The sequence below is a fragment of the Streptomyces sp. NPDC029956 genome (assembly GCF_055574655.1).
Map to the genome: position 1 here is coordinate 1 of NZ_JBVHZJ010000012.1, position 57,671 is coordinate 57,671.

Genomic DNA, 57,671 nt, shown 5'->3' on the forward strand with positions numbered 1-57,671 from the left:
GGTGCGGGTGTGGTGTGGGAGATCGGTGCGCAGCCGCAGTTGACGTCGTTGGCGCGTGCGTCGTGGCAGGGGGTCGAGCCGTTGTGGTTGTCGACTTTGCGGCGTGATCGTGTCGATCAGGCGGAGGTGTATGCGGCTGTGGCGGCTTATGCCGGTGGTGCGTCGGGGGCGGTGGACTGGGCGGGTGTGCATGCCGGCAAGGGCCACCGCACGATGACCCTCCCCACCTACCCCTTCCACCGACAGCGGTACTGGATCTCCCCGACCGCGGACACGACCCAGAACGCGATACCGACCCCGCCCCCGCCTTCGGCCCCGGCCCGACCCCCGACCCCGACCCCGCCCACCCCCGACCCCACCCTTCCGAACAACGTGCAACACCCGCACCACACGAACGAGAGGTACCCAGCGTCATGGCTAGCGAGTACGGACTGAAGCGTCACTTCAACGGTGAAGCGGCGCGCCTCATCGGCGGCAGGATCCGAGCCGTCCACCCCGATTTCGCAGTGGAGGACTACGCGGCCGAGGTCGAGAGGCGCATCCCCGGACTGGAGCTGAAGGACCGGGTCCTGGTCCTCGCGGAAGGGCTGCGGACGCGGCTCCCCGAGGACTACGCGAAGGCCGTGCCGATCCTCCTCGCCATCCTCGAGGACGAACTCGCCGAGGGCGAAGGCATGTTCAACAGCAGCTGGTTCCTCATGCCGGTGGCCCGCTTCGTCGAGGAGTACGGGCTCGACCACCCCGCGCTGTCCCTCGACGCCATCGAGGAGATCACCAAGCGGCACACCGGCGAGTACGCCATCCGCCCCTACCTCGAACAGCACTACGAGCTGACGATGGAGAAGGTCGCCGGATGGGCGGTCAGCCCCAGTCACAACGTGCGCCGGCTGGCCACCGAGGGCGTCCGCCCCCGGCTTCCCTGGCATCGCACGCTGGCCTTCTTCGTCAAGGACCCGCAGCCGGTCCTGGAGATCCTCGAACCGCTGCGCAGCGACCCGTCCGAGTACGTACGGAAGTCCGTCGCCAACAACCTCAACGACATCTCCAAGGACCACCCCGAGGTCGCGCTCGCCACGGCGCTGCGCTGGCTGGAGGAGAGCCCCACTCCCGAGACCCGGTGGATCGTCAGGCACGGTCTGCGCACCCTCGTGAAGAAGGGCGACCAGCAGGCCCTGGGCCTGCTCGGGGCCACCGGCGGCGAGCACGTGCTCGTACCCCGGCTGCGCATCACCCCGGACGCGGTGACCGTCGGCGACACCCTCGTCATCGACTTCGACATCGAGAACACCGACGACCGACGGCACAGCATCGCCGTCGACTACGTGGTGCACCACGTCCGCAAGAACGGGCGCACCATCCCCAAGGTCTTCAAGCTGACCACGCTCGAACTCGGCCCCGGCGAGAAGCGGACGCTGGAGAAGTCCCACCCCATCAGGGAGGTCCAGACGCGCACGTACTACTCCGGCGAGCATGCCGTCGACATCCAGGTGAACGGCCTCGTGCGGGCCACCGGCCGCTTCGGGTTGCGTACGTGAGCGCCCGTCGGATCACCCTCAGGGCCGCCGATCCGCTGGTCGCCGACCACCGGATCGGCGGTGTCCCGGTCGTCCCCGCCGCCGCCCAGATCGACGCACTGCTCTCCGCCTGCGCCGCCGACCTGCCCGACCGGGTGTGGCAGCTGGAGCAGCTCGCGTTCAAGACGCCGCTGACCGTCTCCGGCCCCGAGGCCGGTATCGAGGTGGCGCCGGCCGGGGAGAGCCGGTACGCGGTCCGTTCCCTGCCGTCCGCGCCCGGTGCGGAGCCGGTCGAGCACAGCGTCGCCCGGGTGTCGAGCACGCCCTTACCGCCGCCTCGATACGTCGACGTGGCAGCGCTCAGGGCGGGCTGCACACAGCGTGTTCCGCTGACGGACATGGCCGCGTGGCGGGACGCGAGCGGCATCTCGTACGGGCCCGCCTACCGGGTCGTCCGGTCGGCGGACCGGGGGCCCGGACGCATGCTGCTGATGCTCCGGGTCGAGGACGAGGCGGACGGCGGCGCGGTGCCCCCGTTCGTACCGCCGCCGCTGCTCGACAGCGTCTTCCAGGCGCTCGGCATGCTCGACGACGGCTCGGCCGGCATGTGCCTGCCCTGGTACGTCGGTCGAGTGACGGCCCGCCGCCGGATCTCCGGCACGGTGATCGCGCTGGTCGAGAGGGACGAGACCGCCGACACCGGCGGCGGGGCCGTCCGCGGCCGGGCCGTGGTCTGCAGCCAGCAGGGGGAGGTGCTCCTGGAACTGCACAGGATCACGCTCAAGGCCGCGGGTACGGCGGTGCCCGCCCCGGCCGGCGGCACCGCCACCGCGCCCGTCCCGGTGTCCCGGCCGGGTGGCCTCCCCGCGGCGCCCGCAGCGCCTGGAGGGCCTGCGGCGTCCGCCGCACCCGTCGCGCCCACCGAAGGGGTCCGGGCCGGGGCCGGGCGGGCACCGGCGGCGGTCCCGACGATCGAGGCCCTGGTCTGGCGCGAGACGGCCCCGGGACCCGCCCGCCCCGACCCGGGGGCCGGCCCCGAGGAGTCCGCCGGTACCGGCGGACCTGCGGCCGTCGCCGAGCGCACCGTCCTGCTGGTCGCGGCCCACGCGCCCCGTGAGACCGGCGGCCACCGCATCCTCCACCTGACGCCGGAGGCCCTCGTCGACGAAGGCCTCGACGCCCTGCCGGACGGCACCGCCCCACGGGATGTCGTCTATGTGGCCCCCGACGGCCCGGTGGACGACGCGGCGGCGGCGACCAAGGCCCTCCAGGGCGTCTTCGCGCTGGTGCGCCGGCTCGCCGCCCGCTCGCCCATGCCCGACCTGCTGATCGTCACCGGCACCGCGCACGCGGTGACGGAGGGGGAGGCGGTCGACCCCTTCATGACCGCCTTGTGGGGCCTCGGCCGTACCCTGCGCATCGAGCACCCTCGTACCCGGGTCCGCCTGGCCGACCTCGGCTCCGGCCCGGATCGGGCCGCAGGAGCGGGGGAGGCCTACGGGACCGCCCTCTGGGAGGCGCTGCGCAGGGACGGCGCGGAGCTCGCCCTCAGGAACGGCATCTGGTACGAGCCCTCGCTGCTGACGGCGCCCCCGGCCCCCGCACGCGAGGTGCGGTACCGGGGCGGCCGCTTCCTGATCACCGGCGGTATGGGCGGCATCGGCCTGCGCGTGGCGGAGTTCCTCGCGGACGAGGGCTGTGCCCGGCTGACGCTGGTCGGGCGGACCGTGCCCGCACAGGGCGAGGCACGAGAGCGCCTCGACCGGCTCGCCGGGCGCTGCGACCTCGATGTCGTCGCCGCGGACGTCCGCTCCCTCGGGGAGGTGCTGTCCGGCCCCTTCGACGGGGTGTTCCACGCGGCGGGCGTGCTCCGCGACGGACTCGCCCGGAGCCTCATGCCCGACCGGGTGGACGCCGTTCTCGGCCCCAAGGTCGGCGGTACGCACGTCCTCGCCGACCTCGTCGCGGGCGGTGAACGCCCCGCCTTCGTCGTCCTCTTCTCCTCGATCGCGGCCGTCCGGGCCAACCTCGGCCAGAGCGCCTACGCCGCGGCCAACGGCTACCTGGACGGCTACGCCGCCCGCCGGCGGGCGGAGGGCCTGCCCTGGTACAGCCTCGGCTGGGGCCTGTGGACGGTCGGCATGGGCGAGAGCATCGCGCCCAAGGCCGCCGCGCACGGCGTCGCCGCGCTCACCGAGGACGACGGCATCGCATTGCTCCGCACGGCCCTGGGCCGCCCACCCGCGCACTACGTACTCTCCGCCGCGAATGCGAAGGACGCATCCATGACTGCTGTCACGCCCGACGCCGGCCTCTGGCCGTCACTCACCCTCGCCCTCAGGAAGGTCCTGCACCTCGACTCGGTCTCCGCCGAGGACGACCTGCTGGAGCTGGGCCTCGACTCCATGATGGCCGTCGAACTCGCGGCCTCGCTGGCCGCCGACGGGCTCGACGTGGACCCGATGGCGTTCTTCGAGCACACCCGGGTCGGCACGCTCCTCACGCACCTGGAGTCCCTCCCTCGCGCCGCCGCCCAGGCACCGCCCCCGCCCGTACCCGCGCCCCGCGAGTCGCCCTACGGGGCCCCCGCGGTGCCCGCCGCTCCGGCTCCTGCGGCCCCCTCGACCGCCGTGCGGGCGCCGGAGCAGCCGCCGGTACCGGAGCCGGCTCCCGGCCGGGCCGCGAACGCCTTCGTGCCCGACTGGGACCTCTACCGCGAGACGGAGCCCGCTCTGACGGTCCCCGCGGCCCGGGTGACCCCGGCCTCCGCGCCCGCCCGGCCGGTGTCCCCCCGTCCGGGTCCCGCCACGGCCTCCGTCCCCGCGGTCCTGCCCACCCCCGGCACGGAGCCCGCCGCCGGAGCCCGCACCCCCCGCCGTACCCTCCCCGGCCGGCTGGCCGACGCCCCGCAGGGCACCTTCCTCGACCGCCGCATCGACGCGCTGTCGGCCGACGACCGCGGGATCGTCGCGAGGGGCGAGTACTTCTACGAGCCGGTGATCGAGGAGGCGTCGGGCTCCCGCATCAAGTTCGACGGCCGCTGGTTCCTGAACTTCGCCTCGTACAGCTACCTCGGGCTGATCGGGCACCCCTACATCGACGACCAGGCGCTGCGCGCCGTCGAGCGGCACGGGACCGGCGCCCACGGCGTGCGGCTGCTGGCCGGCACCCTGCACCTGCACCGGGAGCTGGAGCTGGCCCTCGCCCGCTTCCTCGGCGCGGAGGACGCCATCGTGTTCTCCAGCGGCTACATGGCGAACGTGGCCACGGTCGGCGCCCTCGTCGGCCCGGGCGACACCGTGATCGGCGACGTCTACAACCACGCCAGCATCCTGGACGGGTACCGGCTGTCGGGCGCCAAGGTCGTCACCTACGCCCACAACGACCTCGCCGACCTCGAACGCGCCCTGCGCAAGGCGGGAGACGGCGGGCGCCTTGTGGTCACCGACGCCGTGTTCAGCATGGACGGCGACGTGGCCGACCTGCCCGGCATCCTGGAGCTGTGCGAGCGGTACGACGCCCCGCTGATGGTCGACGAGGCGCACAGCCTCGGCGTGCTGGGCGACACCGGGCGCGGCATCACCGAGCACTTCGGCATCGACCCGGACCGCGTCCACGTGAAGATGGGCACGCTCTCCAAGACCGTCCCGAGCGCCGGCGGCTACGTCGCCGGCTCCCGTGACCTGATCTTCGCGCTGAAGAACAACGCGCGGGGCTGGATGTTCTCCGCGGCTGCGACGCCCGCCCAGGTGGCCGCCGCCAAGGCCGCCGTCGAGGTGATGACCGCCGCGCCGTCCCTCCCCCGTGAACTGCGGGCCAGGACCACCCGGTACCGGGACCAGCTGCACGCCCTGGGCTTCGACACGCTCGCCAGTGAGACGCCCGTCGTGCCCCTGATCTGCTCCAGTGCCGACCAGGCCGTGGAGATGGCGCGGCTGTGCCAGCTGGACGGGCTCTTCGTCCAGCCGATCGTGTACCCGGCCGTGCCGCGGACCCTTCCCCGGCTGCGGACGATCGTCAACCTCAGCCACACCGAGGCCGACCTGGACGCGGCGGTCCTCACGCTCGAGAAGGCAGGCCGCGCCTGCGGCCTCATCCGCTGACCGACCGGTGCCGCGCGGCACCGTTCCCCCGGCACGGGGGAGCACCGCGCACCCGCAACGACCGACGTACGGATCAAGGCTCCGACCGGTGCGCCGACAGGCGTTCCGGCCGAACACCGGCCTGCCGGCCGCACAACGGCCGGTGAACCGGTTGACGTACCGACCGATGTACCGCGAGCAAGGGGGATTCGACCATGACCGACACCACGGCGTTCTTCGGAGCGGTTCTGAAGACCATCGCCTCCACCCGCAACCACGACAGTGACCCGGCGGCGTTCGCGTCCGGAGTGGCGGAGCCGGCGGCGCGCATCCGCGCGCTGGAGAAGGAGATCGGCGAGAGGGGACTGACCCCGGCCGAGGCCGAGGAGATCCTCCGTCTGCTGGAGACGACGCTGCGCACCAAGCGCACACCCGACGAGGAGCGCGAGTACTACCTCCAGTACATCGAGAAGGCGTCCGGCGTCAGCCGCGCCTCGCTGGGAGTGTCCGGCTGGTGAGCGGCTCCCGACTCGCATGGTTCAGCCACGAGATCTGCTTCTGGCACGACCCGGGCGCCGGTTCGGGATACGTGCCGGTCGGGCCGGGCATCGAACCGCTGCGGCAGTTCGCGGTCGATCCCGACCTGCGGCGTGCCGAGGGCCTGGTCAAGGCGACCGGGGTGATGGACCACTACACCGTCCACACCCCGGCGCCGGCCACCGACGAGGAACTGCTCCTCGTGCACGTCCCCGACCACATCGACCGGGTCGAGGCCGCCTCGGCAGCCGGCGCCGGCGACGCCGGCGTGTACGCCCACGTCAACTACCACAGCGCGCGGGCGGCCAGGCTCGCCGCCGGAGCCTGTGTCCAGGCGGCGACGGGCGTCCTGGACGGCAGGTTCGACCGCGCCTACTGCCTGGTGCGCCCGCCCGGCCACCACGCCGAGCCCGACCGGGCGATGGCGCTGTGCCTCTACAACAACCTGGCGGTGGCCGCCCGCGCGGCACAGCGCCACGGGGCGCGACGGGTACTGATCCTCGACTGGGACGTGCACCACGGCAACGGCATCCAGCGCACCTTCTACGAGGACCCCGACGTCCTGTACATCTCCGTCCACCAGGACGGCTTGTTCCCCACCGCGTCCGGTCTCGTCATGGAGACCGGCGTCGGCAGGGGCGCGGGCAGCACGCTCAACGTGCCGCTGCCCGCCGGTTCCGGCCACGGCGCCTACCTCGCGGTCATGGAACGGATCGTGGAGCCGGCGGCCCGCGCCTTCGCCCCGGACCTGATCCTGGTGGCGGCGGGCGTGGACGCGGGCGGCCACGACCCGATGGGCCGGATGATGTGCACCAGCCGGACCTTCCACGCCATGGCCTCGGCCATGGGCCGGCTCGCCGACGAACTGACGGGCGGTCGGGTCGTGTTCGCCCACGAGGGCGGCTACTCGGCGTGGTACCAGCCGATGCTGGTGCTCGGCACGGCCACCGGGATCGCCGGGCTGCCGACGCCCGAGGACCCGTTCCTGCACTCCCTGGAGCACCTTCCGGGGCAACGGCTCCAGCGTCATCAGGAGCGGGTGATCCTGCACCTGGAGAAACACCACCCGCTGCTGGCCGGCCGCGCGCCGGCCGGACCGCCCGTGACCGCCGGACACGCGGTGTCCGGGGACGCGGGGACCGGATGAGCGGCTGGTGGATGAAGGTGGGCAGCGGTGCCCGCCGCACCGCCGAGAGCGGCCCGGGGCACGCGCCCCGGGCCCGCCCGCGGTTCCGGTTGGTGGCGCTCCCGCACGCCGGCGGGTGGCCGTCCGCCTTCCGTTCCTGGTGGCAGGTGCTGCCGGAGGAGGTCGAGTGCGTCGTGGCCCAGCTGCCCGGCCGAGGCGCGCGCATCAGTGAGCCGCCCATGAACCGGGTGGAGCCGATGGTCGAGGCTCTGGCCTGCGAACTGGCCGAGCTGGAACCACTGCCGTACGCCGTCATCGGGCACAGCTTCGGCAGCGTCCTCGGCTTCGAGCTCACCCGCGCGATGGAGGCCAAGGGCCTGCCCCCGGCGCGTCTCGCGGTATCGGCGCGGCAGCCGCCGTGCTTCCCCAGCGAGCCGCCCTTCGCCCACCTCAGAAGCGACGCGGAACTGCTGGAGCACCTGACGGACATAGGCGGGATGTCCCCGGGGGTGAGGAACCGCGCCGACCTGGTCGGTCCGTCGCTGCTGGCGATCCGCGCCGACCTGGAAGCGATGGAGACCTACCGACGTCCCCGGTCAGGGGTGGATGTCCCGATTCTCGCACTCGGCGCCGTGGACGACCCGGTGGTGATCGGTGACCGGATGCACCTGTGGTCGCTGGAGACCTCCGGCCCCTTCGAGTACCGCACCTTCACCGGAGGTCACTTCTACCTGTACACCCCCGCCAACGCGGCCGCCGTCACGGCGCTTCTGCAGCCTTCCCCCACCGCGCCGCTCCAGGCGGCGCCCCTTATGCCTCTGCCCGGCGTCCGCGCCGGGCAGCGATGAGTACGTCCCCGAAAGGAACACCGTTGACCACCGACGTCGACACCCCCGCACAGGCAACGTCACGTGAGTGGCTGGGCCTGGCAGTCCTGGCACTGCCGACCCTGCTGCTCTCCATCGACGTGAGCGTGCTGCACCTCGCCGTGCCGCACATCAGCGCGGCGCTGGACCCCTCCGCCTCCCAGATGCTGTGGATCATCGACATCTACGGCTTTCTGATCGCCGGCTTCCTGGTGACCATGGGCACCCTCGGAGACCGCATCGGCCGCCGCAAGCTGCTGCTGATCGGCGCGGCCGCGTTCGGCCTCGCTTCGCTGGCAGCCGTCTACGCCGACGGGCCGGTCTCCCTGATCGCGGCCCGGGCGGCGATGGGCCTCGCCGGAGCCACGTTGATGCCCTCCACGCTGGCCCTGATCATCAACATGTTCCAGGACGCCCGGCAGCGCGGTGTGGCCATCGCCGTCTGGGTCACGATGTTCTCCGTGGGCATCGCGCTCGGCCCGGTGGTGGGCGGCGCCATGCTGGAGTACTTCTGGTGGGGTTCCGTCTTCCTGCTCGGCGTGCCGATCATGGCGCTGCTCCTGGTGGCCGGTCCGCTGCTGCTGCCCGAGTACCGTGACGAGGAGGCCGGGGGCCTCGACCTGACGAGCGTGGCACTGTCGCTCGCCGCCATACTTCCGGTGATCTACGGCCTGAAGGAGATCGCCAACTCCGGGTTCGGGGCGGTTCCCGTCCTCGCCGTCGTCGTGGGCCTGGTCGTCGGCGTGCTCTTCGTCCGCCGCCAGCGGACTCTGGAGAACCCGCTGATGGACCTGGCGCTGTTCCGGACCGCCACCTTCCGCACCGCGCTGGTGACGCTGCTGCTCAGCATGCTGGTGGCGGGCGGCACGTACCTGATGGTGACCCAGTTCCTCCAGCTCGTCGGCGACCTGAGCCCCATGAAGGCGGGCCTGTACCTGCTGCCGGCGGCGTTCGCGCTGATCGTCACCGCGGTGGTGTCCCCGATGGCGGCGAGCCGCTTCCGTCCCGCGTACGTGGTCGCGGCCGGCCTGCTCGTCTCGGCGGTCGGCCACCTGATGCTGAGCATGGCCGACAGCACCTCGGGCATCGCCCAGGTGGTGACCGGCTTCGCCTTCGTGTACGCCGGTGGCGGCCCGCTGATCGCGCTGGGCACGGACATCGTGGTCGGGGCCGCTCCGCCGGAGCGGGCCGGCGGGGCCGCGGCCCTCTCGGAGACGAGCACCGAGCTCGGCATGGCGCTGGGTGTGGCGATCCTCGGCAGCCTCGGCGCCGCCCTCTACCACGCAGGCGTCAAGGTGCCGGAGGGGGCTCCGGACTACGCGGGTGACACGCTGGCCGGGGCCGTCGACGCCGCGCGGGGCCTGCCCGCGGAAGCGGCGTCCGGGCTGCTGGCCTCCGCGCGTGAGGCGTTCACGGACGGCCTGAACGTCATCGGCGGCATCGGGGCCGCTGTCGCGGTCGCCTCCGCCGTGCTGGTGGCCGTCGTCGTGAAGCTGCCCGCCACGGGTGGGCCGACCGACGACTCGGACGGTGCGGCCGAAGCGGCGCCGGTCGTCGGCGCGGAGAAGTAACGGTACGTCCCGCCCCTGAAGGGCGATCCGAGTTCGGCCCGCGTCCCTGCTGGACGCGGGCCGAACCCGTCATGCCCCCGTACCGGAGCCGCCCGTGTACGCGTCGGCGTAGTCGGCCGTGGGAGGGATGGGCGTGATGACGTCCACCAGGACGCCATCCGGGGCGGCCACGATGAAGTGGCGCTGTCCGAAGGCCTCGCTCCGCAGCTCCAGGGCGACCCGGAGTCCCGCGTGCCGCACCAGCCGCTCGTACTCGGCGTCCACGTCCGTCACCTCGAAGTTGAGGAGGAGGCCGCCGGCCGGGCGGCGGTAGCCCTCGGGAACGGTGGGATGGTCGGCCGAGACCAGAGCCAGTTCGTGGTACGGCGGTTCGGGCCGGCGCAGGCTGACGTACCAGTCACTTGCATACGTCGTCTCGAAGCCGAAGTGCGTGCGGTAGAAGGCCACGGCCTCGTCGAGGAGTTCGGTGCAGATCACCGGATAGAAGCTGGTCAGGGTCGAGGAGGTCATCGTGGCACCGTTCCGATCGCAGGATACGTCCGTTCGGTTTCTCAACGACCCTCGCGTCCCGGCGTCACGCCAAGGCGTGTCCTGGGCGCCGCCCGCTCGTTGCCCTTCTCAAGGGCGCGTTGACATACCGGAGGTACGCCCTTAGCGTCATTTGACCTACCGTTGGTATGTGAGCGGAGCCGTCTCGATGTTGACCAGCTTCTGTCCGGTGATCTGCACCTCGCGCATGGACCAGACCCGCAGCTTCTACGGAAGACTCTTCGGACTCACCGTCGCACACGCGACCCCGTGGTACGCCGCGCTGGCCCGGTCGGGGGAGCGGCACCCCGAGCTCGCCCTCCTCGACCTCACCCACCCCGCTCTGCCCGAGGCGTTCCGCACACCGATGCGTGCGGTCCGGATCACCCTTGACGTGGAGGACGGCCCCGGGGTGTGGGAGAGGCTCGCCGCCGACGGAGCCGTACGGGACGGGGGTCCGGGGCACGCCTCCCTCGTCGACCCCAACGGGGTCCGGGTCGACGTCCTGGTGGCCTGACCCGCGAGCCGATCGGTCGTCACCTGGTCCGCAGCGCCTCCAGCAGTCGCGTCAGCGCGCGCCGGGTGGCCTCGAGGTCGGCGGAGTCCTCCGACGATGCCAGCCACAACGCGGCCTCGTTCATCGCCCCGGAGAGCAGATGTGTCAGCGGCGCCGCAGGCTGTGCCGGGATGACGCCCTCGATGATCAGGGTCTCGAGGGCGTCGGCGAGGTGGCGACCTGAGCTGGCCGCGGTCATCGCCCGCCAGCTCGGCCAGCCGAGCACCGCCGGTCCGTCCACCAGCATGACGCGCTGGACCGAGGGATTCGTGGTGGCCTCGAGGAACGCCTGGCACCCCGAGGCGAGTTGGCTCCAGGAGTCCTCCTGGGCGTCCGCCGTCGCCGCGACGTACGCGGCCACCTCCTCCTGAACCTCTTCCAGCACGGCCTGGAAGAGTGCGCTCTTGCTTTCGAAGTGGTGGTAGAGCGCCCCCTTGGTGACGCCGGCCGCCTGGACGACCTCCGACAGGTTGACGGCGGCGTACCCGTGAGTCGAGAAGAGCCGACGGCTCTCGTTCAACAGGGTTTGCCGCGTCTGTTCGCGCTGCAGCGCCCGGACCCCGCTTCTCATCGTGCCCCCGTTTCCCGCCTGGCTAGCTGAAAGCCTGCCCATACGGTACTTCGTGACCGCGCGAGCGGGCAGCTCGGCGTACTCGACGGACTCGAAGCCCCGAGCGCGCTCTCGCCCGGCTCCGCCGTGACGGAAGGGCGCCGACGGCACTGCGGGCGCCGGCTACTCGTCGTCCTCCTCGTCTTCGTCGTACCAGCCTTCGATCATGCCGACGAGCCCTTCGTCGATCGGGTTGTCGAACTCGTCCTCGGTGGCGAGGAGTCGGCGCAGCGTGTTCAGGGGGTACCAGTGTTCGCCGGGCTTGGCGTCGGGTGCGCCGACGCAGGGGGTGTCCAGGTACGCGGGGTCCGGGACCGCGGGATAGAACGCCGGGAGCAGGCCGAAGGCGACGTCCGGTTCGAACTTCCATACCCAGCCCTCGCGCCGTCGGCGCAGGGTCTCGCCGATGTACCACGCGGCACCCTGGACGAAGGGGGAGCGGCGTTGCGCGGTGATCTCATCCGACTCCGCGAAGGTCTCCTTGACCAGGTCTTCCAGCGCGTCGAGGGAGGCGTCGGAGAAGTCGAACCTGTCGACGCCGCCGGCTTCCCGCGCCCAGCTCCCGAAGGCGGCCTGGCGTTCGGTGAGCCAGACCAGGAGGTCGGGGTGGCGGGTGGAGTCGTAGTCGGAGTGGGGTGTGGTCATGGCCAGAACCTACCGAACCGTGCTGTCGCCCGCGCAGGATCTTCGCGGAGTCATCACACGCCACGTCAACAACAGCTTGTACGTGCGGTGTTGACGGCCCCTAGGGTGGTGGGTCGCAGGAGCGGGCACGATACGGGGGCCCTTGTCCGGCCTGCCCTCGCAGTCTTGAGTCCCATGGCCCCCACGACCAGGGACACTACGTGAGCACACCTATACGACAGCGCCTGAAAAGGCGCTTATCTGCCGCGCTGGCGGTCGTCTCCTCGGCGGCGGTACTGCTGGTCGGCCTGCCGGCCGTGGCGTCGGCCGCGCCCGGTGACTACGCGAAGATCACCGGCGGTAAGCGGTGCGATCAGATGCACCTGAAGAAGACCGTCCCGCGTACGCCGAACAACTCGGGTGCGCCGACGGGTCAGCACCACTGGACGAAGTCCGGGCCCGACGAGGAGTACTACTACAACAACGCGTTCAAGGGCTTCGAGAACGTTCCGGCGCCCACCGCGGCCGAGCTGGGTCAGGTCACCGGCAGCCGCGCGGACATCGACAAGTGGGACAAGGCGTATGCGGCCTCCAAGAACCCGGAGGACATGCGCAGAGCGATCTACTCCCGCTATCAGCGGCATCGGAACGAGTCGAACAACCCCAAGCCGTTCGGCAGCTGGAAGGTCAACCTGATCAGCGCGCAGGTCAGCAAGCAGAAGGGGGGCGTGTTCGAGGTCAAGGCGGTTCAGGACTTCAACATGGTCGGCCCCGACTGGCTGTGCGAGGTCACGATCGAGATCTTCGACAAGGACGGCAAGAAGATCGCCTCCCGGCGGTACGACTCCTACAACCAGCGCACCGGTGAGCTGGGGGAGTTCAAGTCCGACGGGAAGCGCAAGCCGGCCCAGCTCCGGGCCGACAGGATCATCCTGCGGCACAAGGACGCGAAGCACGACTTCACCCGGCACCGCCTGACGATGTTCACGTCGGAGAAGCCGAACGGGGCCACCCTCCGCGACTACAAGGCCGAGAACGACAAGCTGCGGGCGGAGCGGGGGACGGGGAACAATCCGGTCCGGATCGCGGAGCGCCGGGCGACGGCGAAGGGCCAGTGGCCGCAGACGAAGTACACGAAGACGTACAACGTGTTCAACCCGCTGCCGAACCGCGGCACCCAGGGCCCGGGCGCCTCGATGGCCTACGGGTCAGGACAGAACCCTTCCCAGGCGCGGCAGTTGCAGAACCAGTACGTGGCGGACAACGCCCGGTCCGCGCTCGGCCGGGGCCCGGGCGGGGTGGACTTCTCCACTCTGGAGCTCCAGTACGTCGGCAACCCGGTCAAGGGCAAGGCTCTGGACTACTCCATGAAGGCCGACCTCATGCCCGATGAGGACGACAACCCGGGCTGGGGCGGCCAGGCGAAGCTCGAACTGGCCTCCGATGCCCTGTTCACGTGGCTGGCGCTCACCCCGGACCGGCAGTGGGTGAACCTCAACCCCGACCAGCCGGACACCATCATGGACAAGGCGTTCGGTGAAACCGACGCCGGCCGTGTCCTCCTGGTAGCCGACATGGAGATGAAGCGGGACTTCTCCCGTGCCATGGACCCCGAGAAGTCCCCGGGCAAGGAGTTCATGGACGCCGCCCCCAAGGTCGACGGGGTGCCGTGCTGGGGATCGGGACGCAACTGGATCGTTCCCGGCCGGGCGAAGGTCCGCGAGCAGGACGGCGGGATCTACATCCTCGACGCCCCGCTGGAGGTCAACCACGCGGCGATGGACTTCGACACCCCCGTACCGGGCGAGGACTGCTCGAAGAAGCTCAGCAAGGAGGAGAAGGAGCGCAGCCACCGGCTGATCACCCGGCATCTCGTCCCGCACGTCCAGAAGCAGATCAACACCGACCCCAAGTACGCTGACCTGCGCCGCGTCTACAAGTCCCGCGTCGCGGCCGAGTGGATCCGCCAGCAGGACGCGAAGAAGGCCACCGACTTCCGTCCCCTCATCGACAGCAACGACCTGGAGCGGTGGCCGCTGCGCGGTGAGAACGCCCACTGGGACAAGCGGACCGTGTGGCAGGAGATGGTGAAGTCCTTCACCGAGGGCGACTTCACCTACGAATGGCCCCTCGGTGACGGACGGATCTACACGTTCTTCGTCGGCGGCATCGACTTCGCGAAGGCCCCCAAGCGGAACGTCACCGGTGTCGAGTTCACCGCCCAGCACCGTGAACTGCCCCGCGCGACGAAGGACTCCGTACGCACCGAGACCTCCGCCCGCGACAGCGACACCGCGTTCCTGGGTGGCAACGGCGCCGCTCTGACGGATGACGGGAAGCCCGACCCGACCCCGACCCCGACCCCGACGCCGAAGCCGACGCCGACCGATCCCCCCACGTCGCCGGGCCCGGAGCCGACCGAGCCCGGCAACGGTGACACCGGCGGCAGTGGGGCCGCGACGCCTCCGGCGAACCGGCCGGACCCGGACGGCGGCCTCGCCGACACCGGATCGGACACCCCGATCGGCCTGATCTCCGGCATCGCCGCGGCGATCGCCGCCGCCGGCGCGGCCCTGGTGTGGTGGACACGGCGCCGCCGCACCGTCCAGGAATAGCCTGAACGATCAGCACGAACAGGAAGGGCCCCACCCCGGTTCGCCCCGGGGCGGGGCCCTTCCCCTGTGTACGGGGTGGCGGCCGACCGGACGCCATGCGGGATCGACGTCCGGTCGTGGGCCCGCGAGCTGTTCCAGGGCCCGGGCAGTCGGACGGCCGTGGGCCGGCATCTCGGATGATTTCGTCGAAGGGGCGTTCCGCAGGTCCCGTGGTCGGATGCCGGGGATGATCGATCACCTCATGAACCCCACCGACACGGTGAACGAAGGCCCGGGAACGGTGGGGAGGCCGGGCATGGGATTCGCGGATCCGGATCACAGCGCGGGGCAGCAGCCGTAGCATGTGGTGCCATACGGGTGTACGGGAGCGGGGGTGTCGATGACGGGGAGCTCTTCTGTGCAGACGTCCAGTGCGACCCCGGCCCGTGCGCGTTGACTGCGGAGCCGTACCTGGACCCGGCCACGGTCGCGGAACTGGTCGATCTGCTCTGCGATCTTCCGGGATTCGCGGACGTGCCCACCCGGGCCGTGATTCTGAACGAGCTGCGGCCGCCGATCGCCGCGAGATTCAGTCAGGACGATTCCACCCGGAGGACGGCCCTCCTGGTCATCCGGCATCTGATGCACCGCGACGGCGCCCTGCTGGAACTCGCCGACCAGCTGGCCTTCTTCCATGGCGAAACGGCCGCCATCAACCGGTTGCGAGCCCTGCTGGCACGACCGACCGAACCTGCCCGCCCGCTCGGCGGACAGGGCGCGGAACTCGTCCGCATTCTGCTCGCCGACGGCCACCAGCCCTGGCTGCCGTCCTTCCTGGAGGTCGCGGGCTCGGCGGCCGAGAAACCTCCCCGGTCGCTCGCGGAGGCCGTCACCTTCCTCGAGGATCTGGCGGCCCCTCCCCATCAGCCGCCACCCGTCCTGCGGTTCGCCGTCGCCCTCTCCGCGCGCCCCGGATGGTCCTGGCGCCAACGGGACGAACTGCAGGAGTGGATCCACCGGTTTGCCCGCCGGCTCGGTGTCACCATCCCGGCGGCTCCGGAATCCCGCCGGGACGGCTCGTCCGGCGACCAGCACGATGGCGTACGGCTGGTCGTGAGCCTCCAGCGCCATCACCCCGGCTCCCGGGAATGCCTGTTGTCCATGTGGCTGGGATACAGCACGGAGCGCTGGATCGTCCTGGTCGTCGACAACGAGCCCCAGCCCCTCGGGCCGATCGCCGCCCGTTTCAACACGTTCTTCGAGAAGGCGCAGGAGCTCTCGGGCGGACTGCCCTCGCGCGTCGAGTTCATACTGCCCCGCTCCCTGCTCGATCTCCCCGTCGACCGCTGGTCCGTCAACAGCCCCGGCGACCACACGCCCAGTGGGCGTCTCCCCCTGGGCGTGGTGTGCCCCGTCGTCGTACGGGATCTGGAGCGCCCGACTGACCGCCGCGCGCGCGAACGATGGACGCACCGCTGGCAGGAGTACGAAGGGGCCCGCGACCTCTCTGCCGAGCAGGCCGTCTGGCTGCCGTGCGGAGGCGAGCAGGACCCGTCGGGGAGCGTGCGGCACCTCTCCCGCGCCCTCGCCGTCGTCGTGGAGCCGCCGTCCCGGTACGGCCTCGCTCCGGCCGGAGAGGTGACGCGCGTCGTGGGAACCGCGCTCGACGCGGGCGTTCCGGTGGTCCTGTGGGGACGCGACGAGGGCGATGCAGACGGTCATGTGGAGTCGGGGGCGCTGCGCGCGGCGACCAGACGGCTGATCTCCGGAGGCACCCCCGCTCGACTGCCCGAACGCATAACGTCGTTGCGGCGCCAGGCACTCGGCTCCGGGGTACCGTCCCCGGCCGAACAACTCGCGCTCGTGTGGGACGACCCCGGCGGACGCCCCGATGTCGGAAGCGGCGCGCTGCGGTCTCCCTGACGACGGCGGCGCGCGACGGGTGCGGGGAAGGTCATGGACAGCGGCAGGGAAGGCGGACGGGACAGTGCACGAGGCATACATCTACCGAGGGCGAGGCGAGCCGCACGACGGGATCGAGCGGCTGCCCCCGCCCCCACCCTGGCGTGACATGCAGGGGCGGGGCCGGTTCGAGGGGGATGAGCACGTCGGTCGCGCCGGGACGCGGGCCCACATCTATCGGGCCACCGAGGCGACCGTGCAGTCCGTGAACGCCGCTCTGATGCTGCGTCGCCCGCTCCTGGTGACAGGGCCTCCCGGCTCCGGCAAGTCGTCCCTGGCCTACCACATCGCGCACGAACTGCGTCTCGGCCGGGTCCTGCACTGGCCCATCACGAGCCGCTCCACGCTCAAGGACGGTCTCTACTCCTACGATGCCATCGGACGGTTGCAGGAAGCGGGCCTCGCCGCGAGCGGACGGTCCTCCCGCTCGCCCCGCGAACCGACGGGGTACGACGGGGCCGGCTCCGTACACGACGACGCATACCGTCCCGAGCAGCCGGACATCGGCGCCTTCATCCGTCTCGGGCCGCTCGGTACCTCCCTCCTCCCGGTCGAGCGACCCCGCGTGCTGCTGATCGACGAGATCGACAAGAGCGACCTCGACCTGCCCAACGACCTCCTGCACGTGTTCGAGAACGGCGAGTTCGTCATCCCCGAGCTCGCCCGGTCGTCCAGGACGACCCCGACGGCCCGGGTCCACACCGACGACGACGGCACCGGGCCCGGTGACGGCACGGCCGCGATCACCGGCGGCTGGGTCGGCTGTACCACCTTCCCCGTCGTCATCCTGACCAGCAACGGCGAACGGGAATTCCCCGCGGCCTTCCTGCGGCGCTGCATCCGCCTCGACCTGCCGAGTCCCGACAAGCGGCGGCTGGCCGAGATCGTCGAGGCACACCTCGGGGACGAGGGCGTCCGCCGAGGGGCGGGCCTGATCGACGAGTTCGTCGAACGGCGGGCGCACGGCACCCTGTCCACCGACCAACTCCTCAACGCCGTCTACCTCTTGCTCGGCGACGGGACCAGCGAGACCCAGGCGGAGCTGCTGAAGCAGGTACTGAGACCACTGGGACCGGGTGACTGATGCTGCCTCTGGAGCACCTGCTGCGGGCCCTGGGCGGTCACCCGATCGAAGCGGAAGACCTCGCGGACGCGCTCTGGCTCGCCGCGCGCCTGCCGTCCCCGGCCGGGCTGCCCGGGGACGGCTCCGGCGTGCTCGACGACGACCCGGTACACCGACCGCCGCCACGGCCCGAGGACGTGGCCGTGGACGCGGGCGAGCCCCGGCTGTCCGGTCGGCCTCCCGACGGCTCCCCGGAACCGCGGCTCGACCTGTACCTTCCGGGTGCCGGTGACCGCACGGACGAGAAGGGGACGGCGTCGCTGCTGCGACTGCCGGCCCCCCGAGCACTGCCGGACCCGCATCGGCTCGTACGGTCGCTGCGCCCACTGACCCGCCGGGCCTCGTCCCCGGACCGGACCGAACTGGACGAGGAGGCCACGGTGCAGCACATCGCAGACACCGCCCTGTGGCTGCCCGTCCTGAGCCCGGCGCCGAGCCGCTGGCTCGACCTGGCGCTCGTGGTGGACGACAGCATCTCCATGGCCATCTGGCGGGAGACCGTGCAGGAGTTCCTCTCCGTGCTCGTCAGCGTAGGGGCGTTCCGCTCCGTGCAGCAATGGACCCTGCCCACGGAAGAGGTCGCCACCCGCGGGGTCGTCCTGCGGTCCCCCGCGGGCCCGGGTCGCGATCGCAGCCCCATGGAGATCGTCGACCCCACGGGCCGCCGCGTCGTACTGGTGGTGTCGGACTGCATCAGTCCCGCCTGGTCGGACGGCACGCTGCTGCAGCTCCTGCGCACCTGGGGCAGGACCGGTCCGGTGGCGCTCGTCCACTCCCTGCCCCGAGGGATGTGGGAACGCACCGCCCTCGACCTGCAAGCCGTACGTCTGCACGCCGGCGCGCCCGGCGCGCCCAACATACGGCAGACGTATACACCGCTGCCCGAGCAGGCAGATCCCGCCCGGGGCATGGCCGTCCCCGTGCTGGAGATGACCCCGCTCTGGCTCGGCCAGTGGGCCTCCCTGATCAGCGGCGAACTGCCCGTCTGGCCGACGATGGTGGCGATCGTGCCCGAACGGCAGGGCACACCGGCCGCGGACACCGCCCGGCTGCGCCAGGAGGACCCCGCCGACGAGGACCTCCCGGCGCAGACGCGGCTTGAGGCCGCCAAAGCCCACCTCAGCCCGGCGGCGCTTCGCCTGGCACGTCATCTGGCGGTGGTCCCCCTGAGCCTGCCGGTGATGAGGCTCGTCCAGCGGGCGGTGTGCCAGGACGGCCGCAACTCCGTGTTGACCGAAGTGCTGTTCACGGGGCTCGTCACCCGGGTGCCGTGGTCCGGCCCCTCCGATGTCCCACGACAGGATCGTGACACCGTACGCGGGGTCCTGTTCGATTTCCGGCCGGGCATCCGCGAGCTGCTGCTGAGCGAGATCCGCCGCACGGAGGCCTTACAGACCCTCACCCTGGTCGCGGACCACGTCCTGCGCGAACTCTCCTCGGGACAGTCGGCGGTGACCTTCACCGCGCTGGTCGCCGAAACGGACGAGGCCGTCGCGGTCGCCCGTTCCGAGCAGCACTTCGCCACGGTGACGGCCCAGGTGCTGCGTCACCTGAGCAATCGGTACGAGGGACTCGCCCAGCGACTCGACCGGCAGGCGGTGCCCGGGGCGGCCGTCCACGGCACGTCGGCGGGCGGTGGGCCAAGGCCGCAGAACGCCCCCGGCGCGATGCCCGTACCGGCGCCTCTCCTGGACCGCGACGCCGTCCTCGCCGACCTGAGCCGGGCCGCTCGGCCGGCCACCGGCGAAGGTGCCGAGCCGGCCCGCATCGTGCTCGTCGCCCGCGAAGGCGGCGGCACCACCGCGGTCGCCGCCCGCTACGTCGCCGAACACGGGGCCTCCTACGGATACGTCCGGTGGACGGCTGCCGACAGCACCCCCTCGTTCGGCGTACCGGTGGATCTTGAGGAGGCCGTCGACCGGGCGCACGCGGCGGGGCAGGCCGCGACCTGGCTGCTCGTCATGGACGGGGCACGGCCGCAGGACGTGCCCCCGACGCTCCCGAGCCGGCCGGGAACCCTCCTGATCACGTCGACCGTCGACGCGTGGCCGGAGCCGTTCGCCGTGCTTCATCTGCCCCCGCTCAGGCCCGCCACGTCCATGGGCATGTTGCGCGGCCTCGTGCCGCAACTGTCCCCGCCCGTGGCCCTCCGTGTCGCGACGCGGCTCCACCACCTGCCGCTCGCGCTCACCATGGCCGCCGGCCTCCTCTCCGACGGCGGCCCCACCGAGGAGTCCGGAGCCGCGCTGCTGGCCGCGCTCGGCGGCGACCCCACCCCCGGAGCACCGCCCGCAGAGCCACTGCCCGACCCCGTGGCGGCAGTGTGCGACCTGGTCCTGGAACACGTCGGCAAGCGGCATCCGGAGGCGGCGCCGTTGCTGGACCTGCTCGCCGTGCTCGGTCCCGGACCGGTCCCGCCGGCGCTGCTGCGGCACGTCCTGCCCGGCGCCACGGAGACGACCGAGGCGGCCGTCGGTGCGCTCATCCGGTGCGCTCTGGCGCAGTCGTCGCCGGAGGACGCCCTGCTCTCGGTGCACCCCGCTGTACGGCGCGCACGCCAGCGGCACATGGACACCTACCGCACAGGGGCGGCACGTCGGCTGGCACGCGCCGCTCTGGTCAGCTGCGTCTCCTCCCTCACCTCCTCCCCGGGCACCCACGTCGCGGATGGGGCGGAAGGGGCGGAGGCGGGGCGGCGACGCGACAGAGCCGCCCTCACCTGCCATCTCGCGTCCATCGGAGCCCTGACGGACCGGGACCCCTCCGTCCGGGCGGCCGTGGGCGCTCAGGTGCGCTTCCTCGTCGAGTGCGGTGACGTGGCTGCCGCACGGAACCTGGCCGAGGAGGCGCGCGCCCACTGGGGCCCGAGCGATCCGCTCGGCGTCGAACTCGTCGCCGTGGCCGGGGCGGGGGAGGAGGCCGGCCGGGCGGATCCTGCCGGAGGCCACCGCGATGGCACGGGAGGGTCCTGGCCGTGACGAGCACTGCGTCGGTGGAGTCCGCCGCCGACGAGCCCGCGAACGGGCCGGGACTGCCGAGCGGCCCCCATGCTGTGGACACCCCCGCTGGGCGACGGTATGCCCTGAGCATCGGTGTGTCCTGGTTCGCACCCAGTTCCGAGCACGGTCTGGACGACGAGGGACCCGACCCGCTGACCTTCGCGCCGGATCGGGTGGCCGCCCTGGCCGAGGCGCTGGAGCGGGAGCCCTATCGCTACCGGTGCACGCGGCTCACGGGCCCGGACGCCGCCCCTGGAGAGGAGCTCCCACGCGGCGTGTCCGGGGCCGGGTCCCCGACGCCCGACGGGCACGCTCCGGACAGCGGGCAGGCCGACGCGTACCCGGGATGGCAGCCGTCAGCCGCCCGCCTCGGCGTCGCCGTACGCGAGGCCCTCACGACCGCCGGGCCGCAGGACGTGTGTGTCGTCCACGTGCTCAGCCACGGTGTCGTCCGGCCCACCGGCCTGTACACCCTGGGTGCGGACAGCGTGCACACCGAAGGGACATCGGTCCGGAACTGGCTGTCGGCAGTGGAGGACTTCCCCGGACGACCGCTGGTGCTGTTCCTGCTGGACCTGTGCCACTCCGGCGCCGCGGCGCGGCTCGACCACCAGTTGAGCGGACTGACCGACGGGCATCACCGGGCGTGGGTCATCGCGGCCTCGGGACCGTCGGAACTGGCCGTGGAGGGCCGGTTCACCCGTGCCGTCGCCGACGTCCTCAACGCCGTCGCCGAACGGCGTATCCAGTACGACCACAGCCGTCGCCACCTCGGCTTCCACTGGTTCGTCGACCGGGTCCGCGACCGGTTGCACGAACTGGTCGAGGAGCGTGGCGGCATGGCCCACCGGGTCACCGCCGACGTCCTCGACACCGTCGCTCCCGATCTGCCGTTCTTCCCGAACCCCTGTTTCACCCAGGGGCCGGCCGACGTGCCGCAGACGCGCCCCGGGTCCGGGCCCGCCGCCGACGTACTCTGCGACGAGGTGGCCGACCCCGACCATTTCCTCCGCCACGCCCGGGGCGGCGCCGGGTTCTCAGGGTTCGCGGTGCGGGGCGGCACCGCCGGCGAGCGGGACGACGGACTGTTCACCGGGCGGCATGAGGAACTCCTGCGCCTCGCCGAGTGGATGGTCGCAGGACCCGCGGCGTCGCGGCTTCAGGTCGTTACCGGAAGTCCCGGCTCGGGCAAGTCGGCCCTCCTGGGAGTGGTGCTGCGGGCGGTCCACCCCGGCGTGGGCAGCACGACGGGGTCCGAACCGGAGGTGGCGGCGCTCAGCCGCGCGGCGATCGCACCGCCCCTGACCGTCCACGCGCGGCAGCGCACCCTCGCCGAGATCGTCGATTCGCTGACCCGGCAGGCGGGGGCACGTGCCGGCGGCTGGGCGGACCGGGCGGACGCGGCGGGCGGGGCGGACGGCCCCGAGGGCGACCCCCGCCGCCTCATGGACGTCCTCAGCCGTAGCTCGGGCTCCCCGCCCGTGCTCGTGGTCGATGCGCTCGACGAAGCCCGCGACGCCGCCGCACTCGTCCACGACCTGCTGATCCCGCTGGCCACCCTGACCCGCCCGGACGGGAATCCGCTGTGCCGCCTCCTGCTCGCGGCACGCGACGAGGAGCCTTGCTCGGACCTCATCGCCACCGCCCGCGCCGACGGATCTCTCATCGACCTGGACAGGATCAGCCGGCAGGTCCTTGCCACCGACCTCGCCGGGTACGTGACGAAGCTCCTCGACCGGGAGATGGGGGAGACGGAGCCGGACGAGGACGAGGACAGGGCGGGCGTGGAAGGCTCAGAACGCGCGGACCACCTGAACGGAACGGCGGCCGATGAAGGTGCCGGGGCGCAGGAGCACGGCGCTGTCACCGGCGAACGGCGCGACGTCAGGGGTGGCGTGGCCGCCTTCGCCGCGGCGGTCGCCGACGCGCTGACCGACCCGGAGCGTGCGACCACCACGGGCCCCTACCTGATGGCGGCCCTGTACGCCTCGTACGCCACCCAGGAGGAGGTCCGGCACCTGCTGGGCAACCCGGTCTCCGCCGCGGAACTCGGCGTCGGGGTGCCCCGCGATCTGCCCGCCCTGCTCGACCTGGGCTTCGCCCACGGGCACGCGCACCGGTTGCTGAGGCCGGTGCTGACCGCCCTGGCCTTCGCACAGGGGGACGGAATGCCGGTCTCCCTGGTGGCCGCCGTGGCCCGCGCCCTGTTCACGCACGAGGACGGCGCGCCGGGCGAGGACCGGACGGCGACGGAAGACACGGTGACGACCGACACGGCCGGATCCCTGCCTCACGTGCCGCCGCCCGGCGCCGTGGACGCCTCCGAGGTCGCCCTGCTGCTCGGTGACCTGCGGGCCTTCGTGCGATCCGTACCCGATCGGACCGGCACCGTGCTGTACCGGCTGCTGCACCAGAGCGTCGCTGACGAGTTGCGCGGGCTGTCCGTGGAGTCGGAGACGACCGCCGAGGAGGTCGCGGGGCCCGATGCCGAGGAGCGCCGCGTGGCCGGTGCCGTGTACGACGCCCTCGTCGACTCGCTGAGCGGCCCGGTTCCCGACGGTCCGCCCCGCTGGGCCGGGCTCGACGGCTACCTGCGCCGCCATCTCGCCCAGCACGCCTTCGACGCGGGCCGATTCGACGAACTGTGCACCGAACCCCAGTTCCTGGTCCATGCCGACCCGGACTGGCTCGACCCGGAGCTGGGCCGGACGGCCTCGGAGGCCGCTCGCGGCGCCTCCGTCGTCTATCGCACCAGCGCGCACGTGCACCGGCGCACCTCCGACGAACAGCGGCGGCACATCCTGGCCGTGGACGCGGTCCGGCACCAGGCGCACACCCTCGCCGACCGCCTGGCCGCCCCCGGAGCCGGCTCCGGTGAGGCGATGCCGTGGCGTCCCCAGTGGGCCACCGGGAGCAGGATCAGCGCCGCGCACGCCTTCACCTTCCATCTCCCCGAGGACCGGACGACCGCCCTGGCCGGTGCGCTGGTCGACGTTCCCGTCGTGGTGACCGGCGGACGAAGCGGCCGGATGCGCGTGTGGGACGCGAACAACGGGCGTCTCCTGCACACGGCGGACCCGGGTCTCGGCGAGATCAGGGCGCTGGCGTGCACGCGCATCGACGACGTGCCCGTGGTCGTGGTCGCCGGGTCGGACGACTCGCTCGCCGTGCACTCCCTTCCGACACTCGCCGCCGTGCCCGTGCCCGGCCTGCGCGGTCGGGGAGCAGGTGGTGTCAGGGCCATGGCCGCCGTGCACCTGGCCAATCGGTCCATGGCCCTGACTGCGGACTCCGCCGGACGCCTGGTGCTCTGGGATCTCACCGGTGACCTGCCCCGAGAGGAAGTACGCACCGGTCTCGGCCGCACCACGGCTCTGGTGTGCGTGCCGGGGGACGACGCCCCAAGCGTCGTCGTGGCGGACGAGGAGGGCACGGTCCGCCTCTGCTCGCTGCTCGGTGACTCACGGGAGGACGGAGCGTTCTACCATCCGGGCCGTGTGAACGCCCTCGCATACGCGGTGGTCGACGGCACGCGGTGCGTCGTGACCGGGGGCGAGGACGGAGCGGTGCGTGCCTGGGACCTGGCAGGGCACGCGCTGCGGGCGGAGTCCGCCCCGCGCCACAACGGCCCGGTCTATGCGCTGGCCTGCCTGGAGGACGAAGAGGGCGGTTCTCGTGTGCTCAGCGCCGGCAACGACGGCACGATCCGCCTGTGGGAACTGCGCGACGGCTCCGAGCACAGCCGATTCGTGGGCCACATGGAGGCGGTGACGGCTCTGGTCCATCCGCCGTCGCTCCCCCCGGTCGTCGTATCCGCAGGCGTGGACGCCACGTTGCGCGTGTGGCACGTGCCGACGGGCCGGCAGCGCGTCGCACCCGCCGTCGGACACACGTCCTGGGTCAACGCACTCGCCCGGGCCGTCGTCGGGGGACGCGACATGCTGATCTCGGCGGGCGCGGACGGGCTCCTGAACCGCTGGGACCTCGACTCGGGCACACCGTACGAGAACCTGCCGTCCCCTGCCCGCCCTCCGGCCGGAGGTGTCGTTCCACCCGAGGGGAGGGGCCCGCTCGGCCCCGCGAGAGCCCATGAGGATCGGCCCGTTCGCGTGCACGCGCTGGCCGTCACCGTCCACGAGGGGCGGTCGCTGGTGGTGTCGGCCGGACCCGACGGACTGCTGCGATGTCGGGACGCGGAACACGGCACCCCGTACGGTGCTCCCTTCACCCCCGCCACCGCCCCCGTGCACGCGGTGAGCGCGACCGTGCTGGCCGGCCGGCCGCTGGTCGTGGCCGGCGGCGCGGACGGACTCCTGCACTGCTGGGACGTGGCCACGGGGCATCGCCGCGGACTCCCGCTTGCCGGGCACACGGGCGGCGTCAACGCCTTGACCTGCATGGAACTCGATACGGGCCCCACCGCTCTGTCGTGCGGTGACGACGGCACCCTGCGGCTGTGGGACCTCACGACCGGCCTGCCGGTCTGCCCACCCGTGGAGGCGCACAGCGGCTGGGCGACGGCGCTCGCGGGCCTGTTCATGGATGGCAGGCCGCTCGCCGTGACGGGAGGTCAGGACGGCAGGGTCCGGCTGTGGGATCTCTCCCGTCCGGAACCGGGCAGCGGAGCCGGCCGGGTGCGACCGTACGGTGAGGCGCTGACGGTGTCGGGGGGCGTCAACGCGGTCGCCTGCACGGTCGCCGGTGGAGCCCCCCTGGTGGCCGCCGCGGACGACTGCGGGGTACGGCTGTGGGACTTCGCGTCGGGCGTGCGGCGGACCGACATCGGCCTACCCGGGGCAGTGCCCTCGCTCCTCCTGCACGGCGACCGACTGGCCCTGGGCTGCGAGTGGGAGGTGATCGTCCTACGGCGCTCGGGCTGACCGGGCCGCCGGCGTTCCGCGGGCGGGCGTCCCCGTCAGCGGAGTGCGCCTTCGCCCGCGCCGCACCTCTCTCGGGCCCCGCGGCTGTCAGACATGGGCGGCGACCTCGGCGGCGACCTCGGGCACACCGAGGTAGCGGATCGCCGTGTGCGAGGCGACCAGGCCGAGGGAGACCTCGTGGTGGACGTCGATGCCGGGGAAGCGGGTAGGCAGGTCACGGGGGATCGCCACGATGTCGCCGATGTCGGCGACGTTGACCCAGCGCTGCACTCCCGGCGGGCGCTCTCCCTTGCGCGCGTCGTTGCCCTCGCCGAGTGACAGACGGTCGTAGACGGCCCCTGGCAGGCCGAGCGGCGAACCGAGCGTGATGAGGAGGTCCAGCTCGGTCGGCTGGTGCCACAGCGCCTCGTAGGCCACCACGGATCCCAGGGAGTGGGCGATGAGGACGCGTGGGCGGTGCTGTTCCAGCACGCGGCTCAGCTCGGCTCGCACCTGCTGTCGACGGGGCGATCCGGGGTCGGCGACGTAGGTGTCCGCCTCTCGGCAGAACAGCACCACGAACCTGCGGGCCATGTCACCGTGCCGCCGGGCGAGCCAGTCGGCCGCTTGGCGCACCGGCAGCGTGGTCCACCCCATCGTCACCTCCTCGGGTGCGCCGAGCGCCGCCACCCAGTCCATCAGCATCTCCTGGCCGGGGCGGCCCAGCAGTTCGGGATCGTCCTCGCCCTGAGCAGCCCCCAGGTCCAGCAGGTGTGCGTAGTAGGCGGCCTCGAACGCCTTCGACGAGTACGACTCTCCCAGCGCCGACGCCCACTCATCGGCCAGCGCCCGCGCGGCCAGCTCCGGGCTGCCGGCCCGCGCCAGATAGCGCAGACAGCGGATTCCGTGCACCCCGACGATCATGACAAGTCCCCCTCGTCGACTGTCCCGTGCCGCAAGGCTACGGGGCCGGTGGCGCTCTTCGGACGCAGACGCAGGAAGTCGGCGCCCGCTGAGTCGACCTCTGCGGTGGAGGAGGTCTTCACGTGCTCCGACCGGTCGCCCCGCCGCCGGCCTGAGCCGATCCGTCCCGGGTGCTCAAGCAGCCCGCCCGGTGACCGGGACCGCCGAAGGCGACCACGACCACCGGGCGGAGCCGCCCGGTTCCCGGACGGTGTCGACGCGCGCTGCTCAGCAGTTCCGGATGGACCACACGGGCGTCCAGTCGTACGTGAAGGGCGTGGGCTCCGGCAGGACGACGTCCAGCACCTGGCCGTTCTGGCCGTAGAAGAACGCGGCGGCGCCGACCTGGTTGTTCACCACCTGGCCCACGCCGTTCCAGTGGGACAGGGAGTACTGGTGGCACCGGTAGAGGAAGAAGACCTTGTACTTGCCCACCACCGGGTCCCAGACCCCGGTGCAGAGGTTCCCCGACGCGCACGTGACGGGGCTGCCCGACGTCGTGTGCACGTAGTCCGCCCAGGGCGAGACCGTGGGCGACACGGCCGCCACGGCACGCGAGGACGGACCCTCGCCCCGGGGAGCCGGAGGCATGACCACGGTGTGGCCGCCGCCCTCGCGAGGCCCGTCCGAATCCGCCGCCCGGGCCGGGCCCGCTGCGAAGGCGGACACCAGCACCCACAGGAGGGCACCGACCACACCGAGGGTGGAACGCCAGGTACGCGACATCGTCACTCCTTCTCCGGGAATCCCCGGGTTCACTGCTGACTCGTGCACAGCGGTACGTCCGGCAACCGGTTGTCCGGATGGCTGATGTAGATGTTGGTGACGTAGCCCCCGTACTGCGGCAGATACGCCCACCAGTCGTTGGTGTACGGCGGGACGGAGACGAGCTGCCCCTTCTTCTGGCAGCCCACCAGCACCTCTACGCCGGCCGGGAGTCGTGTCAGCAGGTTGTCCCCGACGACCGGTTCCGTCCGGACGGCGACGTCCTGACCCCACGTCCCGTACCACTTCCCCTTCGGCGCCGTTCCGCCGGGAACGTTCAGGGAACGGGTCAGCCGGCCGAGGTCGGTGTACGCCTTTCCGTACGACGTGCCGTCCGGGTGCAGCGTGAGGACGGCCACGATCGAACGGTCACCGGCTCCGACGGTGCCGGTCGTGTGCAGGGCCGGTCGGCTCAGGTCGACGCTCGCGTCACCCGCGCCGGCGGACGCGGGGGCCGAGCCGTCGACGCCACGAGCCGCAGTGGTGCTCACGGAGCCGCAGCCCCCCTTCGCGTACCTCCCCGACCAGCCCTGCTTCACGGCCCACGGGCGGTCGAACGCGGCGGCGATGCCGAAATGCTGGTCGAAGGAGTCCGACGCGCACCGGGTCGACTGGCGCAGACGCTCCATGACGAAGTCACGAACCGGCGCGGGAGCGGACTCCAGGATGTGTCGGTAGGTCCTCACGGTGTCGCGGGCCGACATGGCCGTGTAGCCCCAGTACCCCTCGTAGGCTGCCGGTGGGGGAGCGGTGTCGGCGAGCCCGAGTCGCGTGACCATGCGCTCGACGATCGCCGGCCCGCCGTAGGCCGACCAGTAGTGGTTGGCGGCGGCGTCCTGACTGCTGCGGAGCATGACGTCCAGCCGCGTGCGGTCGGCGGCCGGGATGGTGTCGGGGCTGCGGTTCCACAGGAAGTCGAGGGCGATCAGGAGCTTGACGACCGACGCGGACCGGAACGTGGCGGTCGGGGCGAGCTGTTCGGTGAACGTCCCGGTCTGCCGGTCGAACACGGCCACGCCTGCCGTGACCCCCGCGGGCACCTGGGGGCTCGCGGGCGTGACCGTCACGGAGTCACCCGTCGGTTCCGTCGCGGCCGCGACGGAGTGGGGGAGCGCCGCGCCGGTGAAGGAGAGGGAGAGGAGCGCCGCGGTCGCGGCGACCAGGCGCCGAGGCGCACGGCGAGCGCTGGTGTGGGAGTGCCTGGGGATGCGGAGCATGGCCTGAGAGGTCCTCACTTGCTGTGAGAGCGGGCTGCCCGGGTCTCGGAAGGGGTCGGCGGACGAGGGCGGCGGGACCGCGGCGCGGAGTCCCCGGCGGGACGCGAGGGGCTCCACCGGAGCGGGCCGGGCGGACGGCTCCCGGTGGCCTACGGGATGTTGCACTCCGTCATGCCGGGCCAGGGATCGGTCGACGTCCACACGTCGACGGCGGGGATGAAGCCCCACCCGTGATTGCGCTCGCGACCGGGAGCGATGCGGTCGCCCATGGTGTAGTACCAGATGTTGTTGCCGCCGTTGTGCGCGGCGCCTCTGCCCCAGCACACGAACCAGCTCGTCGACGTGTCGATCCAGCCGATCGCCGAGCAGGCGGAGATGAAACTGGCGCAGCCGTACAGCGGGGCACCGGCACGATTGCCGCACACCCAGTCACGCGTCCAGGTGCGCCCCGTGTACGCGTCGTAGTGGCTGACGTTGCGGGCGGTGCACGACGCCTGCGCCGCGAGGGGCGCGGCCTCGGCCGTGGGCGGCGCGCTCCGCACCGCGCGGGTGGTCGTGCCGGCCTGCGGCGACGACGCCTGAACGGCGCCGGCGCTGAACAGCACGGCCAGAAGGGCGGCGAGCATTGCCACCGCTCGTCTCACAGACATGTTTCGGCCCCCGTTGTCGAGAAAGCAATGGTCGGACGGCCCTGCGGAACCGAGGAGTTGTCACGGGGCGTCGCTTGAGAGCCGAGCCTTCCACTCGCACTCTGTTCATGTCACCGCTTGTGGCCATGCGACATGAAAGACGATCGATAAGGGATTCATCATGGTTACTGGCGAAACGGCCGCTGGAGGCGCCGCGCCGACGGGACCCGACCCGCGGACGCCGAGCGCCCATCAACTCCGGCTGTTCGTCGCCCTCGCGGAGGAACTCCACTTCTCGCGCGCCGCCGCCCGGCTGTTCATCACGCAGTCGGCGCTGAGCCAGCAGATCAGAGACCTGGAAAGACGTCTCGGGGTGCGGCTGTTCGACCGTTCGAGCCGGGCCGTGACGCTTACCCCGCAGGGCCGGGTGCTGTTGGCGGACGCGCGCAGCGTGGTGGCGGCCATGGACCGGCTGAGCCGCAGCGCTTCGACCCAGGCGCGCAGGCTCTCCGGACGGCTCGTCGTCGGCACCATCGGCGCGGAAGCGGCGATGCCCTACACGCACGCCGTGTTGCGTCTCCTCCACGAACGGCACCCGTTGGTCCAGGTCGACGTGCGCAGCCTCCACTTCGCCGACCACTTCGACGCCCTGTTCCGCCATGACATCGATGTTGCCTTCCTCCGTCCACCGGTCCCGCCCGGCGTCGAGGTGCAACACCTGGCCACGGAACCGCGGTTGGCCTGTCTCCCTGCGAGCGACCCGCTGGTGGACCGCGACCGGATCACCCTCGCGGAGCTGGCCCGCCACCCGGTGATCGACGTCCCGCCGCAGGTGCCACGGCTCTGGTGGGACTTCTGGGCCGCCGACCCGCGACCCGACGGCACCCCGGTCCGCTACGGACCCGTCGCCTCGGACCTGGAGGGCCTTCTGCACCTCGTGGCGCAGGGCAAGGGCATGTGTTTCCTGCCGGCTGCCGCGCGCGACCTCTTCCCGCGCCCCGGCATCCGTTACGTCGAGGTCACGGACCTGCCCCCGTCGACGGCGGGCCTCGCCTGGCTGAGGGAGAACCGCACGGAACCGCTCATCGAGGCCGTGGTGGCAGCCGCCGGACACGTGGCCTCGGCGCGGGACCGGGGGGCCGTCCGGGGCAGGAGGCAGGCCGAGGACTGACCCCACGCCACAGGTCGCGGCTACTCCCGGCACGGGGTCCCAGCCGCTGTCCCCCCAGCGGCCGGCGGTGGGCGGGAGGAACGTGAAGGGCGGTGGCGACATCTGGGCCAGCTCGACGTGTCCCGCCGGACGCTCACGATCAGGCCGCCGGCTCAGGACCGTGCATCTCCAACGCCATCACGCACCAGCTTGTCAGCGCCGGACAGCTCCCATGCCTTGCAGCCGTTGTACGGCTCCTGATCCCTGCGCCGGCGCGGGGATCACGGATTCCCGTGTCCTCCGGATGGGGCTGCCCGGCTCTCGGCGGTGCCGGGTGGACCCGGTGAGGGCTCGCCCGCCGCGAGGTGCTCCAGGACCTCCGCCAGTTCCTGGCAGGCGCGGCGCACCGACCGGCGCGTCGCACGCTGCTCGGTGATGATGGAGGCGAGAAGCAGGGCGGTCAGGGCGGCGGAACCGTTGAGCGCCTGGAGCTTGGCCATGATCTCGACGTCCGTCAGGTGGAGGAACGCGCCCCGTCCGGAGGTCGCCTCGAAAGTGGCGAGCACGGAGGCGTAGAGCGCGCACAGCATGCTTCCGGCGAGCTGGAAGCGGAGCGCTGCCCAGATCAGCAGGGGGAAGACGAGGAAGAGCATGCTCATCGGGCTGAGCACGGCCATCGGCATGAGGATCAGGGTCGTCAGCCCCAGAAAGGCCGCCTCCTTCCAGCGCCGTACCCGGAACCGTCCGGCCGGCCCTGCGAGGACGAGCAGGAGCGGGGCGACGAGCAGCACCCCCATCGTGTCGCCCACCCACCAGGCCAGCCAGACGGGCCAGAACTCGCTCTTGTCCAGGGAGCTCTTCGCCACCTGCAGTCCGGCCCCCGCGGTCGCGCTGATCATCATGGCGCCGAACCCGCCGAGGAAGACCAGGGCGAGTCCGTCCCGCAGCCGCGCCATGTCGCGCCGGAAGCCGGCCCGTCTCAGCAGGAGGAAGGCGCAGAGTGGCGCGACGGTGTTGCTGGCCACGGTGACCACTGTGGTGGGCCCCGGAGTGGTGAGGGAGGCGATGACGAGGAGGGAGCCGAGGGCGATCCCAGGCCAGACCCGTGCGCCGAGCAGCAGCAGGGCGGCGACGGCGACGCCGGTGGGAGGCCAGATGGGGGTGACCACCGCGCCTTCGACGACGAGGCGCCCCATCAGGCCGAGTCGTCCGGCCGCGTAGTAGCAAACCGCCACGGCCAGCGACATCAGAGCCGCGTCCGTAGAGGACCGGAACTGCCGAATATCCAACACGTCAGCCATCAGACACCGGCCGGGCCGCCACGACCGGGCAAGGCCCCAGCGTGTCGGGCGCCGCCGTCCGGCACGGGCCCGGGCGGGTCCGAGGACCGACCCGGCCCGAGGCGAGCCCCTCCCCTCACTCCTCGGCCGCCGGCCGGGCCGGACCGCCGTCATGGCCGACGACCAGGACGGCCGCGTCGTCCTCGTGCCCCACCGTGGCCGCCAGCTTCATGACGGCGGTGGCGAGCGCGTCGACGTCCAGCCCGGCGACGGCGGTGATCCCGGCGAGCCTCGTCACCCGCTCAAGACCCTCGTCGACGTGGAGCGAGGGCCCCTCCACCACCCCGTCGGTCAGGAGGACGAAGACACCGTCGGCGGTGAGCCGGTGGCGCGTGGCCGGGTAGTCGACGCCGCGCAGCACACCGAGCGGAGGCCCGCCCTCGCTGTCGTCGATGCCGGAGCGGCCGTCGGTGGTGGCCCAGATGTGGGGGATGTGACCGGCCCGGGCGCACTCCAGGGTGCCGGCAGCGGGGTCGAGCCGCAGGAAGGTGCAGGTGGCGAAGAGGTCGGCGCCCAGAGAGACGAGCAGGTCGTTGGTGCGACCGAGCAGCTCTCCCGGGTCTCCGGTGACGGAGGCCAGCGCGCGCAGTGCCACGCGGACCTGTCCCATGAAGGCGGCCGCCTCGATGTTGTGTCCCTGCACGTCACCGATGGACATGCCGATCTGCCCGCCGGGCAGGGAGAAGGCGTCGTACCAGTCACCGCCGACGTTGAGCCCGTGGTTGGCGGGCTCGTAGCGGACGGCCAGCCGGGCGCCCGGAAAACTGGGCAGGTCCGAGGGCAGCATGCCGCGCTGAAGGGCCACGGCGAGCTCGACACGGGAACGCTGCGTCTCGGCCAGCTCCCGCGCCCTGGCGGTCAGCGACCCGAGCCGGACCAGAAGGTCCTCGCTGTTGTCGGCCGGCCGTCTGCGGAACATCGATCACTCCGGCGTCACGACAATCCTCGCATCACTCCGTCCCGTCTCCAGCACGCGGGACCACACGGGACCACCTCGGTACGAACAGGTCCTTCCTACTCTGCCCGGAGGGGACAGGGTCCGCATCTCATCGGCGGAGAACGCGGCGCATCCCGGCGGGGCCACCCCGCACCGCCGGAAACGAGCAGCGGTGCGGCGAGATCGAAGGCATCGCCCCGCCCCTGACCTACGTCCGGACCGAGCAGGCCGACGCCGCGCGACTCGCACCACACCGGCGGCCCCAAGGACGTTCCACGGACCGCTCACTGACCCGCAGCGCGCGGCGCTGGACGGAGGACCGTGTCGCGAGGACACGGCGGCTGCAGCGCAGCGCGTTGCAAAGCCAAGCCGAACTTCTTCGGCGAGCAGCTGACCAGCAGGTTCTTCGTCTGCCGGCGGTACAGCATCGGCATGTGCCTGATCAGTGGGAACGTTCGCCACCGGGCATGAAGTCAGCCGTGCGGTCCGGGAATGGTCCGGATTCCGGTTGGGGAGGGGTATTGCCCCCCGATGCCCTGGCGGTCGGCCTGCTCCGCGATGGCCCGGCGGGCAGGGTCGGTGAACTCACGCTCGACGGCCTCCTGAAGGAGGAGCAACTGCGTGTGCACGGCGGAGTGCTGCGATGGCGGCAGGGCGTCGAGCAGGCCATCGAGCATGGCCCGGAGCCTGCGGCAGATCTGCACGGACGAACCGCCGTAGTCACGGATCTCGCAGACGGCGAGCTCGAGGTAGTTGTCCCAGTCCCGGCCCGGGAGCACCAGCCGCGCGTCCCCGCCGCGATCGGCCAGGACGTAACGGCCGGGCAGACGCGTGTTGCCGACCGTGTGCAGGAACCACTCGATGTAGTTGATGACCTGCACCGCGCTCGTGGGGTCGTTCACCGCGGGAGAGAGGGCCCTGATCGCGATGTCTACGAGGACTCTCAGCGCGAAGGCGGGATCCTGCTCGATCGTACGCTCGACCCCGAGGGCGACGAGGCTGTTCACCCGCTCCGGGTCGGGTCTGGACGTGCCCCCACGGACCTCCACCAGCACGGTGCCGGGCGGTACGAAGTCCCCGATCAGCCGGGTCACCACGAAGACACACTCGTGGCGGGCCGCCTCCGCGATCAGACCGGGCACGTCGAAGGCCTGAACGGCTCCGCCGCGCACGGTACGGATGTGCAGCACCGAACCGTCGGACGGTACGGTTCCGTCTCCGTGGGGCGCGGCGCCCCGGATCGCCGCGGCGCCGCCGGTGAACACGTTCTCTCCCATGCGCGCGACCAACTCTGCGATGGCCACCGGTCGGAGGCTGTGGGTGAACCGGTTGAGGTAGATGAGCAGGAGTACCAGGCTCACGGCCACCGCCACGCCGGCCAGTGTGACCCCGAGGTCGGGGACCGATGCGGATTCGATGCTCCGTAGCAGGGAGAAGGCGAACGCGAACGTCCCCGTGAAGGTCGCCAGAACCGCTTTCTGCAGCCGGTCCCGGTACCACAGGCGCATGTACCGGGGGGAGAGGGTTCCCGTGGCCTGCTGCACCACCAGCACGCCGATCGTGACGACGAAACCGAGGAGCGCCACCATCGCGCCCACGATGGCGGTGAGCACGCCGCTCGCGGTCGCGGCGGAATAGTGCCAGCCGCTCGGCGGCCAGTCCGCGCGGTCGACGGCGAGGGCCGCCTCGGCGAGAAGGGCGCCGAGGGCGAGACCGATCATCGGCACGATCCACAGGCTGGCCTTGACGTACTGCCGCAACCTGAACCTGTCCGCCCAGGACGTCATGACACCCATGCCACGCTCCTTCGCGGGAGGATGAGGTGCTCGTGAGGCACGACGTGACGGCGGGTTCCTCGAAGGATCCGCTCTCCCTCACCGTAGGGGGATACCCGGACCCGCGCGCAGCGGCGGCGCCGTCACCCCGCGTCACTCGCTCGCCAGGACGGAGCGACACCGTCGGCCTAAGCTGACCGGGTGCCGTCCGGTCCACCTCACTCCGGCGCGTAGGCGCCCGCATGTGGTCGGCCGGGGCTGAAAGGGGCCCGCGATGGAGGACTATCCCCTGATCGAGGACCACGGTCTGATCGGTGATCTGCAGACCGCGGCCCTCGTGACGACCGATGCGACGATCGACTGGTTCTGTTGTCCCCGGTTCGATTCGCCCAGCGTCTTCGGCTCTCTGCTCGACCTCCGCAAGGGCGGCCACTTCACCGTGCGGCCGGTTGCGGACACGTACACGACCAAACAGCTCTACCACCCCGACACGGCTGTCCTGGTGACGCGCTTCATGACGGAGGCCGGGGCGGGGGAGGTCGTCGACTTCATGCCGGTGACCGGAACCACCGCGACGGACCGGCACCGTCTCGTCCGCATGCTCCGCTGCGTGCGCGGCAGCATGACGTTCGAAGGGGAGATCGCTCCGCGCTTCGACTACGGCCGCAAGCCGCACGAACTCCATATCTCCGAGCACGGCGCCCTGTTCACCTCGGAGGACCTGGACCTGGCCGTCCACGCCGTCCGTGAGCCGCAGGACGAGCGGCTGCTGAGCATCCTCCCCGGAGACAACGACGACCTCCGCTTCTCCTTGAGCCTGCGGGCGGGGCAGCAGCGTGGACTGGTGATGGAGTCCGCTCCCGGCGGGCCTCCGCACGAGGTCCGCCTGGAGGAGTTCGAGCGCCTCTTCGACCAGACGGTCCGCTTCTGGCGCTCCTGGCTGGGGCAGTCCACCTACTCCGGCCGCTGGCGGGAGGCGGTGGAACGTTCGGCCGTGACGCTGAAGCTGATGACCTACGCGCCGACCGGCGCCCTTGTCGCCGCACCTACGGCGGGGCTCCCCGAGCAACTGGGCGGGGAGCGCAACTGGGACTACCGGTTCACCTGGATCCGTGACGCCTCGTTCTCCGTGTACGCCCTGCTGGGCCTGGGATTCAAGGAAGAGGCGTCCGCGTTCATCAACTGGCTGCACGACCGGGTGAAACAGGAGGCCGGTCAGGACAATGGCTCGGGGCCACTGAACATCATGTACCGGGTCGACGGCTCGGCCGACCTGGTCGAGGAGACCCTCGGCCACTGGGAGGGATACCGCGGCTCCGCCCCGGTCCGCATCGGCAACGGAGCGGCGACCCAGCTCCAGCTGGACATCTACGGCGAGGCGCTCGACAGCATCTACTTCGCGCACGAGCACGGCATGCATCTCGACCACGGTGGATGGAAGGCCCTGCACACCCTGCTCGACTGGCTGGTCGATCACTGGGACCAGCCCGGCGAAGGGCTCTGGGAGACGCGTGGGGGCCGGAAGGACTTCACGTACGGTCGCGTGATGTCCTGGGTGGCCTTCGACCGTGCCCTGCGGATCGCCTACGACGACGGCCGTCCCGCGGCGGGCGGACGCTGGGTCGAAGCGCGGGACGAGATCTATGCGCAGGTGTACGACCGTGGCTGGGACCCGGGGAAGCAGGCTTTCGTACAGCACTACGGCGACGACGTGCTCGACTCGGCGCTGCTGCGTATGCCGACGGTCGGCTTCATCACCCCGGACGACCCGATGTGGCAGTCCTCTCTGGACGCGATGGAACGTGAGCTGGTGAGCGACAGCCTGGTCTACCGCTACAACCCCGAGGCGTCGCCCGACGGGCTGCGTGGCTCCGAGGGAACCTTCTCGCTGTGCACGTTCATGTACGTCGACGCCCTGGCCCGGGCCGGACGCACCGACATGGCCAGGCTGGTGCTGGAGAAGATGCTCACGTACGCCAACCACCTGGGGCTGTACTCGGAGGAGATCGACCTGACAGGAAGGCAGTTGGGCAACTTCCCCCAGGCTTTCACGCACCTGGCCCTGATCGACGCGGCGATCACCCTGGACGCGATGCTCCAGGGGGACCGGCGGGACGGCACGTAGGCCGCGGAGCCGCCGAGCGAGTTCTCAGAGTGGGGGAACGGTTGTCGTGGTCGGCGCGGGCCCGAGGAGGACGATGGTGTCACCGTCCTGAGGCACGGTCTTCCGTCTTTCCGTGACGGGGTCCAGCCGGTGGTCCGCGCGCACCACGAAGAGCGTGTCGTACTCCGGCGGCAGCGGGGCGGCGGCCGGTCGCACCAAGAACCGGGCGCCCCGTCCGTAGCGCTCCGCGAGGACGTGCCGGACCAGGGAGCGGCCGAAGAGGATGTCGCCGCCGGTGTACGGAGCGACCACGCCGTGGCTGTCGTGCGGTGGCCCCACCCGGTACACGGGACCTTCGACGTTGTCCTGCATCACGATCGAGGCGAGTGCGTTGAAGTCGTCGTCGTCGGTGGCCAGGAAGACGGCCGTCACGCCCTCCAGCCGAGCCCCGGGATTGATGGCCGTGGCCAGCAGATCGCCCTCGGCCAGCTCCAGGCCCGCCCGCTCGATGTGTTCCCGTTCCTCGTCGAGTCCCGCCCACATCAGCACGTCGAGGCCGGCGGACCGCAGGGCCCTGCCCAGGTCGACCACCCACGGCTCGCCACCCACCAGGAGGACACGGGTGCCCTCCTCCTTGACGACCCCCAGGCGTCTGGCCATTGGCGCCGCCGTCAGCGCGTAGAGCAGAACGGTCCCCACGATCACCAGGAAGGTGACGGGGAGGACCTTCGAGGCCCCGGGCACTCCCCGTTCCACCAGGCCGGCGGAGAAGGCCGACGCCGTCGCCGCCGCGACGATGCCGCGTGGGTCCATCCATCCGACGAAGGCGCGTTCGCCGCGTGAGAGGTCCGTGCGTGCCGCGGCGCCGAAGGCCACGACCGGGCGGACCACCAGGACGAGGATCGCGATGAGGCCGAGCGCCGGAAGGAGTACCGGTACCAGTGACGCCGGGGTGACGGTGGAGGAGATGGAGACGAACAGCAGTCCGATGATCAGCTGGACCAGGGTCTCCAGGAAGGGGCGGCGCGCGGGCATGTCGAAGCCGCGGATGTTGGAGACGGCGAGGCCCGCCACGATCGCGGCGATGAGCCCCGTGTCGTCCCGCACGATGTCACAGCCCGCCGATACACCGATGACGATGGCGAGCTGAGCCAGGGTTCCCAGGGTCTCGCCGAGTCGCAGGGTGCGCAGGGTGAACCACAGCAGCGCGGTTCCCACGATCCCGCCCGCCAGCCCGACGGCGAGGCTGAGCATGAACTGCCCCAACTGGTAGCCCCGGCCGATGTCGATCTGGTGCGACGAGGCGACCGCGTGGAAGGTGAGGGCGCCGAGGATGGCGCCGATCGGGTCGGTCAGCGTGCCTTCCCAGATCAGGATGCGCCGCACCTTGTCACTCGGTCGCACGAAGTCGAGGATCGGCCCCACGACGGTGGGCCCGGAGACGACGAGGATCATGCCGAGCATCGCGGCCACGCGCAGGGGCATGTCGAACAGAGCAGGCGCCACCGTCCCGGTGACGAGGAAGGTGAGCAGCACGCCGTACACGAGAAGCCTGCCCACGATCCCCCGGGTGTGGTGGGCGAGCTTGCGCACGTCGAGTCCCAGACCGGCGTCGTAGAGGATCACCGCGACGGCCAGCGACACCATGGCGGAGAAGTCCGGACCGAGCAGTTTCTCCGGGTGGATGACGTCGGTGACCGCGCCGGCGGCGAACCCGACGGGAAGCAGGACGATGAGGGCGGGGACGCGCAGCTTGCTCGCCAGGATCTGCGAACCGGTGGCGAGCACCACCGTCAAGGCGAGTCCGAGAAGGATCTCGTCGTCGGTCAAAGCGGCTTCCTTCCTCGGAATGCGAGCGTGGGGGCGTCAGGGACGCCATGCGAACGGGCGATCAATGGTCCGGTGCCGCACCGTCACCCGTGGTGCCGCTCTCCCCGCGCAGCTCGGCGTCGGTGAGCTCTTCGAGCTCACCGCGGGCGTCGAGCCAGTAGAGGAGGACCACGGCCGGCACGACGAGCACCAGGGCCACCAGGGTGACGATCGCCAGCCACGTCAGCGTGGCGGGCGAGCCCGCGGCGTCGGCCACGGTCAGCGAGGTGGGCAGCAGATAGGGGCGTTGGGCCGTACCCCAGGCGATGACGGCCGACGCGACGATCCCGATCGCCGTGACACGCATCCAGGTGCTCGGGGGCCGCAGGAGCATCAGCAGGGTGGCGAGGGCGGCTGCTCCGGCCACGACGACGAAGAACAACCCCAGGCCGTGGGTGAGCCCGCGCCACACGTAGGGGGCGTCCTCGTGGGTGACGAAGCCGGTGACCACCGCAAGCACGGTGAGTACGCCGAGACTGCACAGCGCGCGCCGCCTGAAGTAGCCGACCAGATCGGGCGCGTCGAAGCGGCGGGCGTCCCCGGTCAGGAACACCGCGCCGAGGAAGGCCGTGGTCGCGACGGCGACGAGCCCGAACACGAGGGAGGTGGGGCTGGTCCAGACGTCGGCCGAGGCCTCGGTGCCGGGAGCCACGCGTTCCGACGCGACCCCGCCGACGGCGGCACCGAGGAAGAACGGCGTGACGAGCGAGGCCACGGCGAACACGGCACCGTACAGTCGTCGGCCGGCGAGCCGGCGGGAGGGCTTTCGGAGCGCGAATCCGGCACCGCGCAGGACCATGCCCACGACGGCCAGGGCCAGCGGGAGCCACATCGCGGAGAACACGGTCTGGAACAGGACGGGGAAGCCGGTCCACATGATGACGAGAACGAAGATCAGCCAGACGTTGTTGACCTCCCATACGGGAGCCATGGCATGGTCGATGAGCCACCGGGGGCGCCGACCGCGTTCCGTCCCTCCGGCGGTCAGATCCCAGAAGCCGGCCCCGTAGTCCGTGCCGCCAGCGCAGGCGTACGCGGTCACGGCCAGGAGGAGGACCACGGCGATGAGGTCGGCCGTCACAAGCGGTCACCCCCGGGTCGGCCGGCTCCGTCTCCGGAGGGAGGGACGTCTCCCACGGGAAGGGGAGCGCGCGGCCCGTAGGGGAGGTCGTCCTCCGGCGGACTTTCCGTACCCGCCGCGGCCTGCTGCCCGTCGGCGAGGCGCCACCGTGTGCGCATCTTCAGCAGGACCACGAGGAACGAGCCGAAGAGGAACACGTACACCACCATCACCACAGCGAGCATGATCCACAGGGTGGTGGAGCGCGTCGACGTCACCGCCTCGGCGACACGCATGTTCTGGTACACGATCCAGGGCTGGCGTCCGACCTCGGTGGCGATCCAGCCGCACTCGACGGCCACCACCGAGGCCACGCCCGCGCAGGCCGCCGCTCGGTAGAACCATGCCGATGCGGGCAGTCGGCGGTGCCGCAACCAGACGAACCCGTACCAGAGGGCGAGCAGCACCAGCACGGATCCGATCAGGACCATGATGTCGAAGGCCCAGTGGGCGATGGTCGCCTGTGTCGCGGTGGGGCGCTGGTCCGCCGGGACGGAGGTCAGCCCCACCACCTCGGTGTCCGGACTGAACCCGGCCAGCACCGAGTCGAGCAGGGGGATCTTGATGCCGCCGGAGACGGTTCCGTCCTCGTGCAGGCGCCCGAAGAGGTACTCCGGCACTCTGGTGTCGGTCTTCCAGACGATCTCCATGGCGGCGAACTTCACCGGCTGCTTGTGGAACACCGATCGGGCGATGGAGTCGCCGAGGACGAACTGCACCGGGGTGGCGACGGCGGCGATGGTGAACGGAACGGCGAAGCCCAGCCGGTGGTAGTGGTCCCGGCGGCCGCGCAGCCAGCCGACGGCATAGACACCGGCCACCATGAACCCCGCGGTGATGACCATGGCCACGACGAAGTGCCAGTACTGAGGGCCGAACATCGGTGTGAAGATCGCCTTCCAGACGTTCACGTCGACCGGGTTGCCCCCGGAGTCGAGCGAGAAGCCCCGCGGCGTGTTCATCCAGGAGTTGGCGGCCAGAATGCCGAACGCTCCGAGCAGTGCGGCGAACGGCAGGGGCAGCCCGAGAAGGAAGTGCGTCCGCGGCTTCAGCCGCCGCCATCCGTACAGGTAGATGGCGATGAGCACGGCCTCCAGGAAGAAGGCCCAGGCCTCGACGCCGAATCCGATGCCGAAGACATCACCCCACCGCCCCATCAGGCCGGGCCAGAGCAGACCGAACTCGAACGAAAGCACCGTGCCGGTGACGATGCCGAGTGCGAACTGCACCGCCATGACGGCCGACCAGCGCCGCGCCAGGAGCAGCGCCGTGGCGTCCTTCCGGCGCAGCCCTCGGTAGTGCATGACCAGGGTGATGAAGGGGAAGGCGACACCGAGGGGTACCAGGATGATGTGAGAGGCCAGGGTGAAGGCCATGAGTTCCCGGGCCGGCAGGAGTTGGGCCGGGGCATCCGCCAGCAGGTGGAGCGAGGTGGACATGCAAGCCTTCGCTGTTCGTGGACGTGACGGGCCGGGAGACGGTCATCCGCCCGTGGCGAATCCCGGGAAGAGGGTCATGCCGCCGTCGACGTACAGGGTGGTACCCACCACGTAGTCCATGAGGTCGGAGGCGAGCGCGACGACGGCGTTGGCGATGTCCTCGGGATCGCCGATGCGGTCGTACGGAATGAGCCGCAGGAGGTCCTCCCGCGCTTCCGGCGTCTCCCAGGCGGCGCGGTTGATCGGCGTCCTGATCGCCCCCGGGGCGACCGCGTTCACCCGGATCTTCTCGGGTGCCAGCTCCTGGGCCAGGGTCTGCATCATCATCTGCACGCCGCCCTTGGAGGACGCGTAGTTGACGTGGCCCGACCACGGGATGAGCTGGTGCACCGAACTCATGCAGATGATCTTCCCGGCGGAGCGGGAGACCTCGGGGACCACGCCCCGGCGCCGGAACTCCTTGGTCGCCTCCCGGGCGCACAGGAACTGACCGGTGAGATTGACGTCGATGACCTTCTGCCACTGAGCGAGCGTCATCTCCGTGAGCCGGGCGTCCCGCTGCAGTCCCGCGTTGGCCACGAGAACGTCGATGGTGCCGAACTCCCGGACCATCCGGTCCATCATGGCGACGACCTGGTCCTCCTGGGACACGTCGGCCTCGTACGCCGAGGCGCGTACCCCGAACGAGGCGATCTCCGCGACCACCTCCTCGGCGGCCTCACGCCCCGCCACGTAGTTCACGACCACGTCGGCGCCCGCTCGGCCCAGACCGATGGCCGTGGCCTTGCCGATGCCCGAATTGGCGCCGGTGACCAGAGCCTTCTGGCCGTGCAGCAAGCGCGCCGGGAGCACATCCTGCGGTGCCCCCACAGTGGAATCCATTCCCTGCCTCCTCGCTGCGCGGTCGCCCTGGGCCCGGGGCCGGCGCGGCCGGGCAGCTCACGCAATCACCCGATGGGGCGGTCGGCATCTCCTCAGCATCGCCTGTGGGCCGTTGAGGCGAGCATCTTCGTCCGGACGGACCACTCGCAGGCGTGCCGCGCCGGTCTCAACCCAGCCGGGCCACGAGGTGGTCCCCGACCCGCAGGGCGTTGGCGATGGCCGTCAAGGACGGGTTGACCGCGCCGATGCTGGGGAAGAAGCTCGTGTCGACGACGTACAGGTTGTCGAGGTCGTGCGCCTTGCAGTTCACGTCCAGCGCGGAGGCGGCAGGATCGGTGCCGAAGCGAACGGTGCCCGCCTGGTGCGCCGTCGCGCCGATCGGCATGCCCTTGTGCAGGTAGATGCTGCGGGACAGCAGGTGATGCTCGTGCATGCCGAGGTGGCCCAGCATTCCCTGCAGTTTGTGCCTCAACCTCCTCAGCCCTTCGACGTTGTTCTTCTCGTCGAGAGTGAGAGTGATACGGGCGTCGCCGTCGAGAGTGACCCGGTTGTCGGGCAGGGGCAGATCCTCACCGCACAGCCAGAAGTCGACGGCGTGATGCGCCAGCACCTCGAACGGCATGTCGGGTGTCACCGCACCGGCCCATCGGGGGGCCTCGCCGTGGATCTGCTCGGCGTCCGACTTGCCCAGCATCTGGATGCCGCCCAGCGGGAAGTCCCAGTCGTCGGCGCCGAGGTACCAGTCGTTGACGGCGAGGGTCTTCTGGAACCGGGTGTCATTGGGTTCCTTCGACACCGCCATCAGAGCGAGGTTGTTGTGCCGCATGTAGAACCGGCCGACCACGTCCGAGCCGTTGGCGAGGCCACGGGGATGGTGTTCGTTCGCCGAGGCCAGCAGCAGCGCCGCGGAGTTGACCGCCCCACAGGAGACGACCACCATGTCCGCCGTGTAGCGGACCTCGGAACCGTCTGCCAGCCGGCCGACGACCGCGCTGACCCTGCGTCCCCGGGCATCCGTATCCAGACGGACCACCTGGGTGTGGGTGACCATCTCGACGTTCGGGTGCTCCAGGGCCGGTTCCACACAGATCACCTCGGCGTCGGACTTCCCGCGCACCAGGCACGGAAAGCCGTCGACCCGGTCGCACCGGATGCAGACGCTGGAGTGGGTGGCCCGCCCGCCGTTCTCCTGGATCAGGTTGACGCCGATCGGCAGGTGGAACGGGTGCAGGCCGCGCTTCTCCAGATCGTCGCTCAGCTGCTGGATGCGCGGCTCGTGCTCCACCGGCGGATGGGCGTACTGCGCGCTCACCGGGCCTTCGCCGGGATCCTCGCCGTGCCGTCCGTGGACGAGGTAGAGGTGCTCGGCCTGCGTGTAGTACGGCTCCAGATCCTCGTACCGGATCGGCCAGGCAGGGGAGATGCCGCCGTGATGACGGATCTCGCCGAAGTCCTCGGGGCGCAGCCGGAAGAGGGCGGCTCCGTAGAACTTGGTGTTTCCGCCGACGTAGTAGTTGACCTCGGGCGGGAACTCGTCGCCGTTCCTGTCCAGCCAGAACTCCGGCGCACGGTACTTCCCCCTGACGAACACGGCCGTCGAATCCCAGTTGTCCCGCTCACGCGGGAGATGGCCGCCGCGTTCGACGAGGAGGACGCGCTTGCCGGACGGGGCGAGCCGATGGGCGAGAGTGCCTCCGCCGGCTCCGGTGCCGATGATGATGACGTCGTAGTGAGGGGCGTCGCCCACGGCGACCACCGTCCTTGGAATCAGGGCCCCGACCTGATGTCAGGCACCTGGCACCCCGCGGGCGGAGGTGCGGCCGGCCCACCTCTCTCGAAAGTAGCCGCCCCCCTCGTGGACGGCGACCGGAGCGGAGGTCCCTGGCCGGTGGGCATTCTCCGCAGTGTGGCGGCGGTCCCTGGGGCCAGGCCTGTTCACAGCACCGCTATGGGATTCACGGGCGACCCCGTGGCTCCGGTCAGCCGCAGGGGGGCGACCACACAGAGGAAACTCCAGCGCCCGGCCTGTGCGCAGACCGGGACGAGGTCCTCGAACCGCAGGTAGTCCATGAGATGGACCCCCATGGCGTGGATGGCCAGGACGTGCACGGGGAAGCCGATGCCCTCCACGACGCTGGGCGCGGTGTCGTTGTTGCCGTCTCCGCCCAGCGCGGAGACCTCGCGCTCGGCCAGGAACTCCACGGCGGTCGGGTGCAGACCCACCCGTGCCTCGGCGGAGTCCCACGGCCCGAGTTCGGTGCGCCGAAGGCGATGCCCCACCCTGACGAACAGGAGATCGCCCGGTCCGACACGGACCCCCTGCGTGACCTCGGCGGCGGTCAGGTCGCCCGAGGTCACATGGTCGCCCGGTTCCAGCCAGGGCACACCACGCAGTCGCGGGATGTCCAGCAGGACACCCCGTCCGACGATGCCGTTCCCGAGCAGGTCGACGGAGAGCCGACGGGCACCCTCGGCCGTCAGGGTGCTCGCGGGCACCCCGCCGTAGAGCTCCCCGTCGAACACCACGTGACACAGGGCGTCGAGATGGCTGTCAGCGTCGCCGTGCACGTTCATCGCGAAGCGGTCGGTGGCGAAGTGGAGCGCGTCGGAGCCCAGCTCGCGCGGGCTCGGGCCCGTCATGCGGTGCACCGCGGGCTCGGGGGCGTCGGGGCCCGGCACGGTCTCGATGGGAGCCGCCATCGACACGGTGCGTCCGATCCGGACCTCCGAGGCCGCCGCCGCCACCCGATCAGGTGTCAGATGGCGTAGCGCCCCACACCGGCCGTCCACCGCCGGGGGCGCCGCCTGGTTCCGGAGCCGCTCGTAGAGCGCCCGGAAACCGTGCGCGGTCATGTCGCTCGTCCTCGACGGCTCCACGGTCACGAGTACCCCCAGGTGCTCAGCCCCCAGCGGAGCACGTGGGTCGCGCCCGCCTGGAGGACGGTGAGGTCCGTTCCGCTCCGGAAGGCGTCCGGTGGACAGGACATCGCCTCCACGGCGACTCCCCGTCGCCGCCGTTCGGGTTCGGCCAGGGTGTCGCCCGTGTACACCTGCACCCAGCGGGTGCCGTCGCCGAGCCAGAGTTCGACGCCTCGCAGTCCTGAGGGGTGCGCCAGCCGTACGACCGCCCGCCCGTCATGGTCGCGGTCGAGCCCGGTGAAGGCGGTGTCCAGCCGCAGGTCGCCGATGGGGCGGGGAGCGCGGAAGTCGTACGGGGTGCCGTCGACGGGCGCCCGGCCGATGGGCAGGCCCCTGTGGTCGGTATGCAGCAGGGTCCGCGCGGGAACGGTCAGCACGACGCTGTCGACGAGACCGGTACCGACCGTGAGATAGGGATGCTGGCCCACACCGTAAGGCGCGGGTTCGGTACCGGTGTTGGTGGCCCGGACCGTGGCCCTGAGCCCTTCGGCCCTCAGCCGGTACTCGACTCGGACATCAAGGAGGAACGGATATCCGGGCTGGGGGCAGAGCGTGGTGCCGAGCATCACCGAGTCATCGGTGCGGGCGATTGGCTCCCACAGGGTCCAGCGCAGCAGTCCGTGGATCGCGTTGTCCTTCTCCACCTCGGTCAGGGGGAGTTGGAGATCTCTGCCGTCGAAGCGGTAGCGTCCGCCGCCCACGCGGTTCGGCCAGGGGACGAGCAGTTGCCCGCGCCCGCCCGTGATGGTGGACCCCGTGGAGAACCCGTCCAGCACAGGTCGGCCGTTCACGACGTACTCGCGCAGGGCCCCGCCCAGCTGGACCACTTCCGCGCTCTGCCCGCCCCGGACCAACCGCCACGACCCGCCTGTGGGGCTGGGGGACGCTGAAGAGCCGTCGCGCGCGCCGGTGCGGACGGGCCGCTCCGTGCCCGGCCCTTCCCCCGGTGCCCCGGCAGGGGGTTCCCGGCGCATCAGCGACAGCACGGCCGTGACGACGGCCTCCGGAGGCCGGTCGATCTCCACCACCAACGGGTGCTCGTCGGGCTCCGGCTCCTCGAGGATCGCGAGCTGGCTGTCCAGCAGGCCCGCCGGGAAGAAGTGACCGTGGCGCGCCCCAAGCCGGGACTCCAGGAGCTCGCGCGAGCCGTGCAGGTACACGAGGACAGTGCCGGGACGCCCTGCCAGCAGCGTGTCCCGGTAGTGGCGCTTGAGCGCCGAGCAGGTGACGACGGCCCGCTGACCGGCCGCGGTCGCCCGATCCAGCCACTCCCCGATCGCCTCAAGCCACGGCTCCCGGTCGCTGTCCGTGAGGGCATGGCCGGCGGCCATCTTGGCGCGGTTGCCGTCGGAATGGAACGCGTCCGCGTCCCGGTACGCCCAGCCCAGCCGCTCGGCGAGGAGACGCCCCACCGTCGACTTGCCCGACCCGGCGACGCCGACGACGAGAACCAGCCGCGGCGACTCACCTGTCGCTCCTTCGCGCGCCATGTTCTGACAGGCTCCTCCCTGTCGTCTGCCCGCCGAGACGTCTCCGTCCGGCGGGTCGGATACCTCCAATCTGACCCCCGTCGTCCTCCGGCGCATGTCGGTACCCGCGACCTGCCAGGTCTTTCCGCCCGGAATCGCGCGGTTCACGGCTGACAAGCCTTTGCCATGGCGAGGACTTGCCGCCATGAGGCCTTCACGCCGGTGTTCACCGGTCGATAGACCCATGCCATGAACTCCCCTTCCCATCCCTCTGCCTTCCGGCGCGGACGCCGGCCGCTGACCGCGGCGGCCACTGTGGTGCCCCTGCTGGCTTCGGGGCTCATAGCGCTGCAGGCACCCGCGCAGGCGGCTCCGGCCAGGCCCAGCGTCCCCGCCAAGCCCTCGGCGACCCACAAGGTCACACTGGTCACCGGCGACGTCGTCACCGTCACCACGACGGCCGACGGCAAGCAGATCGCCGAAGTCGACCGGCCCGACAGCGCCGTCGGCGGCGTGAAGCTCCAGGAGATCAAGGGCGACCTCTTCGTCATCCCGGACGAAGCGGCGCCGCTACTGGGCACGGACACGCTGGACCGCCGGCTGTTCAACGTCACCGACCTGATCGAGATGGGGTACGACGACGCGAAGTCGGCCGCGGTCCCGCTGATCGCGACGTACACCCTGCCGAAGTCCCGCGCGGCCGTCGAACCCACCGCCCCCCGGGGCAGCAAGCTGACCCGGAAGCTCAAGGGCATCCGAGGTGCCGCGCTCAGCACCGAGAAGCGGCAGACACGAACCTTCTGGAACACCGTCGCGCAGCCGGGCAGCCCGTCGCTGGGCGCGGGTGTGGCGAAGCTGTGGCTCGACGGCCGCGTGAAGGCCAGTCTGAAGGAGAGCGTGCCGCTGATCGGCGCGCCCGAGGCCTGGGCGGCCGGCTACGACGGCAAGGGCGTCAAGGTCGCCGTGCTCGACACCGGCATCGACGTCAACCATCCCGACTTCGCCGGCCTGATCGACGGTACGGCGAGCTTCGTGCCGGGTGAGGCCGTCACCGACGTCAACGGGCACGGCTCGCATGTCGCCGGCACGATCGTCGGTTCGGGTGCCGCCTCCGGGGGTGACAACAAGGGCGTCGCCCCTGGCGCCGACCTGTTCGTCGGCAAGGTGCTCGGCGGCGCCGAAGGCCACGGGCAGGATTCCTGGGTCATGGCGGGCATGCAATGGGCCGCCGAATCCGGCGCGGACGTCGTCAACATGAGCCTCGGCGACTCGTACCCGACCGACGGCAGCGACCCGATGTCGCAGACGGTCGACGCGCTCTCCGCGCAGTACGGCACGCTGTTCGTCACAGCCGCCGGCAACTCCGGCCCGGAGAGCATCTCCGCCCCTGGCGCGGCCGCCTCGGCGCTGACCGTGGCGGCCACGGACAAGCAGGACCGGCTCGCGTCCTTCTCGAGCACCGGCCCGCTGGCCTACTCCGGCGGCATGAAGCCGGACATCGCAGCGCCCGGCGTGGACATCACCGCGGCCCGCTCGCAGGAGATGACCGGCGGTGGTGAGGGCCCGTACCGCACCATCAGCGGCACCTCCATGGCCACCCCGCACGTGGTCGGCGCGGCGGCGATCCTGGCCCAGCAGCACCCGGACTGGACCGGCGCGCAGCTCAAGGAACACCTGATGAGCACGGCCAAGGGCCTGGACGGCGGGTACTCGCCGTACGAGGTCGGCACCGGCCGTCTCGACGTCGCCGCCGCCGTGCGCACCACGGTCCGCGCCACCGGATCGCTCTTCTTCGGCAATCACACATGGCCGCACGAGACCAGCGACGGGGCCGTCACCGAAGACCTGACCTTCACCAACACCGGCTCCACCGACGCCACGCTGAACCTGGCGCTGACCGACGACGGCGGCCCGTTCGCGCTGGGAGCCACCACGGTCACCGTGCCGGCGGGCGGCACCGCCGCCGTCCCGGTGACCGGTGACCCGCAAGCCGTCTCGGCGGGCCGGCACGTCGGCTACGTGACAGCCACCGACACTGCCACCGGGCAGTCGGTGACCCGCACGTCCGTGGCGCTGCTCAAGGAGGAGGAGCGCTACGACCTGAACATCAAGCTGGTCGGCCGGGACGGCAAGCCCGGCGCCGGCTGGGTCACGATCAACCTGGCCGGCGACTTCTGGCCGTGGCAGGTCTACGTACACGGCTCGACCACCATGCGTATGGCACCCGGCCTGTACACCGTCGCGGGGTACCTCGACGTGGCGGGCGAGAAGGCGGACCGCTCGGGTCTGGCCGTACTCGTCGACCCGGAGACCGTGCTCAAGGACGGCTCCGCGGATGTCGTGCTGGACGCGAGCAAGGCACGGCTCCTCCAGACCGAGGCGCCGCAGCTCACCGAGGACCGCCAGCGCAAGGTCGACTTCAACGTCCATTACGCGGGCCTCGACCCGTACATGGACTACCGCAGCGCGTACGTGCTGCCGCCGACGTACGACGACGTCTACGTCGCGCCGACGGAGCCGATGAAGCAGGGCGAGTTCACGCTGGTCACCCGCTGGCGCAAGGGCGAGCCGCAGCTCGGCCTGAGCGCGTTGGGCGGTCGGCTCCGGTTCGAGGCGCGGGTACAGGCGGGCAGCGCACTAGACACCGGCACCGACACGCTGCCTGCCGTCTACGCGGGCAACGGAACGGCGGAAGCGTACGAGAACGTCACGGCCGAGGGCCGGATCGTCGTCGTCGAGCGGAGCAACGAGGTCGCGCCGCAGGAGCGAACCGAGGCCGCGGTCGCGGCCGGCGCCAAGGCGCTGATCGTGGTCAACGACGGTGTCGGTGGCCTGATGGAGTACGTCGGCGAGTCGGCCGTCCCCGTCGCCACCGTGCACCGCGACGCGGGCAAGGGCCTTGTCGCGATGGCCAAGACAGGCGTCCTCAAGCTGACCGTGAAGCAGACCGAGCACACGCCGTTCGTCTACGACCTGACCCGGAACTACCCCGGCCAGGTGCCGGACCGTGCCCTGGTCTACAAGCCGGGCAAGGGTGACCTCGCCAGGATCGACGCCCGCTACCACGCGGCGGCCGGCGGCCGGCTCGCGGAAGGGTACCGGTCCGACTTCACGCTCAGCCCGTCGTTCAACATGCCCGAGCTGGAGTGGCACCCGGGCACCCGCACGGAATGGGTGACCCCGGGCCAGGTCTGGAGGGAGTTCCACACGCAGGGCGTCGACGGACCGCTGCCGTGGTCGATGGTGTCGGGCGACAACACCTACGCCAAGGGCAGCACCACGCGCCTGGACTGGTTCGCCCCGGCGATCCGGCCCGCCCAGAGCGAGTCCTTCGGCGTGTACAACTCCCGCTGGCAGAACTACATGACCTGGAACGTGCAGGCGTGGGCCTCCGCCAGCGACACCATGCGTCTCGGCGGCTACCTCCCGTGGGGCGAGACGCCGTCCCATCTGCAGATCTTCCAGGGCGACACCCTGATCCACGACAACCCCGTCAGCGGGGACATGCAATGGGTGGAGGTACCGGCGGGCAACCGGCCCTACCGCGCCGTCCTCGACGTGGAACGGCCCGCTGACGCCTTCCGGCTGTCGACGCGCACCCACACCGAGTGGACCTTCGTGTCCGACACCGTCGACTCGGACTTCTTCGAGCCGTTCTCGGTGCTGAACCTGGACTACAGGCTGGAGACGGACCTGCACGGCGACGTCAAGGCCGGCACGACCCAGAAGATCACGCTCAAGCCGGTGTCCATGGACCTCGGGACCGTGCCGGGCACCGTCACCGGGGTGACGCTGGACGTCTCGTACGACGACGGCGCCGACTGGCAGAAGGTGACCTTGGCCAAGCGGGCCGACGGCACCTGGACGGGTTCGTTCAAGACGGCCAGGAAGCCCGGCGGCTTCGTCTCGCTCCGCGCGAGCGCCGGGACGGACAGCGGCTTCGGCGTCAGCAACGAGATCATCCGGGCGTACGGCCTGCGATGAACCGCACCGTCGGGCCCCGGGGCGGCGACTCCCCGGGGCCCTTCCCCTCACACCTGCTCCCATCAGGGACTATTCAGGGTCTGCCGCCATGGCGCATACTCTCCCCGCTGCGGCAAGCGGAAGAGAGTCGGTCGCCGATGTTGGATGTTCTGGGCCTCGAACCCGACGACGAAAGTGTCTACCGGGCGCTGCTCGGACGGCCGAACTCCACCGCGATCCTGCTTTCCGACCATCTTGTCCTCCCGCATGCCCAGGTCGACAAGGCCTTGTCCCGCCTGGTCGGGTGGGGACTGGTGACGAGGTCGGCGGACGACCGTTTCACCGCCGCGCCGCCGGCCATGGCGCTCGGCGCTCTCATCAGCCAGCGCCGGGACGGGCTGCGCATGGCCGAGCATGCCCTGGTGACCTTCGCCGAGGAACACCGAGCGGCGATGACCGGGAGCAGCATCAACGATCTGATCGAGGTCGTCACGGGCGTCGACGCCATCCGCCACCGTTTCCTCCAGGTGCAGCAGGCGGCCCGCACGCAGGTCCGCTCCTTCATCACCGCGCCGTTCGTCGCCCTGCCACCCGACGAGAACACGGCCGAACCCGTGGCCATCGGCAGGGGTGTGCACTTCCGCGCCGTGCTGGACCGGGCCGTCCTGGCGGAACCCGGCATCGTCGACGACGCGATCGAATCCCTGGGGAAGGGCGTGCACCTGCGGGTCGCCGACGAACTTCCGATGAAACTCGTCCTGGCCGACGCCGACCTCGGACTCGTCCCGCTCGCGGTCACGGCGGCGGGAGAACCCGGCGCCGTGCTGCTGCACCGCAGCGGGCTGCTGGACGCGATGGACGCGCTCTTCGAGACGGTGTGGCGCACAGCCCGCCCCCTCGAACTGGGCACCGGCGGAGAGACCGATCCCACCGTCCAGGTCGGTACGCCGGGTCCCACCGACCTGGACCGAAGGATTCTCGCCCTCCTCCTGGCCGGCCTGACGGACCTCACCGCCGCCGCGCAACTCGGCCTGTCACCGCGAACGCTGCACCGGCGCCTGCGTCACCTCATGGACCTGGCCGGAGTCAGGACCCGGATGCAGCTCGGAGCCCACGCCATGCGAAACGGCTGGGCAGAGGTTCCTTGAACGAGCTCCCCCGTACTGCGAAAGGGCGAGCATCCCGGTGTCCGCCGCCGGACGGAGTACTTCGGCAGCGTCGCCGAACGCAGCGCACACCATTGCTGCAGCGACTCGGTGGCTTCCCGACCAGGTGCCCTCGACCGGTCCGGGCCACCCTCTCGCGGCTTGACACACGACATGATGGTCTACCCGCCCCGAACGGCCCGATACTTCGAGGCGGGTGCCTCCGGTCCCGCCTGCGCGGGTACGGATCCCGATCCTGCCGCTTGGTGGGTTTCGCGCCGCATTCCGACGTGCTGTGCCGCACGTCGCCACAGGAGAGGGAGGAAGGTGTAGAAGCGGTCGGGGAGGAACACGGCGTCCGCGACGATCATCGCGCCGGAGAAGAGGGGTAGCCCCATGAGTACGGCGATACCCATGTGCATGCCGAGCAGTACGGTCAGAACGGGATACTTGAGCCTGCCGAAGAGCACGAACGGGAAGGCGACCTGCACGAGGACCGTCACGTAGCCGACGATCGCGATCACCATCGGGAACTCGTCCACGAGGTGGGAGAGCGCGGGCCAGGGCTGGAACAGTTCGAGGTTCAGTGCGTAGTGGAGAGCGGTGCCGCCGCCCCAGGTGGAACCCTGGACCTTGTACAGGCCGGCCGATCCGTAGAGGAAGCAGACCTGTGCGGCGATGACGAAGATGCCGCAGTTGTGCACCACCGTGGTCAAGGTGATGCGGGCCTCCTTGAGTTGCTGCGCGTAGAAACTCTTCACCGGTTGCGGCGCGTGGGCCGCGCGAGCCGTCCTGAGCCGGTCTCTGCGTGAGTCCAGGGACCAACGCCGACCGCATGCGGTGAGAACGAGATACAACACCATCAGAAGGACCAGGTTGTCGCCCCCGTCCGTCATGAAGATCGCTCTTGCGTGGAACGAGATCACCACGACGGCGAAGAGGACGGACATGACGCGGGTCCGCCAACCCAGCGTGAACAGCGCGGACGTGACGAGAGCCAGTACGTAACAGAGCTCGAAGTAGGCACGGCTGTCGGACAGCATCAGAATGCTGTTCCAGCCCGTCTGGTCGAAGAGCTGTGCTGCCAGTGCGGGTGTCCAGGGCGAGTCGGGGCCCCAGATCTCCGCGCGGTGCGGGAACTCGCGGAGCAGAAAGACCAGGTAGAGCAGTCCATAGCCGATGCGCAGGACCGAGGCGGCGTACAGCGACAGCGGCCGGGCGGTGAGAAGTGCCCACAGAGCGCCGACCCGGCCGAGTAGCCATCGGTGGACGGTGGTGACCAGCGATGTCTCCTGGTCCACCGGGCGAGGTGGTGCGGAGGCTGTCGGGGGGAGTTGGGGAGTCTGCTCAGTTCCCACGAGGGGTCACCTTCCACCAGGGCAGAAGCCGGTTCTCGGTGGGCACCGGCGGGCTGTTCCCGGCTGTGCCGGGCGGGGCGATGGGTAGCGTGATCACCCGGAGCTGAATGAAATCGAAGGTGCCGCCGTCGTTGTGGGCGGCGACGCGGTCCGCGGCGATGTTGCTCAGATACTTCTGCAGCATCACGGCCCGGTCCGAGCGCGCCGTGTCGCTTCCTCCATGTGTTTCGACGTAGGAGCTCCATGCGCGACGCACAAGGTTCTGCGCCGTGTGGCTCGGAAACGCATTGTGCTCGACCGCAGAATTGTCGACGGCGGCGAGATCGAACCAGGGGCTCACCCGTACCGATCCGTTGGAGTCGGTGTGCGCGGTCCTCGCCAGGACTTGCCGGTTGAAGGAGTCGGGGTCCGGGGCGAAGAGCCGCCAGTTCTGTTCGAAGAGGGGGTAGACCCAGCCATTGACCTGCGTGCTGTACCGCTTCGACACGGGGTTGGAGGGAGCCACGTGCAGGAACACCATGACGACATGGACCAAGGTCGTCATCAGGCACAGGATCACGGCCGTGTACAGCCCCGCCTTCAGGGCACGGACACTCATGGGCGACCTGTCCGGCGCGCCCCCTCCGTCATGACGTGGCGGGGAGACCGGATCGGAATCGAACTGCTGAGGTTCCTTCACGGTCGCTGAATCAATTCCTCTCGACACCGCCCACCCTGGCTTTCTCGTATGTGTTGATCGCGCCTAGGTCGCCGCGACTCTCACCGACGGCGCACGGCGCACGGCGCACGGCGGATTCGGTGAGGATTCCGCCGCGCGCCGTCATCTGATGAACAGGCCTTCGTGCAGGCTGCTGCCTAGCCCTCGTGGCCCGCGGGCTTGTTGCCGTAGCCGAAGTGTCCGTCCGGCTGCTCGCCGTGGCCGTCGTGGCCGTGGCCCGGCTTGCCCGGTCCCTCGTGGTCCCCGTGGCCCGGCCCGGCGTGGTCCGGCCCGCCCTGCTCCGGCCCGCCATGGTGCGGTCCGCCGTGGTCCGGCTTGCCGCTGTGCCCGCCGGTGACGGCCCCGCCGGTCGTGTTCCCGGCGGTGATGCCCGAGGTGTTCCCGCCCGTGGTGTTCCCGGCGGTGTTGCCCGTGGTGTTCCCGGAGGTGTTGCCGGAGATGTTCCCCGAGGTGCCGCCGCTCACGAGGCCGACGCTCGGCCCGCCGATCAGACTGCCGCCGATCAGACCCAGTGTCGTGCCCGTCGTCGCCCCGGTCGTGGTGCCGGTCGTCGTTCCTGCGGTCGCCCCGGTGGTCGTTCCGGTGGTCGTCCCGGTCGTCGTGCCGGTCGTCGTTCCACCGGTGGCGCACCCGCCGAGGAAGATCCGGTTGTTGTTGAGCGTCACCTCGCCGTTACGGGCCAGGGCCCGGCCCTCGACGCTGGCTCCCTGGTTCACGAAGATCGACGTCAGGGCCATGATGGTGCCGACGAAGGTGGAGGTGGTGCCGAGCGTCGCCGAGCTTCCGATCTGCCAGTACACGTTGCACGGCGAGGCGCCGTTCGTGAGCAGGATGCGGCTGTTGGAGGCCGTCGTCAGGGCTTCAGGGATCTGGAACACCCAGACCGCGTTGGGGTTTCCGCCTGCGTTCAGGATCAGATCGCCGGTGAGGCCGACACCGGACGTGGCCCTGTGGACGCCAGGAAGCAGTTCCTGCCCCCCGCCGATTCCTGCTGCGAGCGGGAAGTCCGGTGCCTGGCCCGTCAATTGGCCGGCCGCGTTGTTGTACGCCACGATCAGATCGATCTTGGCCTGGCGGGCCTGGTCGTCCGCGGGGTGCACCGCGCCGAGCACGAGGCCGGGGGGGAATCCGGTGATGGACCCGTTCGGGTGCGTCCCGAGGTCGTGGTCGAGCACCGAGTTGCCGGTGTTGGTGACTCCCTGACCCGCCAGAACGGAATAGCTGGCTGTCGTGCCCAGAGGCACGGCCGTTGCGATGGCCAGTGCCTGTGTCGACGTCACGGCGACCATGACGCCGGCAACCGTTGCGGCGAGAGCCGAGGCCAATCCGCCGGACAGAAGGCGGCGCTGAGTCCTTCGAGGAATGTGCAGCTTCATCAAGAGGCCAATTTCTGTGGGGGGCCATGGCATACCGGGCTCTACCGATCACTCGGGATGCCTTCTAGCTGTCGCTGCATATTACGCAGGAAAATCCACGCACCAACGCCAAGTAGGAGCGGGGAGGGGGGGATTGATATAAACACATTCGATCTAACGGGGCGGGGTGAAAATATGCTGCCGTTCGCCTTCTTTGAGCCCGAACATCACTGGACCAGTGGGGCTCGGTCGGCTCGCACGAACTGGTTCCGTACATCTGTCCATAAAGTCGACCCTCGATGTGGATACGGATGTACGGCTGACCGGGTTAAAGCAGGAATCCCGCACAGTGGGCGTGGCGCACCACTTCCGGCGGGTGCGGGGCCGACTGGGGCGTCGCCCTCAGGTGTTCATGACGTGGAGACCTTGACGGCATCGGTGATGAGGTGCCGGTTGCGCTCCGGGCTGAGGGCCCGGGCGCACAGGTGGGCGTGCGTCACGCTGTACTGCTGCACGTCGGACGGCTTGTCCAGGCAGGGGCCGCTGGTGAACTTCTTCAGGTACACCACTGCCTCGAGGTGTCGGGGAACTCCAGGACGGAGAACTGTCCCGACAGGCCTGGGTGAGCGCCCGTGCTGTGGGAAAGGACTTGCACGATGATGTGTGGCTCGGTGCTGAGCGCGTGCAGGGCTCCAGTTGCCCGCTCATGATCTCCCGGCTGCCGACGACACGTCGCAGGGCTGATTCGTCCAGGACGACCCACAGGTGCAACCGGCGGGCAAGATCGTAGATCCGGTACTGACGGCGAAGCCGCACCCTCCGCTGCGCGGCGGCCTGGTCGACCGTGAGGAGAGGATCGTTTCCTCGATGGCCGAGGCGGCATCCCTTCTTCGACAAGACCTGGCGACCCAGCGAGGTCGAATTGCCGCACTGGAGTGGCATCACACCGCCCCGCCCGGCATCGCGTGAACGGAGCGAACCACGGATGGCTGAGGGCGCTGCGCGAGTCACCGCGAAGGAGCATCCTGCCAGCCAGCCAAGGAGCATCACACGATGACCGACCGACGCCCGGCGGTTGCGCAACGCGCTGGAGCCGGTGGCGGCAGGAGTGTTCTTTCGCGGTGAGGAGCTGGTCCGGGCGATCGTGGCTGCTCGCACCCGTGGTGCCGCGCGCTTGCGATGCAAGCCTTAGCGGTTCGTGGTGGGCTCGCCGAGGGCAGTGCGTACCCAGTCGTGAGTGCTTCCGGGATCGAGGGCGGCGAGAAAATCTGCGAGCGATCCGTCCCAGCTTCGTCTTGCACGGTCGGCGACGGCCGCGACGACCAGTTGCCGCGTGTCTCGATCCTTGCAGCGGACCAGCGTGATCACCGCGTGGGGTCCGGCTTCGGCGAGGATCTCGTGGGCTTCGTGTGCATCCGCCCGCAGGTGTCCTTGACGTACGTGCGCGGCATGGGCCTCGCCCTTGGCCCCTTTCAACATCGACCGGATTCCCATGAGTCCGACCGTCCATGCGAGCGTGACGGACATCAGGGTGTAAGTGAGGTCGTTGGCTGCCGTCACGCGAGACTGTGTTAGCTTCAGTGACCCGTCGGTGTTGGCTCTGATGACGACAGCAGTCGTTCCGTCCCTGCGGGCCTTCTTGCGGAAACCCCGCCCGAGTGATGCCAGCATGCGTTCGGCGTCCCGGTGTCCGTCGAAGCTGGCGATGACCACCGATTCTTGCCCAGATTCCGCGCCCGAGTCGGGGTCGGAGGTCATGTGCCTCTCCTCCTGCGGATGAGTGACCGGATCAAGACCCGACTACCGGGCACGACCATGCCCGGGCAGGCCTACCGCTCCATACCAGCACGTATCGAGCGATGGTGCAGCCGGACTCGAGGGCGAGAAGCAGCCGCACCAGGTCCTGACCGGCCGATCCTGGCTGTGGGAGGATGCCGTCCACGATTGAGCTTCGAAGGGGCCGTGTCGCGTAGACCGCCAGCTTCACTTCGGCCGCGCCGCAGAGCCCGCCCAGCCAACTGTTCACGAGAGACGGTTCTGGCTCGACTTCTGTGGTCGGTCACGCAGGGTCGGCCGGTTGTGGGAGGAGGACTCGCTTGAGCAGGCGCGTATGTATGCCGGTCGTTCTGACTGGGTGTGACATGCCGCCCATGGCGTAATCGGGTGTTGGGCCGGTCGGCGGTGTCAGGCTGTATGGGTTGATCACTGCCGTGTCGGGAGCCTTGCGGATGAGGCGAGCGAACGTCTTCTCGAGTGGATCGTCATCCCGGGTGCCGCGATTCGTCCCGGCTCCAGAGCACCGACCGTCCACTGAATTCCCATGCCGCGGTATGAAGGGTTGCAAGCAGCGATGTCCGAAGGCGGGCGAGTGCCGGGCAAGTTCGGGGTGGACCGGTCGGAGGGGTTCGGTGAGCGGTTGCTGGGTCTGCTGCTGGACCGGGCTCACGAGATGCCGCCGCAGTTGATCGCCCCGCTCGTTGCGGAAGAGGTGGCCAGGGTCGGCGGCCGGGACGTCTCGATCCTCTTGCAGGACTACGAGCAGATGCTGCTGGTGCCGTTGCCGGGACGGGGGTTGCTGGTCGGGGACCCCGAACCGGTCGAGGGGTCCCCCGCCGGGGAGGCGTTCCTGAGCCGCAGGACGGTGGAGGTACCGCAGGACGGAAGTGTGCGTATGTATCTGCCGCTGCTGGACGGCAGTGACCAGGTCGGGTCGATGGCCGTCACCCTGGACAGCGTCGATGACGACGACCGGCGGTTGCTGCGCAGACTCGCCGGGCTGGTCGCGGACATGATCGTGACCAAGGACGCCTACACCGACCTGTTCTTCCAGACCCGACGCCGCGCCCCCATGAACGTGGCCGCGGAGATCCAGTGGTCGCTGCTGCCTCCGCTGTCGATGACTGTTCCGCAGGTCGAGGTGGCCGGAATCCTGGAGCCCGCGTACACCGTGGCCGGCGACAGTTTCGACTACGCCCTCAACGGCGACATCCTCCATGTGGCCAT

39 protein-coding genes and 1 pseudogene (1 of these 40 running past the window's edge) are annotated in these 57,671 nt (G+C 70.8%); 17 read left to right on the plus strand and 23 right to left on the minus strand.

Annotated elements, in window-relative coordinates; translation table 11 throughout:
• Positions 1-413: 413 nt before the first annotated feature.
• The 6 genes from ACZ4XX_RS12065 (at position 414) to ACZ4XX_RS12090 (ending at position 9,696) form a co-directional block, all read left to right on the plus strand.
• Entirely contained in the window at positions 414-1,535 is a 1,122-nt protein-coding gene (locus tag ACZ4XX_RS12065; protein ID WP_468507813.1) for a DNA alkylation repair protein, read from the plus strand.
• On the plus strand, positions 1,532-5,617 hold the full coding sequence (locus ACZ4XX_RS12070; protein ID WP_468507814.1) for a bifunctional SDR family oxidoreductase/pyridoxal phosphate-dependent aminotransferase family protein: 4,086 nt from the start codon (positions 1,532-1,534) through the stop codon (positions 5,615-5,617). Before ACZ4XX_RS12065 ends, ACZ4XX_RS12070 begins: the two co-directional genes overlap by 4 nt.
• Positions 5,618-5,811: 194 nt before the next feature.
• A complete protein-coding gene (locus tag ACZ4XX_RS12075; RefSeq protein ID WP_341623410.1) occupies positions 5,812-6,114 on the plus strand; it encodes a hypothetical protein in 303 nt (100 codons plus the stop codon).
• Positions 6,111-7,280 carry a class II histone deacetylase gene (locus tag ACZ4XX_RS12080; RefSeq protein WP_468507815.1) on the plus strand — a complete coding sequence of 390 codons (1,170 nt, stop codon included), beginning with the start codon at positions 6,111-6,113 and terminating at the stop codon, positions 7,278-7,280. The genes ACZ4XX_RS12075 and ACZ4XX_RS12080 overlap by 4 nt, the downstream gene beginning before the upstream one ends.
• Positions 7,277-8,107 carry a thioesterase II family protein gene (locus ACZ4XX_RS12085; RefSeq protein ID WP_468507816.1) on the plus strand — a complete coding sequence of 277 codons (831 nt, stop codon included), beginning with the start codon at positions 7,277-7,279 and terminating at the stop codon, positions 8,105-8,107. Before ACZ4XX_RS12080 ends, ACZ4XX_RS12085 begins: the two co-directional genes overlap by 4 nt.
• Positions 8,104-9,696 carry an MFS transporter gene (locus tag ACZ4XX_RS12090; RefSeq protein WP_468507817.1) on the plus strand — a complete coding sequence of 531 codons (1,593 nt, stop codon included), beginning with the start codon at positions 8,104-8,106 and terminating at the stop codon, positions 9,694-9,696. Before ACZ4XX_RS12085 ends, ACZ4XX_RS12090 begins: the two co-directional genes overlap by 4 nt.
• A gap of 69 nt (positions 9,697-9,765) precedes the next feature.
• Here the strand turns inward: ACZ4XX_RS12090 and ACZ4XX_RS12095 are convergent, their stop codons facing one another.
• Positions 9,766-10,206: a VOC family protein gene (locus ACZ4XX_RS12095; RefSeq protein WP_468507818.1), complete on the minus strand. Its 441-nt coding sequence runs from the start codon at positions 10,204-10,206 to the stop codon at positions 9,766-9,768.
• 169 nt (positions 10,207-10,375) lie between these two features.
• On the opposite strand from ACZ4XX_RS12095, the gene ACZ4XX_RS12100 reads away from it, so the two are divergent.
• Positions 10,376-10,741, plus strand: a complete 366-nt coding sequence (locus tag ACZ4XX_RS12100) for a VOC family protein (protein ID WP_468507819.1) — start codon at positions 10,376-10,378, stop codon at positions 10,739-10,741.
• 19 nt (positions 10,742-10,760) lie between these two features.
• On the opposite strand, the gene ACZ4XX_RS12105 is transcribed toward ACZ4XX_RS12100, so the two are convergent.
• The gene (locus ACZ4XX_RS12105; RefSeq protein WP_468507820.1) at positions 10,761-11,351 is read right to left on the minus strand and encodes a TetR/AcrR family transcriptional regulator; all 591 of its coding nucleotides are present in this window, start codon (positions 11,349-11,351) and stop codon (positions 10,761-10,763) included.
• 162 nt (positions 11,352-11,513) lie between these two features.
• Positions 11,514-12,035, minus strand: a complete 522-nt coding sequence (locus tag ACZ4XX_RS12110) for a hypothetical protein (RefSeq protein ID WP_468507821.1) — start codon at positions 12,033-12,035, stop codon at positions 11,514-11,516.
• 200 nt (positions 12,036-12,235) lie between these two features.
• Between ACZ4XX_RS12110 and ACZ4XX_RS12115 the strand changes: the two genes are divergently transcribed.
• The 5 genes from ACZ4XX_RS12115 to ACZ4XX_RS12135 all read left to right on the plus strand — a co-directional run bounded on the left by ACZ4XX_RS12115 (position 12,236) and on the right by ACZ4XX_RS12135 (position 25,572).
• Positions 12,236-14,629 (plus strand): hypothetical protein, encoded by a 2,394-nt coding sequence (locus ACZ4XX_RS12115; RefSeq protein WP_468507822.1) that lies wholly within the window; start codon positions 12,236-12,238, stop codon positions 14,627-14,629.
• A gap of 432 nt (positions 14,630-15,061) precedes the next feature.
• Positions 15,062-16,531, plus strand: a complete 1,470-nt coding sequence (locus ACZ4XX_RS12120) for a VMAP-C domain-containing protein (RefSeq protein WP_468507823.1) — start codon at positions 15,062-15,064, stop codon at positions 16,529-16,531.
• A gap of 244 nt (positions 16,532-16,775) precedes the next feature.
• Positions 16,776-17,654, plus strand: a complete 879-nt coding sequence (locus tag ACZ4XX_RS12125; protein WP_468507824.1) for an AAA family ATPase — start codon at positions 16,776-16,778, stop codon at positions 17,652-17,654.
• Positions 17,654-20,671, plus strand: coding sequence for an SAV_2336 N-terminal domain-related protein (locus ACZ4XX_RS12130; RefSeq protein ID WP_468507825.1), 3,018 nt, complete (start codon positions 17,654-17,656; stop codon positions 20,669-20,671). Before ACZ4XX_RS12125 ends, ACZ4XX_RS12130 begins: the two co-directional genes overlap by 1 nt.
• Complete coding sequence (locus tag ACZ4XX_RS12135) at positions 20,668-25,572, plus strand: AAA family ATPase (protein ID WP_468507826.1); 4,905 nt, start codon at positions 20,668-20,670, stop codon at positions 25,570-25,572. The genes ACZ4XX_RS12130 and ACZ4XX_RS12135 overlap by 4 nt, the downstream gene beginning before the upstream one ends.
• 87 nt (positions 25,573-25,659) lie before the next feature.
• Here ACZ4XX_RS12135 and ACZ4XX_RS12140 read toward each other — a convergent pair whose 3' ends face one another.
• The 4 genes from ACZ4XX_RS12140 to ACZ4XX_RS12155 form a co-directional block, all read right to left on the minus strand.
• Positions 25,660-26,475: a hypothetical protein gene (locus ACZ4XX_RS12140; RefSeq protein ID WP_468507827.1), complete on the minus strand. Its 816-nt coding sequence runs from the start codon at positions 26,473-26,475 to the stop codon at positions 25,660-25,662.
• A gap of 267 nt (positions 26,476-26,742) precedes the next feature.
• On the minus strand, positions 26,743-27,240 hold the full coding sequence (locus ACZ4XX_RS12145; protein ID WP_468507828.1) for a hypothetical protein: 498 nt from the start codon (positions 27,238-27,240) through the stop codon (positions 26,743-26,745).
• A gap of 29 nt (positions 27,241-27,269) precedes the next feature.
• Positions 27,270-28,496 (minus strand): hypothetical protein, encoded by a 1,227-nt coding sequence (locus tag ACZ4XX_RS12150; protein WP_468507829.1) that lies wholly within the window; start codon positions 28,494-28,496, stop codon positions 27,270-27,272.
• A 149-nt stretch (positions 28,497-28,645) separates the two neighbouring features.
• Positions 28,646-29,146, minus strand: a complete 501-nt coding sequence (locus tag ACZ4XX_RS12155) for a hypothetical protein (RefSeq protein WP_468507830.1) — start codon at positions 29,144-29,146, stop codon at positions 28,646-28,648.
• 160 nt (positions 29,147-29,306) lie between these two features.
• Here ACZ4XX_RS12155 and ACZ4XX_RS12160 point away from each other — a divergent pair, with 160 nt between their 5' ends.
• Complete coding sequence (locus ACZ4XX_RS12160) at positions 29,307-30,296, plus strand: LysR family transcriptional regulator (RefSeq protein WP_468507831.1); 990 nt, start codon at positions 29,307-29,309, stop codon at positions 30,294-30,296.
• Positions 30,297-30,556: 260 nt separating this feature from the next.
• On the opposite strand, the gene ACZ4XX_RS12165 is transcribed toward ACZ4XX_RS12160, so the two are convergent.
• From ACZ4XX_RS12165 to ACZ4XX_RS12175, 3 genes are all read right to left on the minus strand, one after another.
• Positions 30,557-31,522 carry an MASE1 domain-containing protein gene (locus ACZ4XX_RS12165; RefSeq protein ID WP_468507832.1) on the minus strand — a complete coding sequence of 322 codons (966 nt, stop codon included), beginning with the start codon at positions 31,520-31,522 and terminating at the stop codon, positions 30,557-30,559.
• 169 nt (positions 31,523-31,691) lie between these two features.
• The gene (locus tag ACZ4XX_RS12170) at positions 31,692-32,534 is read right to left on the minus strand and encodes a PP2C family protein-serine/threonine phosphatase (RefSeq protein ID WP_468507833.1); all 843 of its coding nucleotides are present in this window, start codon (positions 32,532-32,534) and stop codon (positions 31,692-31,694) included.
• Positions 32,535-33,025: 491 nt separating this feature from the next.
• Positions 33,026-34,348, minus strand: coding sequence for a DUF2254 domain-containing protein (locus ACZ4XX_RS12175; protein ID WP_468507834.1), 1,323 nt, complete (start codon positions 34,346-34,348; stop codon positions 33,026-33,028).
• Between the two features lie 253 nt (positions 34,349-34,601).
• On the opposite strand from ACZ4XX_RS12175, the gene ACZ4XX_RS12180 reads away from it, so the two are divergent.
• Complete coding sequence (locus ACZ4XX_RS12180; protein ID WP_468507835.1) at positions 34,602-36,452, plus strand: glycoside hydrolase family 15 protein; 1,851 nt, start codon at positions 34,602-34,604, stop codon at positions 36,450-36,452.
• Positions 36,453-36,476: 24 nt separating this feature from the next.
• Here ACZ4XX_RS12180 and ACZ4XX_RS12185 read toward each other — a convergent pair whose 3' ends face one another.
• The 7 genes from ACZ4XX_RS12185 to ACZ4XX_RS12215 all read right to left on the minus strand — a co-directional run bounded on the left by ACZ4XX_RS12185 (position 36,477) and on the right by ACZ4XX_RS12215 (position 46,150).
• Positions 36,477-38,261 carry a cation:proton antiporter gene (locus tag ACZ4XX_RS12185; protein WP_468507836.1) on the minus strand — a complete coding sequence of 595 codons (1,785 nt, stop codon included), beginning with the start codon at positions 38,259-38,261 and terminating at the stop codon, positions 36,477-36,479.
• A gap of 61 nt (positions 38,262-38,322) precedes the next feature.
• Positions 38,323-39,381 (minus strand): cytochrome d ubiquinol oxidase subunit II, encoded by a 1,059-nt coding sequence (locus ACZ4XX_RS12190; RefSeq protein ID WP_468507837.1) that lies wholly within the window; start codon positions 39,379-39,381, stop codon positions 38,323-38,325.
• Positions 39,378-40,859: a cytochrome ubiquinol oxidase subunit I gene (locus ACZ4XX_RS12195; RefSeq protein WP_468507838.1), complete on the minus strand. Its 1,482-nt coding sequence runs from the start codon at positions 40,857-40,859 to the stop codon at positions 39,378-39,380. The genes ACZ4XX_RS12190 and ACZ4XX_RS12195 overlap by 4 nt, the downstream gene beginning before the upstream one ends.
• A gap of 42 nt (positions 40,860-40,901) precedes the next feature.
• A complete protein-coding gene (locus tag ACZ4XX_RS12200; protein ID WP_468507839.1) occupies positions 40,902-41,741 on the minus strand; it encodes an SDR family oxidoreductase in 840 nt (279 codons plus the stop codon).
• 166 nt (positions 41,742-41,907) lie between these two features.
• Positions 41,908-43,488 carry a GMC oxidoreductase gene (locus tag ACZ4XX_RS12205; RefSeq protein WP_468507840.1) on the minus strand — a complete coding sequence of 527 codons (1,581 nt, stop codon included), beginning with the start codon at positions 43,486-43,488 and terminating at the stop codon, positions 41,908-41,910.
• Between the two features lie 188 nt (positions 43,489-43,676).
• Positions 43,677-44,594, minus strand: coding sequence for a cyclase family protein (locus tag ACZ4XX_RS12210; protein ID WP_468507841.1), 918 nt, complete (start codon positions 44,592-44,594; stop codon positions 43,677-43,679).
• Between the two features lie 26 nt (positions 44,595-44,620).
• A complete protein-coding gene (locus tag ACZ4XX_RS12215) occupies positions 44,621-46,150 on the minus strand; it encodes an aldose epimerase family protein (RefSeq protein ID WP_468507842.1) in 1,530 nt (509 codons plus the stop codon).
• 228 nt (positions 46,151-46,378) lie between these two features.
• Between ACZ4XX_RS12215 and ACZ4XX_RS12220 the strand changes: the two genes are divergently transcribed.
• Together ACZ4XX_RS12220 and ACZ4XX_RS12225 are read left to right on the plus strand one after the other, a co-directional pair.
• On the plus strand, positions 46,379-50,113 hold the full coding sequence (locus tag ACZ4XX_RS12220) for a S8 family peptidase (protein WP_468507843.1): 3,735 nt from the start codon (positions 46,379-46,381) through the stop codon (positions 50,111-50,113).
• 137 nt (positions 50,114-50,250) lie between these two features.
• Positions 50,251-51,240, plus strand: coding sequence for a helix-turn-helix domain-containing protein (locus ACZ4XX_RS12225; RefSeq protein WP_468507844.1), 990 nt, complete (start codon positions 50,251-50,253; stop codon positions 51,238-51,240).
• Between the two features lie 179 nt (positions 51,241-51,419).
• Here the strand turns inward: ACZ4XX_RS12225 and ACZ4XX_RS12230 are convergent, their stop codons facing one another.
• The 6 genes and pseudogenes from ACZ4XX_RS12230 to ACZ4XX_RS12255 all read right to left on the minus strand — a co-directional run bounded on the left by ACZ4XX_RS12230 (position 51,420) and on the right by ACZ4XX_RS12255 (position 56,426).
• Positions 51,420-52,538, minus strand: coding sequence for an HTTM domain-containing protein (locus ACZ4XX_RS12230; protein ID WP_468507845.1), 1,119 nt, complete (start codon positions 52,536-52,538; stop codon positions 51,420-51,422).
• A 46-nt stretch (positions 52,539-52,584) separates the two neighbouring features.
• Positions 52,585-53,193 (minus strand): DUF5819 family protein, encoded by a 609-nt coding sequence (locus tag ACZ4XX_RS12235; RefSeq protein ID WP_468507956.1) that lies wholly within the window; start codon positions 53,191-53,193, stop codon positions 52,585-52,587.
• A gap of 257 nt (positions 53,194-53,450) precedes the next feature.
• Positions 53,451-54,602 carry an ice-binding family protein gene (locus ACZ4XX_RS12240; RefSeq protein WP_468507846.1) on the minus strand — a complete coding sequence of 384 codons (1,152 nt, stop codon included), beginning with the start codon at positions 54,600-54,602 and terminating at the stop codon, positions 53,451-53,453.
• Between the two features lie 476 nt (positions 54,603-55,078).
• Entirely contained in the window at positions 55,079-55,237 is a 159-nt protein-coding gene (locus ACZ4XX_RS12245; protein ID WP_468507847.1) for a Scr1 family TA system antitoxin-like transcriptional regulator, read from the minus strand.
• Between the two features lie 181 nt (positions 55,238-55,418).
• Positions 55,419-55,715: pseudogene (locus ACZ4XX_RS12250) on the minus strand (hypothetical protein); the annotation flags it as partial.
• A gap of 141 nt (positions 55,716-55,856) precedes the next feature.
• Positions 55,857-56,426: a hypothetical protein gene (locus ACZ4XX_RS12255; protein ID WP_468507848.1), complete on the minus strand. Its 570-nt coding sequence runs from the start codon at positions 56,424-56,426 to the stop codon at positions 55,857-55,859.
• Between the two features lie 592 nt (positions 56,427-57,018).
• On the opposite strand from ACZ4XX_RS12255, the gene ACZ4XX_RS12260 reads away from it, so the two are divergent.
• Positions 57,019-57,671, plus strand: the 5' portion of a protein-coding gene (locus ACZ4XX_RS12260; protein ID WP_468507957.1) for a PP2C family protein-serine/threonine phosphatase. 589 nt of this gene lie beyond the right edge of the window; 653 of the gene's 1,242 nt are visible here — the first part of the coding sequence; it begins with the start codon at positions 57,019-57,021; its stop codon lies off the right edge, out of view.

Bases quoted from the DNA above. Each gene is read 5' to 3' on its own strand.
- ACZ4XX_RS12065 (WP_468507813.1), top strand. From the start codon at position 414: ATGGCTAGCGAGTACGGACTGAAGCGTCACTTCAACGGTGAAGCGGCG.
- ACZ4XX_RS12075 (WP_341623410.1), top strand. From the start codon at position 5,812: ATGACCGACACCACGGCGTTCTTCGGAGCGGTTCTGAAGACCATCGCC.
- ACZ4XX_RS12085 (WP_468507816.1), top strand. From the start codon at position 7,277: ATGAGCGGCTGGTGGATGAAGGTGGGCAGCGGTGCCCGCCGCACCGCC.
- ACZ4XX_RS12090 (WP_468507817.1), top strand. From the start codon at position 8,104: ATGAGTACGTCCCCGAAAGGAACACCGTTGACCACCGACGTCGACACC.
- ACZ4XX_RS12095 (WP_468507818.1), bottom strand. From the start codon at position 10,206: ATGACCTCCTCGACCCTGACCAGCTTCTATCCGGTGATCTGCACCGAA.
- ACZ4XX_RS12105 (WP_468507820.1), bottom strand. From the start codon at position 11,351: ATGAGAAGCGGGGTCCGGGCGCTGCAGCGCGAACAGACGCGGCAAACC.
- ACZ4XX_RS12110 (WP_468507821.1), bottom strand. From the start codon at position 12,035: ATGACCACACCCCACTCCGACTACGACTCCACCCGCCACCCCGACCTC.
- ACZ4XX_RS12130 (WP_468507825.1), top strand. From the start codon at position 17,654: ATGCTGCCTCTGGAGCACCTGCTGCGGGCCCTGGGCGGTCACCCGATC.
- ACZ4XX_RS12140 (WP_468507827.1), bottom strand. From the start codon at position 26,475: ATGATCGTCGGGGTGCACGGAATCCGCTGTCTGCGCTATCTGGCGCGG.
- ACZ4XX_RS12145 (WP_468507828.1), bottom strand. From the start codon at position 27,240: ATGTCGCGTACCTGGCGTTCCACCCTCGGTGTGGTCGGTGCCCTCCTG.
- ACZ4XX_RS12150 (WP_468507829.1), bottom strand. From the start codon at position 28,496: ATGCTCCGCATCCCCAGGCACTCCCACACCAGCGCTCGCCGTGCGCCT.
- ACZ4XX_RS12155 (WP_468507830.1), bottom strand. From the start codon at position 29,146: ATGTCTGTGAGACGAGCGGTGGCAATGCTCGCCGCCCTTCTGGCCGTG.
- ACZ4XX_RS12160 (WP_468507831.1), top strand. From the start codon at position 29,307: ATGGTTACTGGCGAAACGGCCGCTGGAGGCGCCGCGCCGACGGGACCC.
- ACZ4XX_RS12165 (WP_468507832.1), bottom strand. From the start codon at position 31,522: ATGTCGCTGGCCGTGGCGGTTTGCTACTACGCGGCCGGACGACTCGGC.
- ACZ4XX_RS12170 (WP_468507833.1), bottom strand. From the start codon at position 32,534: ATGTTCCGCAGACGGCCGGCCGACAACAGCGAGGACCTTCTGGTCCGG.
- ACZ4XX_RS12175 (WP_468507834.1), bottom strand. From the start codon at position 34,348: ATGGGTGTCATGACGTCCTGGGCGGACAGGTTCAGGTTGCGGCAGTAC.
- ACZ4XX_RS12180 (WP_468507835.1), top strand. From the start codon at position 34,602: ATGGAGGACTATCCCCTGATCGAGGACCACGGTCTGATCGGTGATCTG.
- ACZ4XX_RS12195 (WP_468507838.1), bottom strand. From the start codon at position 40,859: ATGTCCACCTCGCTCCACCTGCTGGCGGATGCCCCGGCCCAACTCCTG.
- ACZ4XX_RS12200 (WP_468507839.1), bottom strand. From the start codon at position 41,741: ATGGATTCCACTGTGGGGGCACCGCAGGATGTGCTCCCGGCGCGCTTG.
- ACZ4XX_RS12210 (WP_468507841.1), bottom strand. From the start codon at position 44,594: ATGACCGCGCACGGTTTCCGGGCGCTCTACGAGCGGCTCCGGAACCAG.
- ACZ4XX_RS12215 (WP_468507842.1), bottom strand. From the start codon at position 46,150: ATGGCGCGCGAAGGAGCGACAGGTGAGTCGCCGCGGCTGGTTCTCGTC.
- ACZ4XX_RS12220 (WP_468507843.1), top strand. From the start codon at position 46,379: ATGAACTCCCCTTCCCATCCCTCTGCCTTCCGGCGCGGACGCCGGCCG.
- ACZ4XX_RS12225 (WP_468507844.1), top strand. From the start codon at position 50,251: ATGTTGGATGTTCTGGGCCTCGAACCCGACGACGAAAGTGTCTACCGG.
- ACZ4XX_RS12235 (WP_468507956.1), bottom strand. From the start codon at position 53,193: ATGAGTGTCCGTGCCCTGAAGGCGGGGCTGTACACGGCCGTGATCCTG.
- ACZ4XX_RS12240 (WP_468507846.1), bottom strand. From the start codon at position 54,602: ATGGTCGCCGTGACGTCGACACAGGCACTGGCCATCGCAACGGCCGTG.
- ACZ4XX_RS12255 (WP_468507848.1), bottom strand. From the start codon at position 56,426: ATGACCTCCGACCCCGACTCGGGCGCGGAATCTGGGCAAGAATCGGTG.